This window comes from Anaerosporomusa subterranea (genome assembly GCF_001611555.1).
Lineage (GTDB): Bacteria > Bacillota > Negativicutes > Sporomusales > Acetonemataceae > Anaerosporomusa > Anaerosporomusa subterranea.
Window position 1 is genome coordinate 57,672 of the sequence record NZ_LSGP01000013.1, and the last position, 57,671, is coordinate 115,342.

Annotated in this window: 54 protein-coding genes, 1 tRNA gene, 1 other RNA gene and 1 pseudogene (2 of these 57 cut by a window edge); 45 read left to right on the top strand and 12 right to left on the bottom strand. The window is 49.5% G+C overall.

Annotation, left to right across the window (positions count from 1 at the left end; genetic code table 11):
- Both AXX12_RS03810 and AXX12_RS03815 read left to right on the top strand, forming a co-directional pair.
- Window positions 1–161, top strand: the 3' portion of a protein-coding gene (locus AXX12_RS03810; RefSeq protein WP_082816696.1) for an MFS transporter. 1,051 nt of this gene lie to the left of the window's left edge; 161 of the gene's 1,212 nt are visible here — the last part of the coding sequence; its start codon lies beyond the left edge, outside the window; its stop codon occupies window positions 159–161.
- A gap of 73 nt (window positions 162–234) precedes the next feature.
- Window positions 235–1,248, top strand: coding sequence for a heparan-alpha-glucosaminide N-acetyltransferase domain-containing protein (locus AXX12_RS03815; RefSeq protein ID WP_269448389.1), 1,014 nt, complete (start codon window positions 235–237; stop codon window positions 1,246–1,248).
- A gap of 77 nt (window positions 1,249–1,325) precedes the next feature.
- Here AXX12_RS03815 and pgm read toward each other — a convergent pair whose 3' ends face one another.
- Entirely contained in the window at window positions 1,326–2,978 is a 1,653-nt protein-coding gene (gene pgm / locus AXX12_RS03820) for a phosphoglucomutase (alpha-D-glucose-1,6-bisphosphate-dependent) (RefSeq protein WP_066238407.1), read from the bottom strand.
- A 290-nt stretch (window positions 2,979–3,268) separates the two neighbouring features.
- Between pgm and AXX12_RS03825 the strand changes: the two genes are divergently transcribed.
- From AXX12_RS03825 to AXX12_RS03925, 21 genes and pseudogenes are all read left to right on the top strand, one after another.
- The gene (locus tag AXX12_RS03825; RefSeq protein ID WP_066238410.1) at window positions 3,269–4,261 is read left to right on the top strand and encodes a LacI family DNA-binding transcriptional regulator; all 993 of its coding nucleotides are present in this window, start codon (window positions 3,269–3,271) and stop codon (window positions 4,259–4,261) included.
- 28 nt (window positions 4,262–4,289) lie between these two features.
- Window positions 4,290–4,694, top strand: a complete 405-nt coding sequence (locus AXX12_RS03830) for a cupin domain-containing protein (RefSeq protein WP_066238413.1) — start codon at window positions 4,290–4,292, stop codon at window positions 4,692–4,694.
- Window positions 4,695–4,704: 10 nt separating this feature from the next.
- Complete coding sequence (locus AXX12_RS03835; RefSeq protein WP_066238415.1) at window positions 4,705–6,072, top strand: oxidoreductase; 1,368 nt, start codon at window positions 4,705–4,707, stop codon at window positions 6,070–6,072.
- An 18-nt stretch (window positions 6,073–6,090) separates the two neighbouring features.
- Window positions 6,091–7,179 (top strand): zinc-binding dehydrogenase, encoded by a 1,089-nt coding sequence (locus tag AXX12_RS03840; protein ID WP_066238417.1) that lies wholly within the window; start codon window positions 6,091–6,093, stop codon window positions 7,177–7,179.
- 78 nt (window positions 7,180–7,257) lie between these two features.
- Window positions 7,258–8,436: an ABC transporter substrate-binding protein gene (locus AXX12_RS03845; protein WP_082816699.1), complete on the top strand. Its 1,179-nt coding sequence runs from the start codon at window positions 7,258–7,260 to the stop codon at window positions 8,434–8,436.
- Between the two features lie 101 nt (window positions 8,437–8,537).
- Window positions 8,538–9,428, top strand: coding sequence for a branched-chain amino acid ABC transporter permease (locus tag AXX12_RS03850; RefSeq protein ID WP_066238420.1), 891 nt, complete (start codon window positions 8,538–8,540; stop codon window positions 9,426–9,428).
- A gap of 16 nt (window positions 9,429–9,444) precedes the next feature.
- Window positions 9,445–10,305 (top strand): branched-chain amino acid ABC transporter permease, encoded by an 861-nt coding sequence (locus AXX12_RS03855; protein WP_074431331.1) that lies wholly within the window; start codon window positions 9,445–9,447, stop codon window positions 10,303–10,305.
- Complete coding sequence (locus AXX12_RS03860; RefSeq protein ID WP_066238423.1) at window positions 10,302–11,081, top strand: ABC transporter ATP-binding protein; 780 nt, start codon at window positions 10,302–10,304, stop codon at window positions 11,079–11,081. The genes AXX12_RS03855 and AXX12_RS03860 overlap by 4 nt, the downstream gene beginning before the upstream one ends.
- Window positions 11,069–11,776 carry an ABC transporter ATP-binding protein gene (locus AXX12_RS03865; protein ID WP_066238425.1) on the top strand — a complete coding sequence of 236 codons (708 nt, stop codon included), beginning with the start codon at window positions 11,069–11,071 and terminating at the stop codon, window positions 11,774–11,776. Before AXX12_RS03860 ends, AXX12_RS03865 begins: the two co-directional genes overlap by 13 nt.
- Before the next feature lie 24 nt (window positions 11,777–11,800).
- Window positions 11,801–13,627, top strand: coding sequence for an FAD-binding protein (locus AXX12_RS03870; protein ID WP_066238430.1), 1,827 nt, complete (start codon window positions 11,801–11,803; stop codon window positions 13,625–13,627).
- Between the two features lie 177 nt (window positions 13,628–13,804).
- Window positions 13,805–14,977 (top strand): M20 metallopeptidase family protein, encoded by a 1,173-nt coding sequence (locus AXX12_RS03875; protein ID WP_066238432.1) that lies wholly within the window; start codon window positions 13,805–13,807, stop codon window positions 14,975–14,977.
- Window positions 14,978–15,010: 33 nt separating this feature from the next.
- Window positions 15,011–16,423: a sodium:solute symporter family protein gene (locus AXX12_RS03880; RefSeq protein ID WP_066238434.1), complete on the top strand. Its 1,413-nt coding sequence runs from the start codon at window positions 15,011–15,013 to the stop codon at window positions 16,421–16,423.
- 18 nt (window positions 16,424–16,441) lie between these two features.
- Entirely contained in the window at window positions 16,442–16,723 is a 282-nt protein-coding gene (locus AXX12_RS03885) for a DUF503 domain-containing protein (protein ID WP_066238437.1), read from the top strand.
- Window positions 16,724–16,770: 47 nt separating this feature from the next.
- Window positions 16,771–17,229, top strand: a complete 459-nt coding sequence (gene trmL / locus AXX12_RS03890) for a tRNA (uridine(34)/cytosine(34)/5-carboxymethylaminomethyluridine(34)-2'-O)-methyltransferase TrmL (RefSeq protein ID WP_066238439.1) — start codon at window positions 16,771–16,773, stop codon at window positions 17,227–17,229.
- A 109-nt stretch (window positions 17,230–17,338) separates the two neighbouring features.
- Window positions 17,339–18,121 carry a TIM barrel protein gene (locus AXX12_RS03895; RefSeq protein ID WP_082816700.1) on the top strand — a complete coding sequence of 261 codons (783 nt, stop codon included), beginning with the start codon at window positions 17,339–17,341 and terminating at the stop codon, window positions 18,119–18,121.
- A gap of 41 nt (window positions 18,122–18,162) precedes the next feature.
- Window positions 18,163–18,516: a YlbF/YmcA family competence regulator gene (locus tag AXX12_RS03900; protein WP_231881786.1), complete on the top strand. Its 354-nt coding sequence runs from the start codon at window positions 18,163–18,165 to the stop codon at window positions 18,514–18,516.
- Window positions 18,455–19,429: a UDP-N-acetylmuramate dehydrogenase gene (gene murB, locus AXX12_RS03905; RefSeq protein ID WP_082816701.1), complete on the top strand. Its 975-nt coding sequence runs from the start codon at window positions 18,455–18,457 to the stop codon at window positions 19,427–19,429. Before AXX12_RS03900 ends, murB begins: the two co-directional genes overlap by 62 nt.
- 236 nt (window positions 19,430–19,665) lie before the next feature.
- Window positions 19,666–21,274: pseudogene (locus tag AXX12_RS03910) on the top strand (MBL fold metallo-hydrolase RNA specificity domain-containing protein).
- A gap of 166 nt (window positions 21,275–21,440) precedes the next feature.
- Window positions 21,441–23,258 carry a translational GTPase TypA gene (typA, locus tag AXX12_RS03915; protein WP_066238448.1) on the top strand — a complete coding sequence of 606 codons (1,818 nt, stop codon included), beginning with the start codon at window positions 21,441–21,443 and terminating at the stop codon, window positions 23,256–23,258.
- A gap of 266 nt (window positions 23,259–23,524) precedes the next feature.
- On the top strand, window positions 23,525–23,824 hold the full coding sequence (locus AXX12_RS03920) for a hypothetical protein (RefSeq protein WP_066238451.1): 300 nt from the start codon (window positions 23,525–23,527) through the stop codon (window positions 23,822–23,824).
- 280 nt (window positions 23,825–24,104) lie between these two features.
- A complete protein-coding gene (locus tag AXX12_RS03925) occupies window positions 24,105–27,527 on the top strand; it encodes a DNA polymerase III subunit alpha (protein WP_066238454.1) in 3,423 nt (1,140 codons plus the stop codon).
- Window positions 27,528–27,594: 67 nt separating this feature from the next.
- Here AXX12_RS03925 and AXX12_RS03930 read toward each other — a convergent pair whose 3' ends face one another.
- From AXX12_RS03930 to AXX12_RS03940, 3 genes are all read right to left on the bottom strand, one after another.
- On the bottom strand, window positions 27,595–28,173 hold the full coding sequence (locus AXX12_RS03930; protein WP_066238457.1) for a YdcF family protein: 579 nt from the start codon (window positions 28,171–28,173) through the stop codon (window positions 27,595–27,597).
- A gap of 238 nt (window positions 28,174–28,411) precedes the next feature.
- Complete coding sequence (locus AXX12_RS03935; protein ID WP_066238460.1) at window positions 28,412–29,248, bottom strand: methyl-accepting chemotaxis protein; 837 nt, start codon at window positions 29,246–29,248, stop codon at window positions 28,412–28,414.
- A gap of 93 nt (window positions 29,249–29,341) precedes the next feature.
- Window positions 29,342–30,739, bottom strand: coding sequence for a GntP family permease (locus tag AXX12_RS03940; RefSeq protein ID WP_066238463.1), 1,398 nt, complete (start codon window positions 30,737–30,739; stop codon window positions 29,342–29,344).
- A 462-nt stretch (window positions 30,740–31,201) separates the two neighbouring features.
- On the opposite strand from AXX12_RS03940, the gene AXX12_RS03945 reads away from it, so the two are divergent.
- The 13 genes from AXX12_RS03945 (at window position 31,202) to AXX12_RS04005 (ending at window position 45,727) form a co-directional block, all read left to right on the top strand.
- The gene (locus AXX12_RS03945) at window positions 31,202–32,752 is read left to right on the top strand and encodes an acyl CoA:acetate/3-ketoacid CoA transferase (protein WP_066238466.1); all 1,551 of its coding nucleotides are present in this window, start codon (window positions 31,202–31,204) and stop codon (window positions 32,750–32,752) included.
- Window positions 32,753–32,852: 100 nt separating this feature from the next.
- Window positions 32,853–33,593 (top strand): beta-ketoacyl-ACP reductase, encoded by a 741-nt coding sequence (locus AXX12_RS03950; protein WP_066238469.1) that lies wholly within the window; start codon window positions 32,853–32,855, stop codon window positions 33,591–33,593.
- Window positions 33,594–33,674: 81 nt separating this feature from the next.
- Window positions 33,675–34,853 (top strand): acetyl-CoA C-acetyltransferase, encoded by a 1,179-nt coding sequence (locus AXX12_RS03955; protein ID WP_066238472.1) that lies wholly within the window; start codon window positions 33,675–33,677, stop codon window positions 34,851–34,853.
- A gap of 220 nt (window positions 34,854–35,073) precedes the next feature.
- Complete coding sequence (locus tag AXX12_RS03960; RefSeq protein WP_066238475.1) at window positions 35,074–36,213, top strand: acyl-CoA dehydrogenase; 1,140 nt, start codon at window positions 35,074–35,076, stop codon at window positions 36,211–36,213.
- A 32-nt stretch (window positions 36,214–36,245) separates the two neighbouring features.
- Window positions 36,246–37,031, top strand: a complete 786-nt coding sequence (locus AXX12_RS03965) for an electron transfer flavoprotein subunit beta/FixA family protein (RefSeq protein ID WP_066238477.1) — start codon at window positions 36,246–36,248, stop codon at window positions 37,029–37,031.
- Between the two features lie 13 nt (window positions 37,032–37,044).
- Complete coding sequence (locus tag AXX12_RS03970) at window positions 37,045–38,244, top strand: electron transfer flavoprotein subunit alpha (protein ID WP_066238480.1); 1,200 nt, start codon at window positions 37,045–37,047, stop codon at window positions 38,242–38,244.
- A gap of 66 nt (window positions 38,245–38,310) precedes the next feature.
- On the top strand, window positions 38,311–38,727 hold the full coding sequence (locus AXX12_RS03975; protein WP_066238483.1) for a MaoC family dehydratase: 417 nt from the start codon (window positions 38,311–38,313) through the stop codon (window positions 38,725–38,727).
- Window positions 38,728–38,783: 56 nt separating this feature from the next.
- Entirely contained in the window at window positions 38,784–39,041 is a 258-nt protein-coding gene (locus AXX12_RS03980) for a cytochrome c-type biogenesis protein (protein WP_066238485.1), read from the top strand.
- A gap of 264 nt (window positions 39,042–39,305) precedes the next feature.
- A complete protein-coding gene (locus AXX12_RS03985; protein ID WP_066238488.1) occupies window positions 39,306–40,046 on the top strand; it encodes a beta-ketoacyl-ACP reductase in 741 nt (246 codons plus the stop codon).
- Window positions 40,047–40,184: 138 nt separating this feature from the next.
- Complete coding sequence (locus AXX12_RS03990) at window positions 40,185–42,275, top strand: sigma 54-interacting transcriptional regulator (RefSeq protein ID WP_074431332.1); 2,091 nt, start codon at window positions 40,185–40,187, stop codon at window positions 42,273–42,275.
- A gap of 29 nt (window positions 42,276–42,304) precedes the next feature.
- Window positions 42,305–42,502 (top strand): hypothetical protein, encoded by a 198-nt coding sequence (locus AXX12_RS03995; RefSeq protein ID WP_066238492.1) that lies wholly within the window; start codon window positions 42,305–42,307, stop codon window positions 42,500–42,502.
- Window positions 42,503–42,551: 49 nt separating this feature from the next.
- Window positions 42,552–44,306: a pyruvate kinase gene (gene pyk, locus AXX12_RS04000; RefSeq protein WP_066238496.1), complete on the top strand. Its 1,755-nt coding sequence runs from the start codon at window positions 42,552–42,554 to the stop codon at window positions 44,304–44,306.
- Between the two features lie 44 nt (window positions 44,307–44,350).
- On the top strand, window positions 44,351–45,727 hold the full coding sequence (locus tag AXX12_RS04005; protein WP_066238499.1) for a hypothetical protein: 1,377 nt from the start codon (window positions 44,351–44,353) through the stop codon (window positions 45,725–45,727).
- Between the two features lie 122 nt (window positions 45,728–45,849).
- Here AXX12_RS04005 and AXX12_RS04010 read toward each other — a convergent pair whose 3' ends face one another.
- On the bottom strand, window positions 45,850–46,974 hold the full coding sequence (locus AXX12_RS04010) for an acyltransferase (protein WP_066238502.1): 1,125 nt from the start codon (window positions 46,972–46,974) through the stop codon (window positions 45,850–45,852).
- Window positions 46,949–47,911, bottom strand: coding sequence for a DMT family transporter (locus AXX12_RS04015; protein ID WP_066238505.1), 963 nt, complete (start codon window positions 47,909–47,911; stop codon window positions 46,949–46,951). Before AXX12_RS04015 ends, AXX12_RS04010 begins: the two co-directional genes overlap by 26 nt.
- A gap of 113 nt (window positions 47,912–48,024) precedes the next feature.
- Here AXX12_RS04015 and AXX12_RS04020 point away from each other — a divergent pair, with 113 nt between their 5' ends.
- Both AXX12_RS04020 and dat read left to right on the top strand, forming a co-directional pair.
- A complete protein-coding gene (locus AXX12_RS04020) occupies window positions 48,025–48,489 on the top strand; it encodes a peroxiredoxin (RefSeq protein ID WP_066238508.1) in 465 nt (154 codons plus the stop codon).
- Between the two features lie 31 nt (window positions 48,490–48,520).
- Window positions 48,521–49,384 (top strand): D-amino-acid transaminase, encoded by an 864-nt coding sequence (dat, locus tag AXX12_RS04025; RefSeq protein ID WP_066238511.1) that lies wholly within the window; start codon window positions 48,521–48,523, stop codon window positions 49,382–49,384.
- 102 nt (window positions 49,385–49,486) lie between these two features.
- Here the strand turns inward: dat and AXX12_RS04030 are convergent, their stop codons facing one another.
- Window positions 49,487–49,834 carry a hypothetical protein gene (locus AXX12_RS04030; RefSeq protein WP_066238514.1) on the bottom strand — a complete coding sequence of 116 codons (348 nt, stop codon included), beginning with the start codon at window positions 49,832–49,834 and terminating at the stop codon, window positions 49,487–49,489.
- 246 nt (window positions 49,835–50,080) lie between these two features.
- Between AXX12_RS04030 and AXX12_RS04035 the strand changes: the two genes are divergently transcribed.
- From AXX12_RS04035 to hcp, 3 genes are all read left to right on the top strand, one after another.
- Complete coding sequence (locus tag AXX12_RS04035; RefSeq protein ID WP_066238516.1) at window positions 50,081–50,410, top strand: hypothetical protein; 330 nt, start codon at window positions 50,081–50,083, stop codon at window positions 50,408–50,410.
- 10 nt (window positions 50,411–50,420) lie between these two features.
- Window positions 50,421–50,927 (top strand): hypothetical protein, encoded by a 507-nt coding sequence (locus tag AXX12_RS04040; protein WP_066238518.1) that lies wholly within the window; start codon window positions 50,421–50,423, stop codon window positions 50,925–50,927.
- Between the two features lie 91 nt (window positions 50,928–51,018).
- Complete coding sequence (hcp, locus tag AXX12_RS04045) at window positions 51,019–52,314, top strand: hydroxylamine reductase (protein ID WP_066238521.1); 1,296 nt, start codon at window positions 51,019–51,021, stop codon at window positions 52,312–52,314.
- Window positions 52,315–52,431: 117 nt separating this feature from the next.
- On the opposite strand, the gene AXX12_RS04050 is transcribed toward hcp, so the two are convergent.
- The 3 genes from AXX12_RS04050 to AXX12_RS04060 all read right to left on the bottom strand — a co-directional run bounded on the left by AXX12_RS04050 (window position 52,432) and on the right by AXX12_RS04060 (window position 55,113).
- The gene (locus tag AXX12_RS04050) at window positions 52,432–53,127 is read right to left on the bottom strand and encodes an SIMPL domain-containing protein (RefSeq protein ID WP_066238524.1); all 696 of its coding nucleotides are present in this window, start codon (window positions 53,125–53,127) and stop codon (window positions 52,432–52,434) included.
- Window positions 53,124–54,224, bottom strand: a complete 1,101-nt coding sequence (locus AXX12_RS04055) for an NADH:flavin oxidoreductase (RefSeq protein ID WP_066238527.1) — start codon at window positions 54,222–54,224, stop codon at window positions 53,124–53,126. The genes AXX12_RS04050 and AXX12_RS04055 overlap by 4 nt, the downstream gene beginning before the upstream one ends.
- 145 nt (window positions 54,225–54,369) lie before the next feature.
- A complete protein-coding gene (locus tag AXX12_RS04060) occupies window positions 54,370–55,113 on the bottom strand; it encodes a M48 family metallopeptidase (protein ID WP_066238530.1) in 744 nt (247 codons plus the stop codon).
- A gap of 127 nt (window positions 55,114–55,240) precedes the next feature.
- Between AXX12_RS04060 and AXX12_RS04065 the strand changes: the two genes are divergently transcribed.
- The 3 genes from AXX12_RS04065 to AXX12_RS19170 all read left to right on the top strand — a co-directional run bounded on the left by AXX12_RS04065 (window position 55,241) and on the right by AXX12_RS19170 (window position 55,792).
- Window positions 55,241–55,325: transfer RNA gene (locus AXX12_RS04065), tRNA-Leu, on the top strand.
- Window positions 55,326–55,482: 157 nt separating this feature from the next.
- A complete protein-coding gene (locus tag AXX12_RS04070; protein WP_066238532.1) occupies window positions 55,483–55,662 on the top strand; it encodes a hypothetical protein in 180 nt (59 codons plus the stop codon).
- On the top strand, window positions 55,646–55,792 hold the full coding sequence (locus AXX12_RS19170; RefSeq protein ID WP_156478582.1) for a hypothetical protein: 147 nt from the start codon (window positions 55,646–55,648) through the stop codon (window positions 55,790–55,792). The genes AXX12_RS04070 and AXX12_RS19170 overlap by 17 nt, the downstream gene beginning before the upstream one ends.
- 426 nt (window positions 55,793–56,218) lie before the next feature.
- Here the strand turns inward: AXX12_RS19170 and AXX12_RS19970 are convergent, their stop codons facing one another.
- Both AXX12_RS19970 and ssrS read right to left on the bottom strand, forming a co-directional pair.
- A complete protein-coding gene (locus AXX12_RS19970) occupies window positions 56,219–56,344 on the bottom strand; it encodes a hypothetical protein (RefSeq protein ID WP_269448384.1) in 126 nt (41 codons plus the stop codon).
- A 431-nt stretch (window positions 56,345–56,775) separates the two neighbouring features.
- A non-coding RNA gene (ssrS, locus tag AXX12_RS04075) (6S RNA) lies at window positions 56,776–56,946 on the bottom strand.
- Between the two features lie 330 nt (window positions 56,947–57,276).
- Between ssrS and AXX12_RS04080 the strand changes: the two genes are divergently transcribed.
- A protein-coding gene (locus AXX12_RS04080; RefSeq protein ID WP_066238534.1) for a porin family protein crosses the window boundary here: on the top strand, window positions 57,277–57,671 show its 5' portion. It continues 253 nt past the right edge of the window; the window shows 395 of its 648 coding nt (coding positions 1–395); the start codon lies at window positions 57,277–57,279; its stop codon lies off the right edge, out of view.

Genomic DNA, 57,671 nt, shown 5'->3' on the forward strand with positions numbered 1-57,671 from the left:
TTGATGCTGGTATCGGCATCGGTTCTATTGGTATGGGATTTGTTGCCGGGGAATGGGGTTATACCGCCGTTTTCCTGACAGCTTCTGTCTATGTGCTTCTGTATGCGATGTTTTATCGCAGCGTGCTATGGAAACGGATGGAAATAGCAAAAGATAGATAAGTAAGAGGTTTATAGTCGGTTTTGCGACTAGCTAGCAAAGGAGGCAAAAACACTGCGCAGAAGAGATGACACTATCGATATTATTAGAGGGATAGCAATTTTCACCATGGTTGCCTCGAATCTGGTTCCCTATACGCTAGCAGGCGGCAGCCCTGACTGGTTTCGCTTTTATGGTACCTTTGCTGCCCCGTTGTTTGTGTTTCTGGCAGGTATGATGGTCAGGCTGACCGGTCAGCTTCGAAAGCGCAATTTTGGGTATTATGCTATACGCGGGCTAGCGGTTGTGCTGGTCGGGGCTTGCATTGACGCGTTTGTATGGGGTCTTGTTCCCTTCGTGAGCATGGATGTGTTGTATCTGATTGGTTTAGCGATGCCGTTATGCTATTTATTGGGGACGTTTCCTATCATGTGGCGGTATGTGATCACTATCGCTATCTTCGCGACGATGCTGCTATTACAGGCAGAAGCAGGCTATCGCTATGCGCCAAACGGCTTTATGCTGCAGGCTGGGCTGGCCCTTGATGAAATCATTAGTCAGGCAGAGCTGGCGCAAGGTTGGTTGATTGATGGCTGGTTCCCAATTTTTCCTTGGCTCGGCGTGGCCTTTGCAGGATATCTTGTTGGTGATTTCAGAATCAAGTATCCCTCGTTTGCTAATGGAAAAGTTCTGTTAGCTACTCTGGGCAGCCTGGCAATCGGCGCTTGGTGGTGGCAGGCTGAGCCGATCGAGCGGTTTGCGCGAGAAGGGTATCCAGATCTATTTTATCCGCCGACGCTTGCCTTCTTTTGTATCGCGGCTGGTGTTTTATCATTGTTGTTTTACATCGTAGACCGCAATCCGCAGCGTCGCATCTATATGCCGTTTAAACTCTACGGTAAATGCAGTTTGCTAATGTATGCCTTACATGTAATTTGCATCAGCGAGTTTTTTGTTCCGTTAAGCTATCAGGGGATTAAATTTGCCTTTGTGAAATTCATTTGGCTATATTTAGGGCTGATGGCGATCTTGCTTTGTGTGGCATTCGGCGTAAACAAGCTGAAGCCAAAACGACTGCCGGCGGCAATAAGGTTTTTCGTCGGCGGTTAGCTGCTGATCGTGTTGAAAAGAAAATGGCTGGGGATCCCGCTTTGGGATCCCCAGCCATTTATTTTTGTTTAATCTGTTTATACACCGGCGGCTGTGAAGGTGGATGCGACAATTTGTTTTGCTTCGGCTTGAATTTGCCGTAGGTGCTCCGCACCAGTAAAGCTTTCCGCATAAATCTTATAGACATCTTCCGTGCCGGATGGGCGGGCGGCAAACCAGCCATTAGCGGTGCACACCTTGAGGCCGCCGATATCGGCGTTGTTGCTGGGCGCTTTGGTTAGCTTGGCGGTAATTTTTTCACCAGCGAGGGTTTCAGCGGTAACCTGTTCCGGCGACAGTTTTGCGAGCACTTCTTTTTGTCGTGAGTTGGCGCCCGAATCGATGCGTTCATAAACAGGCGAACCGAAATTTGCTGTTAAGCTCTGATAGATATGTCCTGGATCGCGACCAGTCTTTGCTGTAATTTCAGCAGCCAGTAAACAAAGAATAAAACCATCTTTATCAGTAGTCCAAACTGTGCCGTCTTTTCTCAAAAAGGAAGCACCGGCGCTTTCTTCACCACCGAACCCAAACGATCCATCAACCAAACCATCAACAAACCACTTGAAACCAACCGGAACCTCAGCTAGTCGTTTGTTGAGATGTACTGCCACCCGGTCAATCATCGAGGAACTGACCAGTGTTTTACCGATGGCGGCATCATTGCGCCAGCCAGGCCGGTTTTGAAATAGATAATAAATCGCTGTCGCTAGGTAGTGATTCGGATTCATCAGACCAACGCTGCGGGTAACAATGCCGTGACGGTCAAAGTCGGGATCGTTGCCAAATGCCAGATCATACTTATCTTTGAGCTCGATTAATCCAGCCATCGCGTAAGGTGACGAGCAGTCCATGCGAATTTTTCCGTCAGCATCTAGATTCATAAAGCTGAACGTCGGATCTGGATGGCCGTTAATCAGGTCGATATCGAGTCTATAGGTTTCAGCAATCGGTGCCCAGTAGGCTAAACCTGAACCGCCGAGGGCGTCAGCGGCCAGCTTTAGACCGGCGTTTCGAATGGCGTCCATATCAATGATATTTCTTAGATCATGAACGTAGGGAGTGATAAAGTCGTATTCGCGTACCTGGCTAGTTTTCAGTGCCTTTTCATACTGTATCCGCCGGACGTCCTGGTTGTTGTTTTGTAATAGCTGGTTGGCCTTGTCTGCGATCCATTTAGTAATAGTAGTATCAGCCGGGCCGCCGTTTGGTGGGTTGTATTTAATCCCGCCGTTGTCAGGCGGATTATGCGACGGGGTGATGACAATTCCGTCAGCCAGACCTGCCGTTCTGCCTTTGTTATAGCTTAGGATGGCATGAGAAATGACAGGAGTGGGGGTATAGTTCATCTCCTTGGCAATTTGTGTTTCGACTCCGTTGGCGGCTAGCACTTCCAGCGCTGAAATAAACGCCGGCTCTGACAGGGCGTGCGTATCAAAGCCGAGAAACAACGGTCCGCTAATCGCCTGGGTTTTTCGATAACAACAGGCTGCCTGCACGATGGCGTGGATATGGTCCTCATTAAAGGTATTGTGCAGGGGATTACCACGATGGCCTGATGTGCCAAAGGCTACTCGCTGCGCTGGCTCGTCTGCAGTAGGATGATTGGCATAATAGGCGCTAATTAGCCGCGGGATGTTAACTAATAGGGATTTCGGAGCTTTCTTACCAGCAAGAGGATGTATAGACACAGAAGAAACACCTCCGTTACAAGATGGGTGAAATTTGTTAGGTGGTCGTCAGACGCATTTGCCTACTTTATTATTCTTGCAGATGCTGCAGTTTTCCTCTTATTGGGAAAAGGCACAAGTAAACATTTTACCAAGCGATTGCGTTAGCTGCATCGGAATTTTCTAAATAACCAAACCTTTTGAAATTTTTCGCGTTTGTTAGCAGGATTTTGTTTTTCAACGGCTAATTATAGAAATATCACAATGAAAACGATTGCAGAAACGATTGCAGTCACAACGGAGGATGCGACTTGGTTAACATTAAAGAGGTCGCCAAACAGGCGGGCGTGTCCGCCAGCACGGTGTCACGAGTACTTACAGGCAATATTCCTGTGGCTGCCGAGACTCGGCAGAAGGTGCTGGATGCGGTGAAAGACATGAATTACCAACCTAATCCGCTGGCCCAGGGGCTCAAGGGAACCCGGATCAAGGCAATTGGGCTGTTTATTCCCAATGTTCGAGATCTGGTATTCCCGGCAGCCGTCCGCGGAATAGAAGATACAGCCAAACAGCACGGCTATACGGTAGTGCTTTGCAATACTGACGAAAGTATAGAAAAGGAACTGTCTTACATCCAAAACCTGCGTCGACGGTTGATTAACGGCTTCATCTTGTCAACCGCTCGCAGTAATAGTCCGCACCTGTTGGCATTAAAAGAAGAAAAATTTCCGATGGTCTGTTTGATCCGGCACTTGGGTGAAGAACTGGATGCGGTTGTACTGGATAACCGCGATGGAGCCTACCAGGCGGTAAAATACCTGGTGCAACGCGGGCATCGCAAGATTGTTATTCTCAACGGTAACATGGAAGTCTACCTCTATCGGGAGAGATTTGCCGGTTATCGGCAGGCGCTGGAGGAAGCGGGTATTCCCCTTGATAAACGGTTGATTTTCGATAACATCAACGGCTGGGATGAGAGTGGCCGGGTGGTGCGTGATATGCTGAATTCTGGTGTGCGGCCTGATGCTATTTTTGGCACCAGCGATCCGAAGGCGATCGGCGTTCTTAAGGCAGTCAAGGATTGCGGTTTTAGAGTACCTGATGACATTTCGGTAATTGGTTTTGATGATTCTGATATTGCGGCTTTTCTGGATCCGCCGCTGACAACTGTGGCCCAGCCCTTTTATGAGATGGGTGTCAAGGCTTGCGAAAAGCTGATTCGGCTTATCGAGAGCAAACGACGCTCCCGGCCCAAGGTAGAAGTGCTGCCTGCCCGGTTGGTAGTTCGCGATTCAGTGCGATAACGATTTTTGCTGATAAGGGGCGAATAGAGTGAGAACAGTTTCGTGGCAGGCGGTTACCGGTGAGCGCTTTCCCTCAGGTAGAAGGACACGGCTATTGATCGCGCCTGGCTCAGCAGTTGAGGCTGAACGGTTCGTGATGGGGCATGTCACAATCGAACCGGGCGGCGGGATACCAAATCATGAACATGCCCAGGAAGAAGTATATTACATACTAGAAGGCTGCGCGACCCTAACGATTGACGGAGAAATAGCGAAACTTCCGGCAGGAACTGCGGTACACTTGCCGCCACAATCGTTGCATGAGTTAAACAACCAGACACAAGAGCCGATTACCATTCTCTTTGTCTATGCACCCACAGGCATTGTCGATCACTGGCAAGAAGAGCGGGAAGGACATCTGGTCATTACCAACCCGCCTGACGCCGCGAAATAGGAGGAAAGCAGTGACAGAACACGCAAAGTTTCACTACCAAAGTCTGCCTGAGCTGCAAGCAGAAGCAGCCAGACTCCAGCTCGACCTACCGTTCAGCCAGGACGTTAGCATTCTGAGCAAACCCTTTATCCTCAACGGCAAGACTGTGCCCAACCGAATGATCATTCATCCGATGGAAGGCTGCGACGGAACTGCCGATGGCAAACCTGATGAACTAACATTCCGGCGTTACCGCCGCTTTGCCGCTGGCGGAGCCGGTCTCTTGTGGTTTGAGGCGACCGCAGTCGTGCATGAGGGAAGAGCCAACCCGCGTCAAATTACCATTTGTCAGGCTACTAAAGACTCATTCGCAGCCCTGCTTGCGGACAGTCTTACAGCGGGCCGCGAAGCTAACGGGGCATCATGGCAGCCTTACACTGTACTGCAACTGACTCATTCTGGACGCTACAGCCGACCGGCGGCCAAGCCGGAACCGATCATTGCTCAGCGGAGCCTAGCGCTAGATCCCAAGTTGTCTGTAGAGCCCCGAGTTATCACTGATGAGGAGCTCGAAGCGCTGGAAGATAAGTATGTGGAGGCGGCTGTGATTGCGGCTGACATTGGTTTTGACGCAGTGGATGTGAAAAGCTGCCACGGCTATCTGATCGATGAACTGCTCGGCTCACACACCCGACCCGGAAAATATGGCGGCAGTTTCGAAAACCGCACCCGTTTTCTAGTGAATATCGTGGATAAGATTCGTCGCCGCTTAGGCGATAGTTTGGCGATTACCCTGAGGCTTAATGCCTATGACTCGATCCCCTATCCCTGCGGTTGGGGAGTTGATAAGGCTGATTTTCATAAACCTGATATGAGTGAGCCCATTCGTTTGTTGACCCTATTGCGGGATAAAGGGGTCCGCATGGCAAACCTTAGCGCTGGTAACCCCTACTTCAATCCCCATATCGGACGTCCCTATGATATCGGCTCTTATCTGCCGCCGTTTCATCCGTTAGAGAACGCGGCTGTGCTGCTTAATGTCGCCCGCGAGGCTCAGGTGGCCGTCCCCGAAATGGCGATAATCGGCACTGGCTTCAGTTGGTTCAGGCAGTTCGCCCCCCATGTTGCGGCGGCAGCAATTGAACAAGGCTGGTTTCAACTGGCAGGATTTGGCCGGCAGGCGTTCGCGTATCCGAGCTTCGCCCACGACATCACTGCTACTGGCGCAATGGATTCGAAAAAAGTCTGCATCGCCTGCAGCAAATGCACGGTGATCATGCGAGATAGCGGTCGCACCGGTTGCGTAATCCGTGACGCGCAAGTTTATGGGCCGATTTATCGTGAAGGCAGAGAAGGCAAAGCCACTGCGGAATCAATACATGTGGCTGAACATGTTTAGAGTAGAAAGGGTGATCGTATGAAATCACGCGCAATGGTGTTGGAGGCGTTCAATCAGCCGTTAGTTATGCGGGAGTTTGACATTCAACCACTAGCCGAAGGGGAATTGTTAGTCAAAATTGAAGCCGCCGGCGTTTGCGGCTCTGACGTACATATGCAAAAAGGGGAAGACCCGCGTACTCCATTACCGATCATCCTCGGCCATGAAGGTGTTGGCCGGATTGTTGCCATGAACGGAGCCAGAAAAACAGTTAACGGCGAGACGTTGGCCGAAGGCGATCTGATCCTCTGGACGCGCGGCATGGCCTGCAACCATTGTTATGCCTGTGCTGTCCTGCTCGAACCCTGGCTGTGCCAAGACCGGAAAACCTATGGTATCAATCGAACCTCAAGCCAACCGCCATATCTTAACGGCTGTTATTCCGAATATGTGACTCTGCTCAACAGTGTTGATATCTATAAAGCGGCGGCAGACATTGACCCGGCTGTGCTAGTATCAGCCTCGTGCTCTGGCGCGACCATTGCACATGCCTTTGACCACCATGCACCTAAACTTGGTGACACCGTACTGGTGCAGGGGCCTGGTCCACTCGGTCTGTACGCGATCATGTACGCCAAGAAGCTAGGCGCTTCTCGCGTCATCGTGATCGGCGGCTCTGGCAACCGACTCGAAATCTGCCGCGATTTTGGCGCCGATGTCATTCTCAACCGCAATACCACCTCAGTCGAAGAACGTCGTCAAGCTATCCTAGACCTTACCTACGGGCGCGGCGTCGATATGGCTATTGAAGCGGTTGGTCATCCCAGCGCTGTCCAGGAAGGTCTGAAACTGGTGCGATCCGGTGGTGCCTACCTGTCGGTCGGTTTCTCACAACCGCCGGGAGAGTGCCAGGTAGACTTCTTTAAAGAAGTCGTCAGTAAAAACCTAAAGATCCAGGGCGTTTGGGTATCAAGCAATCGCCATACTCAGCACGCTTTATCAATGGTTCAATCTCAGCCTGAGCTGTTTGCAAAGATGATTACCCATCGGTTCCCGCTAGCCGAGGCAAACGCAGCGTTGCAATCCATGGCTCAGCGCGATGCGTTGAAAGCTGTCCTAATCCCGTAACCTGTATGTCAAGGGAAGCGCCCTAACATAACCCCTTTCGCAGGTTTTGCGAAAAAAGAAGTTAGAGGAGGAGAAAAGGTGAAAAAACTGTTTCAAAAAAAGATTGCGATGGCAACTCTCGTGTTGTTAGTCGCGGGCCTGGTTGCACTCACCGGCTGTAGCTCAGCGCCGCAGGAAATCGTCATCGGCAACCTGCAGGACGTCAGCGGACCCACATCCGTACTCGGTAACGCCGTAACTCGCGGCGCTGAACTGGCGGTGGCCAAAATCAACGCTTCTGGCGGCATCGACGGCAAGAAAATCAAACTGATCACTCTCGATACCAAAGGTGATGTGCAGGAATCCATTAAAGCCTATAATCGCTTGGTCGATCAAGAAAAAGCCATCGCGATTGTTGGACCTCCCGTCTCCAATATCGGTCTGGCTTTGGCTCCGATCGCCAACCAAAAGAAAGTCGCCATTATCGGCAGCTTTATCGATCCCCGTGTAACTGTAGGTCAGGATGGCAAAGCCAATCCATCCATGTTCTTGATGCAGCCGTCGAGCGTTCAGTATGGCGAGATTATGGCTGGCTATGCGGTAGAAAAACTCAATCTGAAGAAAATTGCCATACTCTACGATCAATCGAACGCCTTCGCCGTGTCGTTAATCAAGCCATTCAAAGCGTATGCTGAGAAAAACGGCGCTAAGATTATCACCGAGCAAGTCTATGCTAAAGGCGATAAAGACTTCAAAACCCAACTGCAGAAAATTAAAGATTCGGGCGCTGACTCCCTATATGTCCCCAACTACACGCAAGACCTTGTTATTACCGTTAAACAGCGCAAACAAGTCGGTCTCGATATTCCTCTGATTGGCGCGCTGGACTTCGCTCCGCCGTTCGCCGATCTCGTTAACGATCCGGAAGCGGCTACTAACGCCTATTTCGCTAACAACTTCTCCGAATCCGAGCCACAACTAGCCGAAGTGCATAAAGCTTACAAAGAAAAATACAAAGAAGACCCCATCAATAAAGCGTATCTCGGCTATGACAAAATTCTCCTGATCGCTAACGCCACTAAATTGGGCGGCGGCGTAACGGCTGAAGGAGTTATCAAAGGCCTCAATCAAACTAAAGATTTCAAAGCTACAACTGGTGTTATCACTCTCTCTCCAGAGACTCACCAACCGGTTGGTCTGACCATGGTTATGTACAAGATAGAGAAGGGCAAATATGTCGAACTCGGCCGCTATAGCCCTGAGAGTCACAAAAAATAATAACTGAAGTTGCCAGACTGTGCGTGGAACGCTTGCTGAGCGTTCCGCGCCGGTCCTCTTCCTACGGAATCGCATTGAAGTCAGAACAGGAGGTCAAGTAAGTGAGCTTACAACAACTCGTTAATGGCATGTCTCTCGGCTCTGTCTATGCGCTGATTGCCGTGGGTTTTGCGATGGTATTCAATATTCTCAAGTTCTCAAACTTTTCCCACGGTGGTTTGATGACGCTAACCGCCTACATCGGCTATGTAGGCACGATCTTGTTCGTTAAGCAGCTAGATTCCATTCCGCTGTTCTTAGCGACCATTACAACCGCGGCGATTGCCGGCGGCGTAGTTGCCATGGGCGTTGAGCGGGTCGCGTTTCGTCGACTGCGTAACAACAACAGCCCGGTCATCTATTACTTTATCTCCTCGATTACCATGGGTATCTTGATGGAGAACTTAGTCACCGTTTTTGCCAGCAGTAATTTTTACTCATATCCAAAGTTCTTTGCATCGACTGCCATCACATTTTTGTCAATTACTATCGCAGTTTCTGATCTTCTGATGCTGCTTTTTTCTACCTGTGCGTTGTGTATTATCATGTGGGTGCTGTATAAGACAAAAATCGGCCTGGCCATACGCGCACTATCGTATGATGTCAATACTGCCAGTTTGATGGGGATGGACCCGAACTTCGTGGTCATGGTTACCTTCATCGCGTCTGGCGTGCTTGGCGGCATTAGCGGCGTGTTCCTGGGCATTAACTATACGCTTTATCCGCAGTTGGGACAACTGATTGTTAAAGGCTTTATTGCCTCGGTTATCGGCGGTCTAGGCAGCATCACCGGCGCTATGATTGGCGCGGTGCTGTTAGGCGTGGTAGAGGTTACGCTCATTGGTCTGGTCGGAGCGGGAATTGCGCCTGCATTCCTTTTCATCATCATGCTCTTGTTCCTGTTGATTCGTCCACGCGGCATCGCTGGCGTTATCGTACAGGAAAAAGCGTAAGAAGGAGGCTGCCACTTTGGATTATGTCATTACCACTCTTACTTTCTCCGGCATTACGCTGATTGGTGTCATGGGCGCCTATATGGTCACAGGTTTGACTGGATTATTCTCCTTTGGGCAAGCGGCTTTTATGGCAGTAGGCGCGTACGTATCCGCTGTGCTGGTTAAAAATTTTGCCATGCCCTTCCCGCTTGCGGTATTAGCGGCCGTCCTCGTCGGCCTGACTGCTGGCGCACTAGTTGGCATACCAACGATTCGGCTGCGCCGGGACTATATTTCTCTGGTTACCTTCGGTTTCGGCGAAGCCATCATCTCCGTTTTGAATAATTCAGCGAACATAACTGGCGGCGCGATGGGGCTTTCGGGCATTCCCCAATACACGAACTTTTTGGTCGTGCTGGTCAGCGTCCTGGTCTGCTTGTTCATCGTAGTTGGCTACAAATACTCGAAGTACGGACGCCAATGTTTGGCTCTTCGCAGTGACGAATTGGCTGCAAAATCCATGGGAATCAATGTGGCTCGGCTGAAACTGACCACCTTTTTACTTGCCAGCGTGATCACCAGTTATGCTGGCGTCCTGTATGGCTTTTATACCACCTATGTCGAGCCGGGAACCTTCGGCTGGGTCGTCTCTGCAGAATGGCTGATTATCGTCTTCGTCGGCGGCATCAATAGCTTGACCGGCGCAGTTTTCGCGACCATCGTGCTGACCGGGTTGCCGGAACTACTACGCTTTGCCTCCGAGTGGCGCGTGACGATTTATTGCGTGATTGTGCTTCTCATCATCAACTACCGTCAGGCAGGAATTTTTGGCGAGTATGAACTATCCTACAGCAGCCTGAGGCAACTATTCAGGAAAGGGGCTAAGACTGCATGATTCGGCTAGAAGCGCAACATATTTCAAAATCGTTCGGCGGCGTAAAGGCTGTGCAGGACTTTTCCTTCCAACTCAATCAACATGAAATTGTCAGCATTATCGGACCTAACGGCGCAGGAAAAACCACAGCTTTTAACCTGTTGACTGGCGTGTATGAGATAGACTCCGGCAAGATATTGCTTGATGGACAGGATATAACTGGTCTGCAGCAACATCAAATTGCAAAAGCGGGCATCGCCCGCACATTTCAGAATATCCGTCTGTTTAAGGGACTTAATGTCATCGAAAACGTCATGACGGCGGCAGATCCGCTTTCTTCCTATAATCTCTTTGATGCCATCATCTCAAGTCGGCGTAAGCAGTCACGGGAGGCAGAAGTACGTGAACTGAGTCGCAACTATCTGAAAACTGTTGGGCTGACGGGATATGAAAATGAAAAGCCGGAAAACTTATCCTACGGCTTGCAGAGAAAACTGGAAATCGCCCGGGCTCTCGCGACCCAGCCGAAAGTCCTCTTGCTTGATGAACCGGCAGCAGGACTCAATCCCAGTGAAGTTAGAGACTTTATTTCCTTGGTAAGAGAACTGAGGGATGAATTCCAGTTTTCGATCGTCATTATCGAACACCGGATGGAAGTTATCATGGAGCTGTCGAAACGCATTTATGTGCTTAACTTCGGCAAGCTTCTCGCCAGCGGCACGCCGGATGAAATCCGTAATAACAAAGAAGTGCTGGAGGCCTATATCGGAGAGGAGGACCCGGCATGCTTACTGTAAAAGACCTGCATGTTTCTTACGGCCACATTCAGGCGCTTGAAGGAGTTAGCTTGGAGGTGCCAGAAGGTAAAATCATCAGTATTATCGGCTCGAATGGCGCGGGTAAGACCACTCTCCTTAACACCATCTCAGGAATTGTCAAGCAAAAGGCAGGAACCATTGAGTTTGAGGGCCAGACGCTAACTCGCGCCGCTCATCAGGTCGTCAAGCTTGGTTTGGTACATGTACCTGAGGGGCGTAAAATTTTTTCCGGACTTACAGTAAAAGAGAACCTCTATGCCGGCGCTTTTATCGCCAAAGACAAAGCCAAGGTAGAGGAAAACATCGAAAAAATGTATAAGATGTATCCCATCTTAGAGAAACGTCAGAACCAGCATGCAGGCACACTTTCCGGCGGTGAGCAGCAAATGCTGGCCATTTGCCGCGGGCTAATGTCTGAACCGAAGATGATTCTTCTTGATGAGCCGTCTCTCGGATTAGCGCCTATTATAGTCCAAGGCGTTTTCGAGTTGATTAAACAAATTAGCGCGCAAGGCCTTACTGTCATGCTCGTCGAGCAGAACGCGAAAAAAGCGCTAGCTCTCTGCGACTATGCCTATGTACTTGAAAACGGCAAAATTGTCGTGCAAGGATTGGGCAAAGAACTTTTGTGCGATGATCGCATCAAAAAAGCCTATCTGGGCGAACGTGCTTAAATAGCGTAGACTGGGAGGAGAAGTATGGATAATCGTACCTGCGACATTCTGATTGTTGGTAGCGGCGGTGCTAGTCTTAGGGCTGCCATTGCAGCCTATGAATATAATCCTAAGCTGAGAATCATTGTTGCTACTAAAGGCGTGTTTGGAAAAAGCGGCGTAACAGCACTGTCCTGCTCTGACCGGATGGCGTTTCACGCAACCCTAGAGAATACTGAGCCGGGCGGAAGCGATGCCTGGAAATACCATGCGGATGACATCTACCGCATTGGCGGCAAAGTGTCTGATTATAACCTGGCGGCAATTATGGCGAAAGAGGCCAAAGATGCGTTCCATTATCTCGACAGCCTGAACGTACCATTTGTCAAAAAGAACGGGATTGTTGATCAGTTTGTCACAGACGGCTCTGACTATGCCCGCGCCTGTTACACCGGGCCCAAGACCGCTGTGCATATTCAGGAGGGGCTGCTCCGCCGCTTCAGCGAGATTACCAACATCGAAGTCATTCCTTACTGCATGGTGGCGAAGCTTGTCGTCCGCGATAACAATATAGTCGGCTCAATTGCCATTGACACAAGGGAAAAGGATCCTGCTAAAGCGGCCTTCACCATCGCAACCGGCGCGGTCATCCTTGCGACAGGAGGCGGCGGTATGATGTATACGCATAACGTATTCCCGGCACCTATGACAGGGGATGGTTGTGCACTTGCCTATGAAGCCGGAGCGGAACTCGTCAATCTTGAGTTCATTCAAATCGGTATCGCTTCCACGGCCACCAAATTTAACTGCTCCGGCAGCATGATGCGTGCCATTCCTCGTCTTATAAATGAGGACGGCAATGAGTTTTTAGCGAAGTACTTCCCAGAAGGTACTAGCCTGGCCGAGGTATACAACATTCTATTCAAAAAAGGCGCGAGTTGGCCGGTGTCTTATGAGCATAAGACGCACATCATTGATATCGCTCTCTATAAAGAAGTCATGGCTGGGCGCAAAGTGTATCTTGATTACAGCAAAAATCCGCAAGGGTTCCGCTTCGGACTGCTGTCAGAGGAAAACCAGGCTCGCTACTGCCGTGAGATGAGCCGAGACCTAGGTGATGAGGCGAGAAAAGCGACACCTCTGCAACGCCTTAAGGAGATTAACCCGGCGTCGATAGAGTGGTTTAAAGACCGCGGTATCGATTTACTACAGGGAGATGTAATTGAAGTTGCCGCATGTGCTCAGCATTTTCAGGGCGGCGTCAAAATTGACACTCGCGGTCGAACCACAGTCAACGGATTGTGGGCGGCCGGAGAATCCGCAGGCGGTCAGCATGGCGCTAACCGGCCTGGAGGCAACGCGCTCTTAGATTGCCAAGTCTACGGTAAGATCGCCGGAGAAGATGCGGCTAAACAGGCAAAAGCTATACCGGTAGATGATAGCGTTTTAGCTGGAGAAGCCGCTACGTTTATTCAGAACGTCGAGGCGGCCACATCAGGCGAAATCCCGGCGAGGCAGGCCAGAAAAGAGCTTCAATCAATTGTCGAAGAAAGTGTTGGTATTGTCCGCACCGAAGCAGGACTTCGCCAGGGTATCGAAGAACTCAATGCTTTTTCAGCCAAGCGCTTCTATATCGACGGGCCGGGGCTCTACTACTTTCTTGAAAATTCTAGTATGATTACTGTTGCTAAACTGGTGCTCGCCGCCGCGCTCTTGCGGGATGAAAGTCGCGGACCTCACCTGCGCTTTGCGGACTATACCGATAATACACCGATCGGCCGCAAAGACGGTGAATGGGAGAAGTACATTGTCATAAAAAAGGTAGATGGCGAGATGCGACTGGAAAAGAGAATGCCGCAACTGCCGGACTAGATAGAGTTCCGCCGTTAATATCACTCTTTTGGGCACGCAATAACGTGCCCTTTTTATTTTCCTCCTGCAGACTTGGTAGGAATGACCAATCTTCACGGCGAATAAGGACAAAAAGAAATAGTACACAGTCATTTGGACATAATGTCTAGGAGAAACGGTAACAGGGGGTATTTTCTTATGGAGCACTTAAAAGCTCTGCTGGAAGCGAATTTGCCGCAGATCATCGAGATGCGGCGGTATTTTCATACGTACCCGGAACTTTCTGGTCAAGAATTTAACACCCAGCGTAAAATCATCGCCGAACTGGAGAGTCTCGGCTTAGATCCGCGGGAAGCGGCTGGCACCGGCGTTATTGTCGACATCATAGGTGAAGGCAAGGGGCCAATGGTGGCTGTCCGTGCCGATATTGATGCATTGCCGGTGCAGGACGAGATTGACAAACCGTACCGATCGCAAAACCATGGTGTTTGCCATTCCTGCGGCCATGATGGGCACATTGCCATGGTGCTCGGGCTAGCTCGGATCTTGTCCACGTTAAAGGGAGAACTTAAGGGAACGGTCAGACTTATCTTTCAACCAAGTGAAGAACGCTTTCCCGGCGGCGCCGTGGCCATGGTGGAAGAGGGTGCGCTCCAGGGTGTGTCGGCCATTATCGGTGGCCACTTGTGGCAGCCGATTCCTGTTGGCACGGTTGGGGTAACCGGTGGCAAATTAATGGCCTCGCCGGATGAATTTGTTATCACCATCAGAGGTAAGGGCGGCCATGGATCAATGCCCCACCAGACGGTTGATTCACTATTAACCGGGGCGCAGTTGGTCACGGCTCTCAATACAATTATCAGCCGCAATGTGAATCCGATGGAGCCTGCGGCCTTGTCGATCGGGATGTTCAAAGCTGGCGAGGTATTTAATATTATCCCAGACACCGCTGTGCTGAAGGGTACTGTCCGTACCTTTGATCAGTCGCTGCGGGCCAGTATCTTTGACCGGATTGAAACGATCACTAAAGGCATTTGCCTGTCGGCCGGCGCCAAATATCGCATTGACCGTCGCTACGGTTTTCCACCGGTTGTTAACCACCAGGGTGTGGCTCGGGTGCTTGGCGAAGCGGCGCGGGAAACGCTGGGCGAGCACGGTGTCATCGAGGCTGAACCAGTGATGGTAGGGGAAGACTTCTCAGTATATCTTGGCGAGATTCCTGGCTGCTTTGCGTTTATCGGTTGCGGCAATGAAGAGACGGGGATTGTCTATCCGCATCACCATCCCCGGTTTGACCTGGATGAACGGGCTCTAGGATATGGTACAGAGCTATTTTGCCGGGCTGCGATCCGCTTATTGGACACGAAATAAGTCGTACAGTAATACCGGAAACAGGTGATAGTGATGCAGCTTTCCACTGCACATATGATTAGTCTGGCGCTCACTCTATTAATTGTGACTGCCGTCGGCATCGCGGCGGCGCGAAAAGTTAAAAATGCTGACGATTTTACGGTTGGCGGTAAATCCTCAGGATCAGTGCTGGTGGCAGGAACGATTATTGGCACAATTGTCGGCGGATCAGCCACAATTGGCACGGCACAACTAGCGTTTGTCTTTGGGCTGTCTGCTTGGTGGTTTACATTAGGCGCCGGTTTGGCGCTAGTGGTTATGGCGCTTTATTACGCCAAGCCACTGCGGTCCAGCGGTCTGCAGACGATTCCCCAGTTTCTTGTCGTTCATTTTGGTAGTGCGGCAGGGCCGATCGCTAGCGCCGCTTCGTCACTGGGAATTTTCTTTAGCGTGGTCTCTAACCTTTTGTCCGCTACGCCACTAGCGGCGGCTATCTTCGGTTTAGGTTCAGGACAGGCGTTAATTCTGGTCGTGTTTTTGATTATTGCCTATGTTCTGTTTGGCGGCGTTTGGGGAACCGGTTTAGTCGGCGTTCTCAAAACCGGTCTGATGTTTCTTGCCTTAGGCGGCGTTTTTGTCGCAGCTTATACGGGTATGGGCGGTTGGAGTGGGTATCAGGCAGCCTTGCCGCCATTCCCTTGGTTTAGTTTATTCGGACGCGGCGCCTGGGTTGATGCGGCCAGTGGACTGTCGCTAATTGTTGGCACTCTTACTACGCAGACGTATATTCAGGCCATATATGCGGCGAAGAATGAGAAGGCGGCTAGAAATGGCGCGTTACTGGCTGCGCTGGTTACCTTGCCGACCGGTATTCCGGCTGTCATGGCCGGTATGTATATGAGGGTCCATTACCCTGACATTGCACCGATTGATGCCCTGCCACAGTTCATTCTCAGCCAACTGTCTCCCTGGTTGGGCGGCATTGCTCTAGCCACCTTACTGCTGGCGTCAATTGGTTCGGCGGCTGGGCTGGCCCTGGGGGTTAGCGCCATGCTGTCGCGAGATATTTTAGCTGCTCGCTGGCAATTTAGCGACAGAGCCCTGCTCAAGGTTAACCGATTGGCTGTGTTTGGCGTCACTCTCTGCGCTGCCATATTTTGTTTAGGCAATCTGCAGTCATTAGTGCTGGAGTGGAATTTTCTTTCGATGGGTCTGCGGGGGGCTGGAATTTTCTTGCCACTGACGCTAGCGATTTTTCTTCCCGGTCGAGTTTGCGGTCAGGCTGCAGTCACGTCTATGGTCGCGGGTGTTGGTGTTGACCTAGGTTGGAAGATATTTTTTCCTACACTCTTTGATCCTCTCTATGCCGGACTGCTGGCTAGCCTGGCTGCACTGTTAGTTACGCAACTTGCGTTAAAAGGACGAACCTGCAATACTGCCGATCTGGGCAGCGAGAAACAGCAATAGCCGGGAGGAGGCTGCGCAATGACGGTAATCATTTGCCGTATCGAACTATTTATTGCTTCAGCGCAATCGTTAAAGGATAAGCGACAAGTGGTCAAAAGCCTGATTGGACGAATCCGGGCGAAAGCCAATGCTTCTGTGGCTGAGGTCGATTTTCATGAACTTTGGCAGCGTGCCGCCGTTGGCGTGGCAATGGTAGGAACTGATTCAACAGTACTAGAGGGACAAATCAATCTCATTCGCCGCTTGGCTGACGATTCGGAAAACGCCGAGGTCGTCGCATTTGACATAGAGTATGTTTGAGGAAATACAGAAAACTAAACTTCTTTCTAAGGGCAGGTAAGACAGCTATGCATATCGTTTTAGTTGAACCCGAGATTCCCGGTAACACCGGCAATATTGCTCGCCTCTGCGCCGCTACAGGCGTTGAACTGCACTTGGTCCGTCCGTTAGGCTTTTCGACTGATGATCGGTATTTGAAACGCGCCGGCTTAGACTATTGGCACTTGCTCAAGCTCCATTACCATGATAGTTTTGCCGAAGTGCAACAGGCCTACCCGGATCGCCGCTTCTACTACAATACGACTAAGGCTCACAAACATTATGCCGCAGTCGCCTATGGGCAGGAGGATATGCTGGTGTTTGGCAAGGAGACTGCCGGATTGCCAGAGAGTTTGCTGGCAGCAAATCGGGAATACTGTATCCGGATACCAATGATCGAAGACGCGCGGTCGCTGAACCTATCTAACGCAGTCGCTATCGTCGTGTATGAAGCGTTGCGGCAAAATGGTTTCGTTGGTCTAAAATAAGTCAGACAAGAAAGGATGAATCGATATCGAGAAAGTCAAACAGGCGAGATTTGGCACAGGCGGTAATCCTGACGACTTTTATGCAGAAGGATTCAAGGAATCGATTGACATGCCAGGCTGGCTTAGTCGCCGTTTCCTTACCGCCTATGAATATCAATGCAGTCGCGGTGTCCATGTTGGTGAGAAAACCGCCAGAGCGATTGGTCAGGCGGCTGCTGCAAGCGATGTGGCTCTTAGTGTACATGCGCCTTACTATATCAATCTGGCGACTGAAGACGCCGCTATTGCGGAGAAAACCATCAACCATATTATTAAATCACTAACAGTTGCCAGCTGGCTGGGAGCCGTCAGAGTGGTGTTTCATAGCGGATCGCCGGGAACCGAACGTAGCGCCGCGCTCGAACGGGCCAAGCGTCTGTTCGCGCAGGTATTGGAGGAAGCTGCCCGCCTTGGGCTTGATGCCAGTGTCTTGTCGCCGGAAACCATGGGCAAAAAAAATCAGCTTGGCAATCTGGCCGAAGTGATTGAGTTGTGCAAACTACAGGAAGGAATGATTCCTACTGTGGACTTTGGTCACATGCACGCTGTAACTTGTGGTGGCTATACGGAAAAAGATGAGTTTGCCGCTGTATTTGAAACCATTGGCGACAAATTGAACGCTAAGGCGGCTGAGTGCCTGCACATTCATTTCAGCCGCATCGAGTTCACCAAAGCGGGTGAACGGCGGCATTGGACGTTTTCTGACCCCTTTGGGCCGCCACACGAGCCGCTTCTTGACTATATCGCGGCCAACCGATTAACACCGACGATTATTTGTGAGTCAGCCGGAACCCAGGCAATTGACGCCAAACTGATGGCTGATTACTACCGACTCGCCTTAACTAAATCATAGGACAACCCCAAAAAGAATATAGTGAAAGGGATTGGGAGATAATGATGAATATTCATGATAAAGCCCATGACTTGGCCAGAAGCCTGCAACAATCGCCGGAGTATCAGGCTTTTTTAACGGAAAAAAGAAAAGTAGAAGCAGACAGTCAAGCAAAAAAAATGGTCAAAGACTTTCTGGTTAAGAAACTAGAAATCGAGTATGACGCGATGGCCGGTAAAGCTGACGACAAGGCTAAACTGGAGAACCTGCAGCGCATGTTCGACGTCTTGAGCGCAAATGCCACAGCCAGAGATTTTTTGCATGCCCAAATGCGCTTTCAACAACTGATGGGCGATGTGTACAAAATTATCGGCGATTCAGTCGCAGAAGGATTGGATTTTCTTGCAAAAGAATGAACAAACCGCTTTCTTCGAGAAGCTATCAATAATTATTTCTGACCCGGAGCGAGTGCTTCGCGATGAACCCATGGTCAACCATACGACCTTTCGCATAGGCGGACCAGCTGACTGGCTTGTCTTACCTGCATCTGTAGAGGAAATAACAGCTGTGCTGGCTGTAGCAAAGGCTGCAGCTGTACCTGTTACTGTACTGGGCCGGGGTTCCAATGTATTAGTTTCCGATAAAGGCATTCGCGGCTTGGTTCTACGCTTAGGTAAGCACATGAGCCGTATCCGCCATGAAGGGACAACACTATTTGCCGGTGCAGGCGCATCGCTTGGCGACGTGTCTCGTTATGCAGCTAAACTTAGCTTGACCGGATTGGAATTTGCCATTGGCATTCCAGGTACGATTGGCGGCGCGGTATTTATGAACGCAGGCGCTTATGAAGGCGAAATGCGTCAAGTGGTCAGCGCTGTAACCGCCATCTGCCCGGACGGCGGATTGGCGAGATATTGCGGTGAAGCACTGGCGTTTAGTTATCGTCATAGCGTATTTTCTGATAATAAGTGCCTCATTTGTGAAGTCGAGCTGCAACTGACACCTGGAGACGAGACAGCTATTCGCGCCAAAATGGATGAATGTACCTTTCGGCGCAATTCAAAGCAACCGGTTGAACTGCCTAGCGCCGGTAGTGTGTTTAAACGACCGCCCGGCTATTACGCCGGTACCTTGATCGAACAAACCGGGTTAAAGGGTCTAACTGTCGGCGGCGCTCAAGTGTCAGAGAAACATGCAGGCTTTATCGTCAATATCGGTGGAGCAACTGCTAGCGATGTGATGAATCTGATCCGGGAAGTGCAAAGTCGAGTATATGAAAAATTTTCAGTCAGACTAGAACCCGAGGTTCGTCAGATTGGCGAGCCATAGTACCTTGACCACATTATATTTTAGGTATTATGACGGCAAAAGTTCCAAATTGCTGCGTCATCGCCTCCTAGCAGACCCCTTCCAGTATGCGTCGTCGGCTCTTCCTTGCACTTTGAAATTTTTGCTCGCCCTAAAACTAAGATCTAACATGGTCAAGGTACTAGGCAGGAGTTTGCAGCAATCACTTCGAACTAATTACAATAGGGGCACTCAACGTTATCAGTGGGGGTGTTGATATGCATTTAACCTTTTTAGGCGCAGCGATGATGGTAACAGGTTCTTCCTATTTGTTAGAGGCGAATGGACGCAAGGTCTTAATCGATTGCGGCATGTTCCAGGGGGGGGCGTGTCATTAGTGAACTAAACCGTCGGCCGTTTGCTTATCAACCGGCTGAGCTAGACTGTGTATTATTGACCCATGCACACATCGACCATAGCGGACTGTTGCCGCGGCTGTGCAATGAAGGCTTTCGCGGCCCGATTTATACCAGTAAGGTAACAACCGAATTGTCGAAGATTATGCTGCCTGACAGCGCGCATATCCAGGAAGTCGATAGCGAGATAATGAACCGCAAAGGCAAGCGCGCTGGCCGCGATGTGGTCAAGCCGTTGTATACGGTGGATGATGCGTATAGCTGTCTAAAACAATTCTCGTCGGTAAAATTTGGTAGCGAGATTGATGTCGTTCCCGGCATTAAGGCACGGTTTCGCAATGCCGGTCATATTCTCGGTTCAGCAGTTATCGAAGTTTGGGTTGAAGAAAACAGCACGACAACAAAACTCGTTTTTTCCGGTGATTTAGGACAACCCAACCAGCCGATTATTAAAGACCCGGACATCATCGAAGACGCGGATTACATCATCGTCGAGTCAACCTATGGTGATCGTCTGCATGATAGCAGTGAAAAAGAAGACGTGCTGGCCAAAGTAATCAATGATACTGTCAGTCGCGGCGGCAATGTCGTTATTCCTGCCTTTGCGGTTGGCAGAACCCAGACGCTGCTTTATTACATACGCAATCTGCTCAAGGATAAAAAGATTCCTTCTGTGCCGGTTATTATTGACAGTCCGATGGCGATCTCGGCTACTGATGTCTTTTTGCACCATCCTGAGGAATATGACTCAGAAGCCAAGAGCATCATCCAAGATGAAAAAGAGAATCCAATTTCGATGCCGAATCTCCATTTTGCCAAATCACTGGATGAGTCAAAGGCGATCAACTTTATGGAGGAGCCGTCGATCATTATTTCGGCCAGCGGTATGGCTGACGCCGGACGCATCCTGCATCATCTAAAGCATAACCTTTGGCGCCCGGAAGCCAGCGTGGTATTGGTTGGCTACCAAGCGCAGGGAAGCATGGGGCGGCGCCTGCTGGAGGGAATCAAACGGGTACGCATCATGGGTGAGCAGATTCGCGTCAACGCCGAAATTCATAACCTGGATGGCTTTTCGGCGCATGCGGATAAAGATCAACTGCTTGCCTGGCTGTCAGGCTTCAAAAAGAAGCCGACCGCAATGTTCATTATCCATGGTGAGCAAGAAATGTCTATTCCATTTGCAAAAACGATTAAAGAAAAGTTTGGTGTGTCAGCGTATGTGCCGCAATTTGGCGATTCCATCGCCATCGACGGCCCAGAATGGACAGTGAAGGAATCTGACATTGTTATCGTCGATCCGTCACTCAGGCGAATGAATGATTATTTGCGTGAAATCGAACAACAATATAAAGACTATAAACAAAAAATTGAACAGAAAGTGCAAACCGATAGCACGTCAGCCGCTGATTTAGTCCGTCGGCTTGAACGATTAGAACGCTTTATCCGCAGCGCTATCGACGAATTATAAATGAAATACGACAGTGCCCCGGTCGAACCGGGGCATTTTTTTGCGTTATTCGACAAATACTACCTCTATGTCATTACTTTTATTGACATTTTTTCGCAGCTGTAATATAGTAATTAGTACGGCCTTAAAAGAGAAGTTCTGCTTGGCCATATTTAGGAGGAACGATATGAAACGCGACGATATACGCAATGTGGCCATCATCGCCCACGTTGACCATGGCAAAACCACGCTGGTTGACGCTATGCTTAGGCAGAGCAACATTTTCCGCAGCAACGAGCAAGTGGCCGAACGGGTCATGGACTCCAACGATTTAGAACGGGAACGCGGAATCACCATCTTGTCAAAAAACACAGCGGTCATGCATAATGGCAAGAAAATTAATATTGTCGACACTCCGGGCCACGCCGACTTTGGCGGTGAAGTGGAGCGGGTGTTGAACATGGTCGACGGCGTGCTGCTGTTAGTAGATGCCTTCGAAGGACCGATGCCGCAGACCAAATATGTTTTGCGCAAAGCATTAGCGCAGAACCTGCAGCCGATTGTGGTAATCAACAAAATTGACCGTCCTGACCAACGTGTCGATGATGTGCTTGACGAAGTATTAGAGTTATTCATGGAACTCGAAGCCAATGACCAACAGCTGGATTTCCCGGTTATCTACGCCACAGCTCGCGATGGAATCGCCAAACTGTCGATGGATGACGAAAGTGACAATCTGGAGCCGCTGTTTAATATGTTGGTTGAGACCATTCCTGCACCTGACGGCTCGCTGGACGGCCCGCTGCAGATCATGGTCACTACCCTTGATTATGATGATTATGTAGGACGCATTGCCATTGGTCGGATTGTTCGTGGACGCGTGCAAAGTGGACAAAACGTTGTTATTGCCAATGGCGATAGCATGAATAAGGCAAAAATCAGCCGCTTGTATACGTACGAAGGTCTTAAACGGACTGAAGTAAAAGAAGCTATGATGGGCGATATCGTTGCCATCACCGGACTGAGTGATGCCAACATTGGCGATACGGTGGCTGATCCTGACCAACCGGAAGCGCTGCCAACAATTAAAATTGACGAACCAACTCTGTCGATGATCTTCTCGGTTAACAATAGCCCGTTCGCCGGTAAAGAGGGCCAGTTTGTCACCTCACGTCATTTGCGCGATCGGTTGTTCCGCGAAGTCGAGACCAACGTCAGCCTGCGGGTAGCTGAGGCTGGTGGCCCGGATGCATATGAAGTCTGCGGTCGCGGCGAGCTGCATCTGGCAATTCTCATTGAAACCATGCGCCGTGAAGGTTTTGAGTTTCAAGTGGGTAAGCCCAAGGTTATCTTTAAACACATCAACGGCAAGCTCTGCGAACCAATGGAGTTTTTAACGATCGACGTACCCCAGGAATTTATGGGGCCAGTCATGGAAGGACTTGGCGCCAGAAGGGCCGAGCTTGTCAACATGACTGAGCTGGCAGGTTATTTGCGGATGGAATTTATTATTCCGGCACGAGGTTTGATCGGTTTCCGTTCGGAATTGCTGACAAGCACTAAAGGTAATGGCATCATGAACCATGTCTTCCACGGTCATGCGCCTTATAAAGGTGATATTCCTGGCCGCACCCGCGGTGCGCTGGTCGCCTTTGAGGCAGGTGAGACAACTGCTTATGGCATCAACAGCGTCCAAGATCGTGGTGTTATGTTCATCTCTCCCGGGCAAGCAGTCTATGAAGGTATGATCATTGGCGAGAACGCCCGTGAATCGGATATGGATATCAATCCCTGCAAGAAAAAGCATGTCACCAACATGCGCTCGAGCAACACAGAAGAAGCTGTTCGCCTGACTACGCCGCGTATCCACAGTCTAGAGCAGGCACTCGAATATATCAATGATGACGAACAGGTGGAAGTGACTCCTAAGAGTATTCGCCTGCGCAAAACAATTCTCGACCGCCATGCGCGCGGCAGGGATCGTAAGAACTCACAAGCCAATTAATCAAAAGCGGAATCACTGAGGTGGTTCCGCTTTTTTTGACGCATGTAAACATTAAAGGGAACGTGATTCAGCCGCGAAAACGCAAAAGGCGCTGCGCGCCTGCGCAAAGGGAACGTGAAGATCGCATCAGCGATGCTAATGAATTTTAGCATACTACTGCCGCTAGGTTTCATATGTAACGATGCTTTTTCTTATATCATGAGTTGGTGAAACCAGGCATATATAGGTAGAGAAAGTTCTCGCTCGACCTGCGAGGAGGGATTGTCGTGAGAAAAGAACTATTTCCTGCAAAGACTGGTGCGTTCGGCTCGTTGACCAGTCTGGCGCTATTATCCGGTATGTTAATTTGCTTCTTTTTAGCATTGCCGTCTATGTGGCTGACAACCCTTGGCAAGGTATTTGCTGTCATCTGGGGCGGCATGACCGGAGCGGCCGCGGTGGCGCATCTGCGAGTTGTCAATCAAAAGCGGCAGGAAATCCGTCTGCGGCGCAGCTTGGATAAGCTTAGTCGTGAGATGCATGCCAAACGGCGGCGGGAAAAACAGCGTGCATATGTACGGTCTTAGAGCAGTGTAAGTACAGAGCACGATCCCACAGAGGCACAGAGGAATAAAGGAGGACACAGAGGTTTGATTTTCTCTGTGCCCTCTGTGTTTCCTCTGTGTTCTCTGTGGCAACGTAATCCCGCTTCTAGCCTTAGGCACTTATCCTCGGAAACAACCGTCATAAACGAATTCCACACCAGCCAAGAAGCTTTTTTGCAGGTGTGGAATTAGTTTTCTCGAAGGAACTTGGCGGTAGGATAGAGAATAACTTATTGATTGACTCAGAAAGGAAAAGGTCTTGATGAATACTGAGATACGACCAACCCCAGCATTTGTCCACTTGCATAATCATACAGAATACAGCCTGCTTGATGGGGCCAGCCGTATCACTAGTTTGATTGCTAAGGCTAAGCAAGCCGGCATGCCAGCTGTGGCGATTACTGACCACGGCGTCATGTATGGAGTGGTTGACTTTTATAAAGAAGCTAAGAAACAGGGTATCAAACCGATCATCGGCTGTGAGGTCTATGTTGCGCCACGATCGCGGTTGGAGAAGACGGCTGTTGAGGGTGAATCCTACTATCATCTTATTTTATTGGCAGAAAATCAGACAGGCTATCGTAATTTGCTGGAGCTGGTATCGCGTGGGCATCTTGAGGGCTTTTATTATAAGCCGCGTATTGATCGCGAAGTACTGCGCGAGTATTGCGAGGGCTTGATTTGCTTGAGCGCTTGTATCGCTGGGGAGATTCCGGCGCTGATTCTCAAGGGGGATGAAGCGGGAGCTGAACGCTTGTGCCAGGAATATCTCGATATTTTCGGGCCTGAACATTTCTTCCTCGAGCTGCAAGATCACCAGATGCCAGAACAAAAACAGGTTAACCGCATTCTCATCAAACTGGGTCAGAAGTTGGGCATCGGCTTGGTCGCGACCAACGATTCCCACTATGTCAACCGCAGTGATGCTGATTTCCACGAAATATTGCTTTGCATCCAAACCGGTAAGACGATTAATGATCCGAATCGAATGCAGTTTCCTAATCATGAATTTTATCTCAAAGATGCAGCCGAAATGGCGGAGTTATTTCCGGACTGTCCAGAAGCTCTGGCTAATACTGTGAAGATTGCGGAGCGTTGTGATGTCAAAATTAGTTTTGATGAATTGTATCTGCCGCAATTTCCTGTCCCAGATGGGGACACTGATGTCAGTTATTTGCGGCGGTTGTGCGAAGAGAGACTGTCCCGACGCTACCTCAATGTGAACGCCGAGGTTATGGAGCGGCTGGATTTTGAACTAGCAGTAATTGAGCAGATGGGCTACTCGAGCTATTTTCTCATTGTTTGGGACTTTGTCGATTATGCCCGTAGAAGCAACATCCCGGTCGGACCGGGGCGTGGTTCGGCTGCAGGCAGTATCGTCGCTTTTCTATTGGGTATCACCAATATCGATCCACTCAAATATGATCTGCTGTTTGAACGCTTCTTGAATCCGGACCGGGTCAGCATGCCAGATATTGATATCGACTTCTGCTATGTCAATCGCAGCAAAGTCATAGATTATGTGGTCGAACGCTATGGCAAAGACCGTGTGTCGCAGATCATCACCTTTGGCACGATGGCTGCCAAGGCCGCAATTCGTGATGTGGGGCGGGCGCTTTCCATGCCCTATGGCGAGGTTGACCGGGTAGCCAAACTCGTGCCAAATGAACTGGGGATTACGTTAAAGAAGGCGCTCGACAGCCAGGCCGAATTGAAAGCCGCCTATCAGAACGAACCGGCAACTCAGCGCTTGTTGGATTTAGCGATGGCGGTGGAGGGCTTGCCGCGCCATGCGTCCACCCACGCGGCCGGGATTGTGATTGCTAAAGAGCCACTAACCCACTTTGTGCCGCTGCAAAACTCATCGGAAAACTTTGTCACTACTCAATATGATAAAGACAAGGTCGAGGAGATCGGCCTGCTAAAAATGGATTTCCTGGGACTGCGTACCCTGACGGTTATCGGTGATGCTGTCCGTTTTATTGGTGAAAACCGCAGTGTTTGCATCGATCTCGAAAATATGCCACTAAACGATGAACAGACCTATGCCATGTTGTCTAGCGGCGATACGCTGGGTGTGTTCCAAATGGAGTCGTCTGGCATCACTGCCCTGATCAAAGAGTTGAAACCTGACCGCTTTACCGACCTGATCGCACTTGTTGCCTTGTATCGCCCTGGCCCGCTCGGCAGCGGCATGGTTGATGACTTTATCGCTCGTCGCCATGGAAAGAAGCAGGTCGATTATCTGCATCCTTTACTCGAACCGATTTTGGCTGATACTTTTGGCGTTATTCTCTATCAGGAACAGGTCATGAAAATTGCCTCAGTTCTGGCCGGCTTTAGCCTTGGACAGGCAGACCTGTTGCGGCGAGCCATGGGCAAGAAGAAGGCGGAAGTCATTGCCGGGCAAAAAGACAATTTCCTGAAAGGCGCCGCTGCGCAGGGCGTGGAGGTCAAGCTGGCTACAGAAGTCTTTGATTTGATTGCCCACTTTGCTGATTATGGTTTTAACAAATCACACAGCGCCGCTTATGCCCTGGTGGCATACCAGACAGCCTATTTAAAGACACATTATCCGCAGGAATTCATGGCTGCTCTGTTGTCTAGCGTTATGGGCACTAATGAGAAGGTCGGTCTGTATATCGAAGAGTCGCGCCGTAAAGGCATCCAAGTGCTGCCGCCTGATGTCAATGCCAGTCAGACAGGATTCTCTGTTAATGGCAATGCGATCCGATTTGGCTTGGCTGGTGTAAAGAATGTCGGTGAGGCGGCGATTCAGCACATCGTGGCGGCGCGGGAGGCTGACGGCAGCTTTGAATCACTGGTGGATTTCTTCAGTCGGGTAGATATGCGGGTAGTCAACAAACGGGTGGTAGAGAGCTTGATCAAATGTGGCGCCTTTGATTCCTTTGGCTGTCGCCGCTCACAATTGCTGGCAGTGCTTGATCATGCAGCCGATCTGGCAGCTAAGAAACAACGCGATCAGGCCAGCGGCCAGCTTGACTTATTCGGTGGCGACGACCATGACGACTACGAGCAAGTGCCTTTACCGGATATCCCAGAGATCGGCGAGGAACAGCGACTGGCCTATGAGAAAGAAATGATCGGCTTTTATGTGACCGGTCACCCGCTGAACCGCTTCCGTGATAAGATGAATAGCTTGACGCCGATCAGTTCGCTGTTGTCAGACGACTGCACCGATGGACAAATACTGCGCATCGGCGGTACAGTTGCTACTTCAAAGCGGATCACGACAAAGAACGGCAGTCAGATGTGCTTCCTAACGTTAGAAGACTTTGTTGATCAAATCGAAGTTGTCGTATTTGCAAGGTTATTTGAAAAGGTCAATCGTATTTTGTTGCCAGACGCGCCGATCGTAGTTAATGGCAGATTGAGCAAAAACGAGGAAACGGCTAAGCTGATCGCTGAGGATATTCAGCCGTTAGACGCCGCGCCGCTGCAGGAGGTGCGAATTAAACTGCGCCGTGACCAAGAAACCGCTGATGTATTTGAACAACTCAAAGACGTCTTTGCCGCTTACCGCGGAGCGAGCACCGTCTTCTTGCACCTGGTCGACAGTCGCCGGGTCATTAAAACCGAGTCTCAGTTCTGGATTGACCCTTCGCCGCAAGCTGTTAGAGCGCTTGAAGCAGTAGCCGGACAGGGCTGTGTGACAGTTAGCTAGAAAATAGAAACAAGCGCCCCTACTCATGGCCCCGACGAGGGGTATGAGCGGGGCGCTTGTGCTATTCTCACTTCGGTTCTATAAACAGCAGCGATACCATGGCGGCGCCTTCGCGGACATATTGCTTGGTGGTCAAGTAAAGATTGTCAGCCATTGGCGCCGGCGCGCCGGTTGCCGGCAACTGGAGCTGACTCGCTAGAGCTAGTGCGCGACGGATGTGGGAGGCGTTTGATACAATTATCGCGTTTGATAAATTTCTCTCACGCATGACAGCCTGGGAGAATGCTAGGTTCTGAAATGTATTTTTTGACTGTTCTTCAATATAGACAGCTGATTCCGGTACACCATGTCTGACGAGGAATGCCTTCATTGCTGCCGCTTCACTAATCTCTTCATCCCAGCCTTTTCCGCCGCTGACAATGATGCTAGGGGCGTAGTTGGCCTCATACAGACGTACAGCTTCCTCCAAGCGCAGACGCAGCATTGTGCTGGGTTCACGCCCGATTAGCTTGGCGCCAAGTACGATGATGGTGTCGGCTGGTGCAGGTTTTGTTGTCTGACCAGCGGCAATGATGGGGATCTCCACAACAGCCAGCACGAGTAGAAATAAGGTAAGCAGATAGCTTCTCCATGATTTTTTGAGCATAAGGTTTCTCCTGACAGGGATCTGTATTTATCTTTATAGTATAGCACAGATGTGACGAGAGTTGCTGTCTGAACTAGCCCGGTTAGAACAAAAATGGCCGCACCGAAATTCGGCGCGGCCATTTTTTCGAGAAGAGTAAGTCGATGCGGCTTACAGATACCAGTGATTTGGTGGAATACGATGATGATAACGCCAGTCACAAACGGAAAAATAACGAAGGATATAAGACATTGGTAAGTTAATTTTGCGTGAGCTTGTCGGCCATGTTGTCAATGCTTTGCACAACACCGCTTGTTTCTTGTATAGTGGCTGCAACGTGCGTAATTGCTTCAGAGATTTGGGAGACGGAGGCTGATACCTGCTTTAATTGCTGGTAGGTGGAATCAGTATCGTTCTGGATTGCGGATGAGATTTCGGCTATGCTTTTTACGGCATCAGCGCTTATTGTTGCCAGTTTGCGGATTTCCTCTGCTACCACGCCGAAGCCGCGGCCATGATCGCCTACACGGGCGGCTTCAATAGCGGCGTTAAGACCTAACAGGTTGGTTTGTCCGGCAATGTTTCGAATGAGCGACAACGCTTGATCGGTATTCCTGGCTCTGCTTTGCAGAATCTGCGCCGTGTTAGTGAGTTCGCTCGTTACTGCCGCGATTTCCTCAGTCTGTGCGGACACTTCTTCAGACGAACTTGCAAGACTGCTGATCATGTCATTAAGTTTGGATGCGGTAGTTTTCATGCCATCCTGCTGCTCTGTTGATTCAATGATGACGGCACCACCGACAACACGATTGTCAGTATCGAATATCGGATAAGCCATGGCAATATAGGGAAGACCGAAAGTGTTCTTATCGCCGCGCACAACGATCCGCCGTTTTTCTTCGATAGCCCGGCTTACAGCCGTTCCAGGTTTAAGTGGTGTGCCAGAGGATATTTTCAAGTCAAGGGAACGGCTTGGCTGGTAGAGTAAATATTTTTCTCTGTCAGTGACGGCGATTCCGATATTATCATTCAAAACTTTAGCGATTACTGGCATAGTTAAAAGGAACGAATCCAAAACAGGATTGCCGCTGGACATACGGAGGCCTCCTTTATACGCGGGTTGAAGTGTCAGGAAAAAAGCGCATGTAATAATCATTACACGCGCTTTTTTATTTTGCTATGCGGTTTTTTACAGAATACCGGTTACCGTGTGCAGAATAATTACTGCGAAAACAGCTATGGTCTTGAGGCAGGTGATCATGAAGATATCCGGGTAGGAGTCCTTATGGGTTAAACCGCACACTGCGAGCAGTGTGATTACCGCGCCGTTGTGGGGTAGGGTATCCATACCGCCAGAGGCCATGGAAGCGACGCGGTGCAGCATTTCAGGGGACATGCCGATTTGGTTGGCCCATGCCAGCCAGTCTTTGGCCATGAGGTCAAGAGCAATCGACATACCACCTGAGGCAGAACCGGTAATACCAGCAAGCGTGGTTACGGTTACGGCTTCAGATACCAGCGGAGTTCCGCCGATTTTAATGCCCATCAGCGCGCCGGAGATAGATTTGAAGCCAGGCAGGGATGCTACTACGTTGCCGTAGCCGACCTCGGAAGCGGTGTTCATGATGGCCAGCAGTGAGCCGATCGCGCCGGCGTTCAGAGCCTTGGCCAAGCCGCCTTTCGGCAGACGGGTAACTCCCAACGAGACCGCAAGAACGATACCGCAAACAAGGGCTATGATGAGCGACCAAATGCTGATTACGTTTTTCACAGAGGCAGCTATCAAAGGCAGTTTCATCGCTTGGAATGGAGCCAGCAGGTTGGGATCCCAAGTAAAGAGACGGGTCATAATAAAGTTAACCACCAGAACAGTTACCAGCGGCAGTGCGGCAATATACCATGCCGGCAGGCCGGAGTCGTCGCGTGCTTCTGGCTCGTTGATGGTATGGTTGCCGTAGCCTTCGCCTGCCGCGGCAGCTGCCTTGCGACGGCGCTCAAGCCACCATAAACCACCGGCGGCAATTGCCAAACCGCCGAGGATACCGCTGATCGGAGCGGCATAGATGTTGGTTCCGAAGAAGTTGGTAGGAATGATGTTTTGGATCTGGGGGGTGCCAGGGAAAGAGTCCATCGTAAAGGTAAAGGCCCCTAGGGCAATGGAGCCCGGAATAAGGCGTTTCGGAATATTGGCCTCTCTAAACAGCGCTGCTGCAAACGGATAGACAGCGAACACAACTACGAACAAGCTAACGCCGCCGTAGGTAAGCGCTGCGCCGGCCAAAACAACCGCTAAAATGGCGCGCTCTTGCCCAAGACCTTTTATGATCGAGATGGAAATGCTCTTCGCAAGACCGGTGTCTTCCATCACTTTGCCAAAGACGGCGCCGAGCATGAAGATCGGGAAGAAGGTTTTAACATAGACTACTGCTTTTGCCATAAATAGCTCGGTATACGCAGGCATTAAGGCGAGGCCCGACATTGTTGCTGCAAGAAGGGCAAAAATCGGGGAGAAGAGGATAACGGAAAAGCCTCTGTACGCAAAGAACATTAATAAGAACAAACTTAAGAGAATACCAAATGCTTCCATTTTTATGCCTCCTTAAATTTAAATACATTGCGGATAAGAAACAGTGATTGACGCCCAGATACACCTCCTGTTAGAAAATTTGCTGTTCGCGAAAATATATAGAAGCAAGTTTCATGCCAATAGAATGATATAGAAAACAAATAGTATTGGAATGTGTGGCAATACTATTTGTTTTCTCCGAAAAGTCTTTTTTATTCATAGTAATTATACGTGTGTAAATGAAATTTTAAAGATGAACGGATTGTAGATGTCTCTATAATGCAGTTTTAACAATGTATGATTTGTAGACGGACATAGACAGTGATGTCTATAAAATTCGACGATTAATATGTCTAAAGCTGGACAGTTTAATCCATTATGCTACCGTAATACAAAGAGTATTTTGGCGGAAGGCTTTTGGCATGCTATTTGCATGAGATGAAAACGAGTACTAATTTAATTACAACAAGGAGGAGTGGGCATATGGCAAAAATTATTACGGTGGCGGAAGCGGCCAAGCTTGTTAAAGACGGAGTAACTGTGGCAACAAGTGGTTTTGTTGGCATCGGGCACGCCGAGGCTGTGACAGCAGCGCTGGAAGAACGGTTTAAACAAGAAGGGGCCCCGCGCGACCTGACGCTGGTATATTGCGCCGGACAAGGCGACGGCAAGGAGCGCGGCTTGAATCATTTAGGACAGGAAGGCATGGTTAAGCGCGTTGTAGGCGGCCATTGGAATTTGGCTCCCAAGCTTGGAAAACTGGCAATGGAAAATAAAATCGAAGCTTACAACTTCCCGCAGGGAACACTGGTGCAGTGGCTTCGGAACGTTGCCGGCAAAAAGCCGGGGATAATCACTAAAGTTGGTCTCAACACTTTTTGTGATCCTCGCGTTGAGGGCGGCAAACTCAACAGCGTAACTAAAGAAGATCTTGTAGAAGTAGTCGAGCTTGGCGGCGAAGAGTGGCTTTGGTACAAGCAGTTTCCGATTCACGTAGGTATCATTCGCGGTACAAGCGCTGACGAAAATGGCAATATATCTATAGAAAAAGAAGCGCTTGCGCTGGAGATTTTACCAATTGCCCAAGCAGCTCACAATGCGGGCGGTATTGTTATTGCCCAGGTAGAACGCATCGTACAAAGTGGTACACTGCATCCTAAGAGTGTTAAAGTTCCGGGAATCCTCGTAGACTATGTGGTAGTGGCTGAAGATATCACTAAACATGCGCAGACGTTTGCCGAACAGTACAATCCAGCCTATTCCGGTGAAGTTCGCATCCCGCTGTCAGCTATCGCGCCGATGGAACTGGACGAGCGCAAGGTTATTAGTCGCAGAGCAGCCATGGAGCTAATTCCGAATGCAATTGTCAATCTCGGTATTGGTATGCCGGAAGGTGTATCGATGGTGGCCAACGAAGAAGGTATCGGTGCGATGATGACGCTCACTGTCGAACCTGGTGGTGTCGGCGGCGTACCGGCTGGTGGTTTGAGCTTTGGCGCGGTCAGTAATGCAGAATGCTTTGTAGACCAGCCTTATCAGTTCGACTTTTATGATGGCGGCGGTCTTGATCTGGCTTTCTTGGGTCTGGCTGAAACCGACAAGCATGGCAACATCAATGTAAGCAAATTCAAAGGACGCGTTGCTGGCGCAGGCGGATTTATCAATATCACCCAGAACGCTAAACGAGTTGTATTCTGCGGAACCTTTACCGCCGGTGGCTTGGATGTTAAAGTTGGTGGCGGCAAGCTGACGATTGTCACTGAAGGAAGAAATAAGAAGTTCCTTGATCATGTTGAACAGATCACCTTCAGCGGTAAGTATGCGCAAAAAGTTGAACAGCCGGTTCTCTATATTACCGAGCGCGCAGTCTTCGAACTGACTGACAAGGGTATGTTACTGACGGAAGTCGCGCCTGGAGTAGATATGGAAAAAGATATTTTGGCTCTGATGGATTTCAAACCAATCATTTCTCCTAATCTGAAGACAATGGATGAACGTATCTTCCTAGTTGAGCCCATGGGTCTGAAAAAATAATAGATATCAGCTTAGTCGATTTACGCATGACACGCAGGTTGCGAAATCAATGATGCGCAAAAAATAAAATGTGCGGCTAAAGCCGCGGAAGGAGATTGTCATGAGAGGATTAAAAGGTAAGGTAGCAATTATTACAGGAGCAGCAGGAGGGATTGGCAAGGCTACAGCGCTTCGTTTTGCTGAGGAAGGCGCCGATATTGTTGTTGCTGACTTCGCCGATGGCGCCGGTACAGTTCAGGAAGTTGAGGCTAAAGGTACCAAGGCCGTTTATGTCAAAGTAGACGTTACCAATGAAGACAGTGTTAAAGCTATGGTTGTTAAAGCCATTGAGGTATTTGGCAAAGTTGACGTTCTGATCAACAACGCAGGTATTACCAAGGACGCTATGATGAAAAAGATGACCAAAGATGCTTGGGATGCAGTTATCAGCGTTAACCTAACTGGTGTGTTCAATTGCACATCCGCAGTGCTCCCCCACATGCTTGAGCAGAAATCCGGCGTTGTGCTGACCACTTCTTCGGTTGTCGGCATCTATGGAAACCTTGGACAGACAAACTATGCTGCTACTAAGTGGGGCGTTATCGGCATGACCAAATCCTGGGCCAAAGAAATGGCTAAAAACGGTCTTCGCTTTAACTGCGTAGCTCCTGGTTTCATCGGTACTGAAATGGTTAAAAAAATACCTGAGCAAGTATTGGCCGAAAAGATCTTAGTTAAAGTTCCTCAAGGCCGTTTGGGTGAGCCTGAAGAAATTGCTGCCGCATTTGCCTTCCTTGCTTCCGACGACGCTAAGTTCATTAATGGCGCCGTATTGAGCGTTGACGGAGCTTGCACACTATAATTTAAACTGAACGCTGACAGGACCTGGCCAAAGCCGGGTCCTAACAAATGAAGGATTAAAAGAATAAGGGAGGAATCCAACATGAGAGAAGTAGTCATCGTCGCAGCGGCGCGAACCGCTATCGGTAATTTCAACGGCAGTCTTGCATCCTTCTCGGCGCCTGAATTAGGTAAATTTGCGATTGAGGAAGCTCTGAAACGTGCAGGTATTGACGGATCTGCAGTCGACGAGGTCATCCTCGGCAACGTGCTCCAGGCCGGCATTGGACAGAACCCAGCCCGTCAAGCCGCCATCAAAGCCGGTTTGCCAGTGGAAGTTCCCTCCTATACCATTAACAAGGTCTGCGGCTCCGGCCTGAAATCAGTCAACCTAGCCGCTCAAGCCATCCGGGTAGGTGACTCTGATACCATCGTCGCCGGTGGCTTTGAAAGTATGACGAATGCGCCGTTCCTGTTGGAGAAGGCGCGCTGGGGCTACCGCATGGGACATGGAAAGGTGATTGATGTCATGATTCGCGACGGTCTGTGGTGCGCGTTTAATGACTACCACATGGGCATTACGGCGGAAAACGTTGCCGAAAAATTTGGCGTCAGCCGCGAAGACCAAGACCAACTCGCAGCCGAGTCTCAAGCCAAAGCGTTGAAAGCGATCGAAAATGGCTACTTCAAGCAGGAAATCGTTCCAGTAGTGGTGAAGGGCAGAAAAGGCGATGTTGTCTTTGATACAGACGAATACCCCAAACCTGGCACTGACGGTACATCACTGTGTGGCCTAAAGCCTGCCTTCAAGAAAGAAGGCAGCGTTACCGCCGGCAATGCGTCAGGCATTAATGACGGCGCAGCCGCTCTGGTCGTCATGTCGGCGGAAAAAGCCGCGAAACTCGGTCTGAAACCGCTAGCTAAAATCCTGTCTTATGGCGAAGGTGGCGTTGATCCGTCAATCATGGGCATGGGCCCTGTAGCTGCTACCCGCAAAGCGCTTGACAGAGCCGGATTAACCATTGGCGATATCGACCTGATCGAGGCCAATGAAGCGTTTGCCGCTCAGTTCTTAGCAGTGGGTAAAGAACTCAGCTTTATTAAGGAAAAAGTCAATGTTCACGGTGGCGCTATTGCCCTTGGTCATCCGATCGGTGCCAGCGGCGCGCGTATTCTGGTTACTCTGCTCCATGCCATGAAACAGCATGGCGCTAAACGCGGCTTGGCCACACTTTGCATCGGCGGCGGTCAAGGTGTCGCGACAATTATCGAATCTGTCTAAATTACTGAGTAGTAGCGCCAATAGCAATTTTGCTGGCGCTACTACTAAAAAAAATAATGTGATTTTTTTCACTTTATCGCAACCATTTATTGCAGCTTGTGTTATAATAATCAGAGAACTCTAGAAAAAGCTAGATTGTCTTTGAGCGAGCTTACAGTCTACGGATTGGCCGCAGGCTGTGCTAAGATAAAAAAACGAAAAATTCTGAGGAGGGTTTACTATGATTTTTCAACTCAACGAAGAACAATTAATGATGCAAAAAATGGTACGTGAATTTGCAGAGAAGAAAGTTGCGCCAGGCGCAGCAGAACGCGACGAAGCCGAACAATTTGACAGGGAACTGTATAACGAGCTGTCAGACCTCGGTGTATCCGGCATCTGTTTCCCTGAAGAATACGGCGGCGCCGGCGGTGACACTTTAAGCTACATATTGGCAGTTGAAGAACTCAGCCGCGCTGACGACGGTGTCGGCGTTTCCTTATCCGCGACTGTTTCTCTTTGCGCTTGGCCGATCTTCGCCTATGGAACCGAAGCCCAAAAGAAAAAATACCTCACCCCGCTAGCGGAAGGCACTCATATGGGAGCCTTCGGCCTTACTGAGCCGAACGCCGGCACTGATGCTGCTTCCCAACAAACTGTCGCAGTGCTTGATGGTGATCACTATGTACTGAATGGCAGCAAGATCTTTATTACTAACGCCCGCGAAGCGGAAACCTATATTGTGATGGCAATGACAGATAAAAGCAGAGGGACAAGAGGAATTTCCGCCTTTATCGTCGAAAAAGACACTCCAGGCTTCACTTTTGGCAAAAAAGAACATAAGATGGGCATCCGTTCCTCAATTACCATGGAACTGATTTTCCAAGACGCAAGAATTCCCAAAGAAAATCTTCTTGGTAAAGAAGGCGACGGTTTCAAAATCGCTATGACCACCTTGGACGGCGGCCGCATTGGCGTTGCCGCGCAAGCTCTCGGCATTGCGCAAGCTGCACTGGATCACGCAGTCAAATACTCCAAAGAACGCGTTCAATTTGGCAAGCCTATTGCTGCTAACCAAGCGATCGCTTTCATGATTGCCGATATGGCAACCAAAGTTGAAGCCGCTCGTCTGTTAACCTACCGCGCTGCTTATTGTAAAGATCAAGGCCTGTCGTACTCCAAAGAAGCGGCTATGGCGAAAATGTATGCCTCAGACGCTGCGATGGCTGTCACGACTGACGCGGTCCAAATTTTCGGCGGTTATGGTTACAGTCGCGAATACCCGGTTGAGCGCCTGATGAGAAATGCAAAAATTACCCAAATTTATGAAGGTACAAACCAAGTTCAGCGTATGGTCGTCTCAGGCGCCGTTCTGCGCTAACTGGAATCTGAAAAGCAACAGGAGGCAGGAAAATGGAAATCGTGGTCTTTGTCAAGCAAGTGCCTGACACTACCGAAGTCAAGATCGACCCTCAAACCAACACGCTAATTCGCCAGGGCGTACCCAGCATTGTTAACCCGTTTGATAAGAACGCGGTCGAGGCAGCCCTGCAACTCAAGGAGAAGCATGGCGGCAAGGTGACTGTGGTTTCAATGGGACCGCCCCAGGCCAAAGACGCGCTGAAGGAATGTATCGCCATGGGCGCTGATGAAGCATTGCTCGTCAGTGATCGGGCATTCGGCGGGGCCGACACTCTCGCTACTAGCTACACACTTGCTGCGGCCGCGAAGAAACTCGGCAAAGTTGACATGATTATCTGCGGCAAACAAGCCATTGATGGCGACACGGCGCAAGTCGGGCCAGAGATTGCCGAACACCTCGGTATGCCGCAAGTTACCTATGTAGCCAAAATCGACGTTAACGGCGAGACCGTCCGCGTCGAACGCGAACACGAAGAAGGCTATGAAATTATCGAAGTTAACATGCCGGTCCTGCTAACTGTCGTAAAATCAATTAACGAGCCACGCTATCCGACCGTCAAGGGCACGATGAAAGCCAACCGTAAAGAAATTCCGGTCTGGACTGTGAATGACATTGAAGTGGACGCCGAGAAAATCGGTTTGAAGGGCTCGCCTACCCAAGTCCGCAAGATATTTACCCCCAAACAGCGTGTGCAGGGCGAAGTCATTCAGGCGGAGACTGCACGGGAAGCCGTTGCGGCTCTGATTCAAAAACTGTCTGACGCGAAAATTGTGTAGGGGGTAACAGAAAATGGCTGTAAAAGTAATTCCTGATCAATGTATTGGTTGCACCGCTTGTGTGAATGTATGCCCATTTGGCGCCATCATCATGCAAGACGGCAAAGCATTTATCACTGAGGCCTGCACGGCGTGCGGCGCTTGTATTGACGTCTGCCCGGTCGGCGCGATTATTCGCGAAGACGAAGGCCCTAAAGCTGTCGCGGCAGACAAAGGCTCATATAAAGGTGTTTGGGTTTTCATCGAGCAAGTCGAAGGCCAAGCCCGTGGCGTAGGCATTGAACTCTTAGGTCAGGCCCGTCAATTGGCTGACCAGATGAAAGAAGAAGTAGCTGCTGTGCTCATCGGTGATAAAGTGGAGCACCTGGCGGCAGACCTATTTGCCAGCGGCGCTGACAAAGTGTATTTGGTCGAAGGGCCGGAATACGCGCTTTACAGCACAGATGGCTACACCATCGCCTTTGCTGACTTGATCGAGACCTACAAGCCATCGGTTATTCTGATGGGTGCTACCAATGACGGCCGTGATCTTGGACCACGCGTCGCCTGCCGCGTGCAAACCGGCTTGACGGCTGACTGCACTGGCTTGTCGATTGACGAACAAACCGGATTAGTTGCTTGGACCCGTCCCGCTTTTGGCGGTAACATCATGGCAACCATCCTCTGTCCAGATCATCGTCCGCAAATGGGCACAATTCGTCCGAAAGTCTTCAAAAAGCCTGAACCGGATGCCACAAGAACTGGTGAGATTGTCCGCGTAGCCAGCAAAGTCAAGGCAGACGACATCCGCACCAAGCTGGTTGATATCCTGCGTGTCTGCACTGCGTCTTGCAACTTGGAAGAAGCCGAGATCATCGTCTCTGGCGGTCGTGGCATGTGCAAACCGGAAAACTTTGCCATGATTGAGGAATTGGCAGACGTGTTGGGCGGCGCTGTCGGCGCATCTCGCGCAGCGGTTGACGCAGGTTGGAAGCAAGCCTTGCATCAGGTTGGCCAAACTGGCAAAACCGTTGGTCCAAAAATTTACTTTGCTTTCGGTATTTCTGGTGCGATTCAGCATCTGGCAGGCATGAGTTCTTCAGATATCATTATCGCTGTCAATAAGGACGCCGACGCCCCAATCTTCAAAATGGCTGACTACGGTATTGTCGGCGATGCCATGGAAATTCTACCGATCTTGACCGAAGAATTCAAAAAAATTAAGCAAGCGTAATCACTGCAAAAAAAAATTGCCGTTGCGCGTATTTATAATGTGACGGCTCAAATAGGAGAGGATATCATGGTACAAGATATTCCATTTGCAGACATTAAAATCGGGGATAAAGCCAGCATGTCAAAAACTGTCACCGAATATGACGTCTATACCTTTGCGGGCTTGACCGGAGACTTTAATCCGGTGCATGTCAATGCAGAATTTGCTAAGAACACGATGTTCAAAGAACGTATTGCCCATGGCATGTTGTCAGCCGGATTTATCTCCGCTGTGTTGGGAACCACTTTGCCTGGCGCTAATACCATTTACCTTGGCCAAGAACTATCGTTCAAAGCCCCGGTCAAGATTGGCGACACAGTTACCGCAACTGTAGAAGTTATTGAAAAAATTGAAGAAAAGCACCGTCTAGTTTTCAGGACAACTGTTGTGAATCAAGAGGGTACCCTGGTTATTGACGGCAAGGCCACCGCATTGAAGAAGTAAAAGAGTCCCCCTCCTGTAGAATTTCAGCAATGAAATAAACGGGAGGGGGTACTGTCGTGTCTAATGAAAGCAAACGAGGATATACCCATATCCAAGCACTTGAGAAAGAGATATTAGAAATGATTGCAAGCGGAAAAACCCAGCGGGAAGTATTTGATTACTTTGGCTTTAAGAACAAATATGTAATTAAACGCTTTGTCTCCCGATATCGGCGACGCCAGTTCGCAGAAGAAGATTGCTTCGGCCTGTGGCCTCTCAATAACATATGGGGGCGAATTAGCATCCCGCCAATGTCATCGCGAGGAACGCAGTGAAGGGGCGATATTTTTCGTTTTTTGCAGTCTTTCTTGCTCATGGCACGCTTATGTGTTGAGTAGCACAGTGGAGTACAATCTTGTTAGCACAACTCTCGGTCGTACGCGTCTTTAGACACGGTGTCTAATTGGGTACATACTTGACTACGTTTTTGAGTGACCGAGAGCCTATCTTTTGCATTATTTCGGCTTGGCGCGCTTCTTGCATTTTGTAGTGATTGCAAACGTTGTTTACTGCTATAAAAAAATCAGGAGGTAATGTACATGAGAGGATTAAAAGACAAAGTCGCTATTATCACCGGTGCTGCTGGCGGGATCGGTAAGGCGACTGCATTGCGGTTCGCAGCCGAAGGAACGTACGTTGTTGTAGCCGATTTTGCTGATGGCAGCGGTACTGTTGCAGAAGTCGAGCAGTTGGGCTCCAAGGGCTTGTATGTTCAAGTCGATGTCACCAACCCTGACAGTGTAAAAGCCATGGTTGAGAAGGCCAAAGAAGTCTTTGGCCGCGTTGACGTGCTGATCAACAACGCAGGGATTACCAAAGATGCTATGATGAAGAAAATGTCCAAAGATGCTTGGGATGCGGTTATCGGCGTAAACCTGACTGGCGTATTCAACTGCACTTCAGCTGTTTTGCCGATCATGCTTGAACAACAATCTGGCGTTGTTCTGACGACTTCCTCGGTCGTTGGTATCTATGGCAACTTAGGTCAAACTAACTATGCCGCCAGCAAATGGGGTGTCATTGGCATGACTAAGTCCTGGGCCAAAGAAATGGCCAAGAACGGTTTGCGTTTCAACTGCGTAGCTCCTGGCTTTATCGCCACCGATATGGTCAAGAAGATTCCTGAACAAGTTCTCAAAGAAAAAATCATCATCAAGATTCCTCAAGGCCGCCTAGGTGAGCCGGAAGAAATCGCTGCCGCCTTCGCTTTTCTGGCGTCCGACGATGCAAAATTCATTAACGGCACAGTACTCAGCGTCGACGGCGCTTGCACACTGTAAGTCAAAACTGGAACTTTGCGGTCAGACCCTCGCCAATTGGCTGGGTCTGACTGCTTTTGTCTTTTTTTGTGGACATGCAGGGATTGACTGCTCTTCCGTCTAATATAAGGTACTATCGAAGAACGGAGGGGTTCAAAGATGCGTGTACGGGATGTCATGAGTCCTCATGTTATCACCTTGCGTCCGGCAATGACTCTGTCTGAGGCTGCAGATTTACTACGGCAGGGCAGTTTAGACGGCGCGGCTGTTGTTGACGGTGAAAATAGACTGATTGGCATTGTCACCAAAACCCACTTTGTCCGTGAGATGGCATATGGCCCAACCCCTAATCGGACAATTGGCGAAATTATGACCACAGATGTCTACACATTGCAAGAGTCCGAAACCATTTCCCGGCTGCAGCAAAATTCTAATATTTTCCGTTTTGGCCTGTTCCCGGTCGTCAATCACCAGAACCAGCCGGTCGGTTATTTGACTCGCACCGAATTGATAAAATACTTGTCAGACCATTCGCTCTATCTGGCTGAAGAACTCAAGGCTGTGCTGAACTCGGCTTACAATGGCATCGTCGTGACTAATGCGGAGGGCGTTATCACCTTGTTCAATCCGGCGGCCGAAGCCATTACCGGCCTGGACGCGAGCAAGGTTGTCGGTCAAATGGCCGAACAAGTCATTCCTAACACCGGTATGCAGCGCGTGTTGGAAACCGGTGTTATGGAAGTCAACCAGCAGCAGACTATTCAAAATAGTCATATTTTGTCAAATCGCTCGCCGATTTTTAAAGATAATAAACTTCTTGGCGCTGTAGCTATTTTTCAAGACATTACTGAATTGCAAGCCGTGGCTGACGAGTTAGAAACTGTCAAAAAGCTTAAAAGCACACTAGAGTCGATTCTTGAAAGCGGCTTCGAGTGTGTAGTAGTGGTTGACACGCAGGGTAAAATCACAATGCTAAACCAGGCGTATTGTGACTTTCTTGGCAAAGATTCTAAACAAGTTATCGGTATGCATGTGGCTGATGTGATCGAGAATACACGGATGCATATCGTGGCCCAAAGCGGAAAAGCAGAGATTGCCGCTATGCAGCGAATCGGCGACAATAACGTTGTCGTCACTCGCATGCCAATCATCAAAGACGGCGAAATCGTCGGCGCAGTCGGCAAGGTGTTGTTCCGCGATGTTAAAGACTTAAAATCGCTGGTCCGCAAATTTAACAATCTGCAGTCTGAGTTAGAATACTATAAAGAGGAACTTCGCAAAGTCCAAGGTGGCAAGCATACCTTTGAAAGCATTATCGGCGGAAGTGAAAAGATAGCATGGCTAAAAGCCATCGGTGCTAAAGCCGCAAAAGGAAGCTCAACTGTGCTTATCTTGGGCGAAAGTGGGACAGGCAAAGAACTGTTCGCTCACGCCATCCACACTAATAGTCCACGCCGCAATGAACCCTTCATCAAGGTCAACTGCGCGGCGGTCCCGGAAAACTTGCTTGAGTCTGAATTGTTTGGTTATGATGACGGTGCCTTTACCGGCGCTCGCAAGGGCGGCAAACCGGGCAAGTTCGAACTAGCTAACGGCGGCACGATTTTTCTCGATGAAATTGGCGATATGACCTTGTCGATGCAGGCCAAGCTGCTGCGCGTTTTGCAAGAACGCGAGATTGAACGGGTTGGGTCGACCAAAACGCTAAAAATAGATGTTCGAGTCGTTGCAGCGACAAATTGTGATCTGGAGCAGATGATCGAGCAAGGAGAATTCCGCCAGGATCTATATTATCGCCTGAACATCATTTCCTTGCATATACCGCCGCTGCGAGAGCGGCGTGAAGATATTCCACAGCTTTGCATTAGTTTATTACAGAAAATTAATAACCGGACTCCACACGATGTTGAGGGGGTTTCTCCCGATGCGATGAATTACTTGCTTGGCTATGATTGGCCTGGCAATGTGAGGGAACTGGAGAACGTCTTGGAACGAGCTGTCAACTTTATGGATGATGATCAGTTTATCTTGCCGGAACACTTGCCGCCGGTGATCAAGAAGCAGTACCGGCAGCGGGAAACGACTGATTCGGTCAAAGATCTGGCAGGAATACGCTTTGACGCGGAGAAACAAGCAATAGTAAAAGCCATCGAAGCGGCGGGCGGTAATAAGAGCCAAGCTGCCAAGATACTGGGGATTCACCGGTCTGGCTTTTATCAAAAACTAAGAAAATACCACATCGATCCCTAATCATGAGAAGTATTCCAGGAGGCGCAGGAATGTGGACTGTTATCTATATTGCCGCAGGCCGCTCGCAGGCGGACAAAATCAGATCAACGCTGCTCGAGGGTGGCGTCTTGGCTGATGCCAGACCAGTTGGCATGTCGTTATCTGGTGATGGTTTGTTTGAAATTCTGGTGCTGGAATCGGAAGCCGAAGAGGCAAATTTGATTCTTTGCCGACATACTATTACCTAACTTTTGAACATACTGCTAAAGACCGGAATTTTGATAGGAGTGAAAATTAATGCATAAAAAAACCAAGATTGTATGCACAGTTGGGCCGAGCACTGATCAGCCGGATGTTCTTAATAACATGCTGGCCGCGGGGATGAACGTCGCTCGGTTTAACTTTTCACACGGCAACCATGCTGATCATGCTAAACGAATCGCTATGGTTCGCGCTGCGGCTGCCAAACTTGGCAAACCGGTTGCGCTGATGCTTGATACGAAAGGACCGGAGATGCGTCTGGGGAATTTCGCCGATGGCAAGGTCGAATTGTTGCAGGGCCAAACTTTTACTCTGACGTCCCGTGACGTGGTAGGTACAAATGAGATTGTCAGCGTCAACCATAAAGGTTTACCTGATGAAGTTGCACCTGGTAACATCATACTTTTATCAGACGGCCTAGTGTCGCTCGAAGTTATAGCTGTCAAGAACTGCGATATTGTTACCACTGTTCGTAATAGTGGCGTCATCAGCAACTATAAACGCGTGGCAGCACCTGGGGTCAGTGTCAATCTGCCACCGCTTTCTGAACAAGATGTCGCAGACATTTTGTTTGGTGTATCAGAGAACATGGACTTTATCGCAGCCTCGTTTGTCCAACGTGCGGCCGACATCTTATCCATTCGCCGCGTGCTCGAAGACGCCAAAGCTCAGATGGACATTATTGCAAAAATTGAGAACGCCGAAGGCGTCAAAAACATTGACGAGATTCTGACTGTCGCCGATGGCTTGATGGTGGCCCGCGGCGATCTGGGAGTGGAGATTCCGACCGAAGAAGTGCCGCTGGTACAGAAGATGCTGATTAAGAAAGCCAACCAAGCCGGAAAACCAGTTATTACAGCAACCCAGATGCTCGAATCGATGATAACCAATCCGCGTCCGACCCGGGCAGAGGCCAGCGATGTTGCCAATGCGATCATGGATGGCTCTGACGCCATCATGCTAAGTGGTGAAACCGCTTCTGGCGCGTATCCGGTTGAAACAGTCGAGACAATGGCGCGAATTGCCGTGAAGACGGAGTCGGCGCTCAATTATCGGGAAATTTTAACCGCCAAAGCCGGCTGTATTGAACGAACGACAACAGATGCAATTAGCCATGCGACAGTGCAGATAGCTCATGATTTGGGAGCAGCGGCAATTATTACCTCCACTGAGTCTGGTCACACCGGTCGGATGGTGTCAAAATATCGCCCCCAGGCTGTCATTGTTGCAGTGACGTCAAAAGAAAAGACAGTGCGTCGCCTCTGCCTGCAGTGGGGCGTTCATCCGACTCTCGGCCCAAGCTTCGCCAGTACTGACGAATTATTTTCTAATGCGATCTCCAGTGCTCTGTCAACAGGCCTAGTCAAAGAAGGTGATTTGGTCGTTATCACAGCTGGCTTGCCTGTCGGTACTAGCGGCACAACCAATCTAATCCGCGTCCATGTCGTTGGCAATGTGCTGATGAATGGCATGGGCATTGGTAAGAAAGCTGTGACTGGCACAGTTTGTGTTGTTCGCTCAATCGATGACTTGAAATCTAAATTTAGACCTGGCGATATCCTGGTCATCTCCAATGTTGATGAAGAATCGGCGCAATACGCGTCGCAAGCATCTGCGATTGTCGCAGAGGAAGCCGGACTGACATCAAATGCCGCTATCATCGGCATCAGCTATGGCATGCCTGTCCTTGTCGGAGTCGATGGCGTAACTGCCGCTCTGACTGATGGCATTGTTGTTACCGTCGATGCGGCCAGAGGGTTGTTATATCAAGGACAAATTAACGCTCGCTAAGCAACGGCAAAACCGACTAAAAGGGCAGTGGAGGAGGAGAGTGCATGGCCTGGCTTTTTCTACTGCTGAGTGCGGCGTTTCTCCTCCTGGCCGTGTTTATCGCGCGCAGCCGGGGCTTGGAATGGAAGCTGCGCAAGGCTGAAGCCCAGCTGGCTAAGCTAGCAGGCAAGAACGTATCTGCAGCCGAACGCTATCAATTACTGAAGACCTTGTTTGTACTGATTGCCCAGAAGCCAGACGGAGCTGATGATAAGGTGGCCTATAAGGCGATCGATTTGTTGCAGTTGGCCTACGGCCAGGGACTAGCGCGGCCGGATGAACCGGTTAGCATTACCGCGTTGGTCGGATCGTTACTCAGCCAAGGCAGATCCGATCTGGCAGCCGCTGTCTTGGATACCTATCGAGGCTTGTTGCGTGACCTGGGCAGCGCCGAAATGGCTGCTGAGCAATTGCAGACCGTAGGGGTCATGGCCATGAAGGCCAAACAATCCTTTGTCGCCGCTAAAGCAATCGATATATTGTTCACCGTATTTGAAAAGCCTGAAAAGGCGGCAGATCCAAAAGCTGTTACCGCCGCACTAGGGGCGGTCAGAGTGATTGGTAAATTTGCTCTCAAACGTGGAGAACAGGACTTCTTCCGCGAACTTGTGGTTCGCCTACGTGGCTTTTTGGTTGCCAGTCCGCAGCCTGCTGTTTCGGCAGCTTCGTTAGTAGCAGTTTTTTCTCTCTGGATGCAGGTCATTGTTAGCAAACAGGATGAAGTAGCTTTGCCGCTCTTGCTCGACTGTGCCCAGGAATTAGTCGACCGTAAGGTAATTGATAAATCGATCATTAGTGGTATTCTCTCAGAATGGCGGGACCTTGCCGGCATAGCTAGCTTGAATCCGCACAGTCAGATGGCTGCCATCATTATCAAGGACATGGTGAAACTAGCCGAGAAGACGCAAGACGCCGCACTGTGGGGCAGTATGGTATCAGCAGTGATGAAAACTGTGCGTGTAGTTATCGACCAATACGGAACTGGTTACGCGTTTCTTTTGCTGTACCCACTGCTTGATGCCAGCCGTAAAATGCTGGGCGCTCAGATCCGTTTCCCGGCCGAAACAGCTGTTAGTGATTTTCGCCAGCATGCGTTATTTAGTGTGGTCAAGGAATTCCTGGCTGTTGCCGAGTTTGTCGCTCGCTCGCGGATAGCAGGGACAACCTATGACGTGGTTGAGGAATTCTACCACTTCTGGCGTGATGATCAGGAGTTAAACTATAAAATAAAATCAGCGAAAAAGTTCTTCCAACTACTCATCTTATTTTGGCAAAAGCACATGGCACGACAAGCAAGTAAGCAAATGTCGCCGCAGCCCGAACTGTTAGAGCCGCCAGTGTTGACCGCAACAGATCTTGAACGACTTGGCTTCATGACATAGTAATGCTTACTCGCACGCAGAAACGCCGCCTACAAATAGTAGACGGCGTTTCTTTTGCTAGATGCTCAGAGTGCTGGAGGAAACGATGAACCGGATACGTTGCCTCGCCAGTTTGCCTACTGTTACTCCTGCGCTCGTTGGCGGGGGACTTTGCCAGTCAGTAGCAGGGATACGGCAGGAAACTGCTGGCTCAAGCGCAGCACCGCGTACGACAGGATCAAGCTGATGACGACTGTGGCGCTAAAGAACAACAGTGAAATTGGCACCGTCATCACCAACTGATAGTTCGTCACGACCTCGCTAAGGCCGCTCATAACAAAGGGATGAACCAAATAGATAAAGAACGAATGCTTGGCTAAAATGTTCAAGAGCTGCGTCACAGCAGGTGGTTGCGGATTTGCCAATACCTGACTTAAATATAGCGCAGCAGCCCCAGTATAAATTACCCCCATCGGGCTGAGCTGATGAATGGTGAACGCTGCTCGTTCCAGTGAAAATCCCAGTCCTAATACGACGAAATAATAGGAGCCTAACATCAAGGTGAGTGAACCCCAGAAACAGCCCCTGACAGTTGCCTGCCACTGCTTGAGCTCATCCTGCCATTGCAGATGGCGCAGCGCAAATACGGCTCCGAGCATGAAAATCCAGAGATAATGCAGTAACCAATAGTTCAATCGGTATTCGATTAACAGCTTCAGCCAGTAATCACTTACTGTTGGCTTAAATGAATAACTCGAATAGGCATTAAATAGAATCTGCAAAATTAACAAGCCAGTCAGACGTGATAAAGGCCGAGCTGCCAGCCAAACTGCCAGCAGCCAAAGCAGCGGCAGGCACAGGAGAAATACGAGCAGAATCACCAAAAAATATAACTGGTATGAGGCTAAGCCAAACAATAGATACTCTGATAGCTTTGGCAGTTGCCAGATTGTCGTGTCGTCATAGAAGAAGGTATAGCTGGCCATATACAGTAGAGACCAAGAAAGATATGGTATGAATACAGCCCGAATTCGGCTAAATGGAATTGACGTCAATCCCTCACTCCGCTGGTCAGGTTGATAAAAGATGCCAAACGCGGTGATAAAGAAAAAGATCGGTACAGAAAAGCGGGAGACGATCTCAAACAGAGCGAACAAATGAATATTGACATCCGGATTTGACAACGACCAAGCACCGGTATGAATACCGATGACACCTAGCATCGCTAGGCCGCGAATATGTTCAATGGCTACGATTCGCTGTGACATGTTGACTCCTATTCTCGTTACTCGGGTCTTTGTGATTGTTGCTAGCCGAATTGATCCAGTAGACTCCGCCTAATACGAATATACCGCCAATTAATACAAAAGGGCTGAGGGTTTCTCCCATGAATAGCAGGCCAGCAATAATCGCGAATAATGGATTCATATAGCTGAATACCGCCGTTCGGACCGCGCCAATAGTTTCGATCCCGACATACCAAATATAGTATGCGTAAACAGAACAGAGTAAGGCGAGATACAACGCCGCGCCCACGGTGGGCAATGTTATCCTACTTAGAGCCTGCCAAATCGGCTCCGCTGCGAATAGGCCGGGGATCAACGCCGCTGGCAACAGCATGAGTGTGCCGATAATATGGATGTAGGCAATAGCGACAAATGGACGATATTTTTTCATTACCGTTTTTCCATAGAGTGTGAATCCTGCCCAAACCAACGCGTTGCAAAGCAGCAATAATTCGCCGATAATGTTTGTTGACTGAAACAGCGCGTTGAAACTGCCTTTGGTAATGACCAGCACGACCCCGCCAAACGCAGCGAGAATACCAGTCACACTTCGCCATCCCAGACGCTCGCCGCCGGTTATGGCAGACAGCAGCGCAGTAGCGATCGGACTGGTCGCGATAATTAGCGCAGCGTCAATACTAGTGGTATACTGCAGGGCTGTGTATTGAATCCAGAAATACGAAGTAATCGCCATAAATCCTAAGATGACAAACTGAGGTAAATCAATGCGTTCGATCTTGTTGTCAGTCATGGAACGCAGCATTAGCGCCATGACGAGCGAAGCCAGGAGAAATCGTAAAGTTACCAGATGTAGCGGCGCCAATTCGCGCATGCCGATTTGAGCAGCAGCGAATGATGTGCCCCATAGCAGGGACACTGCGGTTAAAGCAACATAAAGAAGTGGTGGACGTATGGACATAAATAGTCTCCTTACATGGAAAACTTGACGGAATATGGTAATTTGCCGATGAGCGTGCTATACTTATTATAACATGGAAAAGCAGTAAGAAATAGGCCGAAAGGAGGGAGCCAATGGAAGAAGTAGTTCTTGGAGTCCAGGCGCCAGACTTTCGTCTTAGTGGGGTTGGCGGTGACGCCCAGCTTAGCGATTATCGGGGCAAAAAGGTTGTTCTGTATTTCTACCCGCGTGACAACACCGCTGGCTGTAGCAATCAAGCTCTCGGGTTTCGCGAACTGGCAAATGACTTCGCAGCCTTGGGAGCAGTCATTTTGGGAGTAAGCCGGGATAGTTTAGCCTCACACGAGAAATTCGCCGCTAAGCTCGAACTGCCGTTTTTGCTGTTAAGTGATGGCGAAGGCGTGGTGTGCGAGCTATACCAGGTATTGAAAGAAAAAAATCTCTATGGCAAAAAATCAATCGGCATCGAACGTTCCACATTTATTATTGACGAGAAGGGAATCGTTCGTCACATTTTCCGTAAGGTCAAAGTGGCTGGTCATGCCGAAGCGGTACTTCAGTTGTTAAAACAGCTGTAACTATAATATTGATTTTTGGGAGGATGTTAGTATGAAGCCACTAGGGTTAGTTGATGGACGTATTGTTGATCTATCGGAAAATGTCGTGCCAATGGAAGATCGCGGTCATCAATTCGGCGATGGGGTTTATGAAGTTACTCGTCTGTACAATGGCAAACTGTTCGCCTTCCATGCGCACATGGAGCGCCTATTTCGCTCGTTGCGCGAACTGCGCATTCCGGTTGTCTACACAGAGGAAGACCTGCGCACCGCACATCAAGCGCTGGTCGACGAAAGCGGCATTACAGAAGCCGGCATTTATTTGCAGATTACCCGTGGCGTTGCGCCGCGCGGCCATAACTTCCCCGAGAACACGGTGCCCCGGCTGACCATGTCAATCCGGCCGGCTAACAACGCTACCGCTACCTTGGCGAAAACGGGCGCGAAGGGCCTTTTCACCGAAGATGAGCGCTGGCTGCGCTGCGATATTAAATCCCTAAACCTGCTAGGTAACGTTCTGGCTAAGCAGAAGGCTAAAGAAAATGGCTGCTTTGAGGCGATTATGTTCCGTGAAAACGGCGTAGTCACTGAAGGCACCTCGAGCACGTTCATGGTCGTCAAAGGCGGCGTGATCTGGACCCATCCCTTGACTAAGCTTATCCTGCCCAGCGTCACCCGCAAAATCATTATTGATCAAATTCTTCCAGGTCTTGACGTGCCAGTCATTGAGAAGACCTTTGACGTTGCGTTTGCCAAAGCAGCTGACGAAGCGTTTGTCTGCGGCACCCAGACAGAAATTATGCCACTGATCGCGCTCGACAACCAGCCGGTCGGCAACGGTGCTGTAGGCCCGATCGCCAAGAAGATTCAAGACGCATACCAGGCGATCATCGACAAGGAATGCGACAGAAAATAATCAAGCATAAGAAAAACGAGCGGGGAACCCGCTCGTTTTTTCATACCATTAGAATGTACTTATTAATCTCTGTGCTTTTGTGAAATTGTGTCCGTGGTTCCCCTAATCCAACTTAATCGCGATAAAGTCGTTAATTTGAAACGGCGCATCCTGTATTGCCTGTTCAGGCAGGATCGCAAAATGGCGGAAGAACTTTTTGGCGCCGATATAAGCGCCTTTGGCTGCGTAACGCACGGGAAAGGCATTGGCTTTTTGCTCATCTAGCGGCATGATCCCCAAGGTCTTATTATTTGTGTCAAACCCTAACATGCAGAAATGCCTTTCAGATAGTAGTTCTGTTGCCTTTTTGTTGAAAACAATACGTCCATTAGCTCTGACTTCGACCATAGGAGAATTGGACTTGGCAGCGCGTTCTTTGCGTGGCTCAAACAGGGTAAAAGAATAATCCATCGTTTTTACACTCCTTCAATAAAAATTGCAAGCTCTCTATAACAAAGTATGCACAAAACTCGCATATCATAAACAATCATATCCAAAAATGGTATAATTTTTTTATTACAATAAAATTTATAAGTTTTGCGAATAGGGCGAGGCTGCGTTTTCACCTGTACTTCCCCTAACCGCCGTTGCGCTGTTCCGTCCCTTGGCAGATTTGTGTTATTTCGTTATAATGAAGGGGAAAGAGAGGCGATTTCAGTGGATAGAGTTTGGTTAAAACTGATCGGTGTGATGGTATTTGCAAGTATTATTAAATATGTAGTCATTTCGCCTTTGTTTTGGGTGGCGGTTGATTTAGGTGCATTAGCTGCCTGTTATTTTTTGTTGCGCGCGATTCCTTATATCAATTTGCGAACCAGCATGTTGTATCTGAGCGGGTTCACCGCAATCAGCATTCTCGTTGATTTAGGGATTCTCGGTGGTCTTGCCGGCAATATTCTCTCACTGCTCGTGATTGGCTGGTTGCTCTGGCGCAACAATTCGCCCCGTATCAAGAAACAGCCTTTACGTCACAAGTGGCATAAATAAGGAGTGTTTCATGAGCAAACAGACGATTCTCACCCGCACCGCCTTGTTGTTGGCTATTACGCTGATTTTCCAGTCGCTGCGGTTTTTTATTCCGATTCCGCCGCTGTTTTCAACTTTTTTGGTCGGGTCGCTGGTCAATGCCACCCTTTTGATTAGCCTGAATGCGGTAGGGCTTTTACCTACGTTATTTCTTGCGGTTATTGCGCCGTTAGTTGCTTATTTTCAACAGTTGCTATTGTTGCCAATTTTTATATTGCCGGTCGCAGCCGGCAATATGGTGTACGTGGGTGTGTTCTTTTTATTATCGGCGCGCGGCACTATGTTTGCGGCTGCTACCGCCGCTAGCGGCAAGACGCTACTCTTGTATTTAACGTTTTCCTGGCTGCTTAGCTGGGTCAGCATACCACCAAAGATCGCTTCCGGCCTGTTGTTTGTCATGAGCTGGCCACAGCTGGTCACAGCCTTAGCAGGCGCTGCCCTTGCTTCTATCATCAGTCGGCGTTTGCGTAATTCATGAACTATTCTTGCAAAGTGTGACATACATCACGGACTCAACTGGTGAAATCTCCTATAATAAATACATAACGACAATAAATGGAGGGGAAAAAATGTTTTGTTACCAATGTGAACAAACTGCCGGTGGAAGCGGCTGTACCCAAATGGGTGTCTGTGGTAAAAACCCTGACATCGCCAGCCTGCAAGATACCCTGATTTTTGGCCTCAAAGGCATCGCCGCCTATGCCCATCATGCTCGCGAACTAGGCGCTCGCGACGAGCAAGTTGATGCGTTCATGCACGATGCGATGTTCTTTACCCTCACCAATGTCAACTTCAGCTTAGAGCGTCACATCGAAATGGTTTTAAAATGTGGCGAAATGAACCTGCGGGTTATGGAATTGCTTGATAAGGCGCATGTTGAGCGCTTTGGTGCTCCGCAGCCGGCGAATGTCTTCGTTGGACTGAAAAAAGGTCATAGCATCTTGATCACTGGTCATGATTTCCTCGATCTCGAGGCACTGCTGCAACAGACCGAAGGTAAAAATATTAATGTTTACACCCATGGCGAAATGTTGCCTGGACATGGCTATCCGAAACTGGCGAAATACCCGCACTTTGCTGGTCATTATGGAACCGCTTGGCAGAACCAACGCAAGGAATTTGAAGCATTCCCTGGACCGATTGTCGTCACGACAAACTGTGTCATGCCGCTGACTGCCAAAGAAACCTATGCTGACCGCATCTTCCTCAGAAGTATCACCGGTCTCCAAGGCGGTATTCAGCTTAATGACCGCGACTTCTCGGCCGTCATCGCTAAAGCGCTCGAGATCCCAGCAGTTGAAGCAGACCAAGCAGGGGAGTACACGCTGACAACCGGTTTCCACCACAGTGTTATTCTCAGCCTGGCTGACAAAATTATCGAAGCAGTTAAAGCCGGCAAAATTCGCCGCTTCTTCCTGATCGGTGGCTGCGACGGCGCGCGTCCTGGCCGTAACTATTACACCGAGATCGCGCAAAAAGTGCCGAAAGACTGCATCATCCTGACGCTGGCTTGTGGTAAATACCGTTTCAATCATCTGGACTTCGGCGACATCGACGGTATTCCTCGTCTCTTAGACCTCGGCCAATGCAATAACGCCTACTCAGCGATCCAAGTTGCACTCGCGTTGGCTGGCGCGTTCAAGTGCGGCGTGAATGACCTGCCGCTGTCCCTGATTCTGTCCTGGTATGAGCAAAAAGCGGTCGCGATTCTGCTGACTCTGCTGCATTTAGGCGTGCAGAATATCCACGTCGGCCCGACGCCGCCTGCCTTCCTCACACCAAATGTGTTTAAAGTCCTACAAGACAACTACAACCTGAAACTGATCACCACTCCAGACGAAGACCTAAAAGCGATTTTAGGCTAACGAATACAAAGGCTCCCGCGAAATTCGCGGGAGCCTAACTTATTTTCTGTGGCCGAAAAGGCAGATAACAGAAGGGACGGTAGTTACGTATCTTCTCCGCAGCTAATGCCTTTAGCGTCAGTTAATTTCAAATACTATACTGACCGTGCCATTGACTCTGATCGAGCCTGGCATAATCGGGGTCGAGGCTCCGTCAGCTTTCAGCATATAGCGCTGCGTAAACTCCGGCAGATGGATCGACACGCCATTTTCCTGCATAGAGACAATCCGACCCAGTTTTTTACCTGACGCAGCGACGATCGCTTCGGCTTTGGCTGTCGCTTCTTTGACTGCCTCTTGCAAGGCTTGGGTCTTTAGCTGGGTATCATCACGTTTCTTAAAGGAGATGCCAAGAATCTGATTCGCGCCAGCGGCCAGCGCGTTGTCGATGAGGGCGCCGATCTTAGACAGGTCGTCGGCGGTCACAGTTAGTGTATGGCTAACTCGATAACCAATAATCTGCGGCGCCTTTTGGTCCTTCGCTTCATTGTGGATCGGATACACTGCGTATTGGGTAGTCTGCAGCTTGCTCTCAGCTAGGCCCATGGCAAACAGTTTGGCTTGCACCGCATTAGCGAGAACAGAGTTTTCTAGCTGCGCTTCCTCAGCGGTTTTGCCGGTGGTTACAACCCCGAGATTGATTTGCGCCTGGTCAGGAATAGCTTCAACCTGGCTCGACCCCTGTACAGCAACCGTGGGAACAACAGCGCTCGCAGCCTGGACGGGAGACACGATACAGAAAAACGCCAACAGTATGGTGGCAATCAGTTTCATAGTTCAAATCCTCCTTGATAATAACATTTCAGACCTTTGGGATTAAAACAGGCGTTACAGGAAACACACGAAGCCTTGACCTCGCCATTTTGCAGCCGAACGACAAGACTGGGATCGACAATAAACGGACGGCTCATCGCAAACAAATCAATGGTGCCTTCTGCCAGAATCGATTTCATGACTGGCACAGACCGCAGACCACCCACTAGAATTAATGGGATCGAGACATGGCGTCTGATTTCACGAGCTGCCTGCAGAAAATACGCTTCTTGTTCCGGCTTAGTAATGCCAGGGCGGGCCATGGCGCCTTTAGCCTCGCGAATGCCGCCGCTGATCTCAAGAGCATCCAGACCATATTTAGCTAACATGTTGGCAGTCGCGCAAACATCGGCTAGGTTTAGATACTCCGGTCCTTCAAAACCATCGGTAGAATTGAGCTTGGCAAAGATCGGATAGTAGTCGCCTACAATGTGACGGGATCGGGTCATAATCTCTCGTAGCACACGAGTGCGGTTCTCGAAATTCCCACCCCATTCGTCAGTGCGACGGTTGGTGTAGGGGGAGATAAACTGCGATAAGGCGTAGCCGTGAGCAATGTGCAATTGTACACCGTCTGCGCCAGCGCGTTTGACTCGTTCAACAGCTTTGACAAAGTCGTCTACCAATTGATGAATTTCGTCGTTTGTCCATGCTTCGGGTGTAATGCCAGTGCTACCATCGGTTACTGACGAAGGGCCTTTTGGCGCAAGACCGCCAGTCATCTCCGGAGTTGTCTGTCGACCCGCGTGTGAGACCTGGATAACTAGCTTAGAGCCATAGGGCTTAACAGCAGAGCGAAGCTTACTATAGCCGTCAATAAAGCGGTCATCATAGATTGCATTTTGGCGGGCGCTGACTTTGCCTAACGGAGAACTCACATATGTATGAGCAGTGATGATTAAACCAACATCGTTAATCGCCAGATTCTGATAAAGGGCAATTTCTGCATCAGAAATAGAGCCATCTTCGTTTCCCAGATTATCGTTGGTGGCAGATCGAACGAATCGGTTCTTGACCACTAACGGACCGACTGAGACAGGTTGGAATAGTGATTTCATAACTGTCCCCCTCAGCAAGCATTCATCAGGTTCTGTCTACTATATTCTGCCGTTAGGCGCATTCTCCTGCCGCCATTTACAAAAGAATGCAGAAGCAGCGGAAGGCTGTAAACTATTGACAGTAGTTTTTGGTAATTTACCAAAATTATTCACCCGACTCCTGTGACTGCAGTGGAAACAGCCGCATCAACAAACCGCCGTTGGCTTTCAGCCAGTGGCGGCTCGTCCGAAAGTCTGGTAAAATCGATTCTACCAGTCCCCAATAACGACTTGAGTGGTTAGGCTCGAGCAGGTGGCACAACTCATGCACGACCAGATAGTCAATGATTGACGGCGGCGCCAATATCACCCGCCAACTGTAGTTAATGCTGCCACGCGTTGAACAGCTGCCCCAGCGGCTTTTCGGGTCGCGAATGCTGATTGATATAGGCTTGACGCCAATAACACGCGCCCACTCGAGTGTTTTTTTCCCTAAATGCTGTCGCGCCTGCTCAGCATACCAGTGAATCAGCATCTGAATCAGCGCAGTTTGATTGTTGCGAAGCCTCTCAGGCAAGCAGACTCGCAATAGCGAACCATCCAGCCGCACCGATGGCCGGACCGGATGATAGGCGACAGTTAGTGTATAACTATTACCCATGAACGGCAAGGGTTTGCCAGGCTCTATCGCAAATTGTGCAGCCGCCTGTTCTTCAGCAGCCAGCTTTTTAGCAGTTGCCAAAATCCATGTAGCTTTTGCCTGAATAAATGCCTCAGCCTGTTCTTGACGGTATTTCGGCGGTGCCACAATCTCCAGGGTAGTCGGGCCGACTATCTTAAGTCGCACCGTTCGGCGTCGCGCAAACAACAAGGACCAAGTAAACAGGGTTTCCCCCAAAAGAATTTGCATGAATGTGTCATCCTTTGCCAAGATTTTTAACGCAGTCCTCAGCTGATAAAGAAATAGCCAATAAGAACTGCTTGACAACATAATAGGGATGATGGTATTATATCACTTGTCCGAATAAATTGTATATGCCGGAGTGGCGGAATGGCAGACGCAGTTGACTCAAAATCAACCGGGGTTTCCTCGTGGGGGTTCGAGTCCCTTCTCCGGCACCAATGAACAAGCGGCCTTTGAGGTTTAGTCCTCAGAGGCCGCTTGTTCATTGTTTCTGGCGGCAATCTTATTGCCATTTTATAAATGCCTTATCGTCACCGAAACAGGTATAAAAAATACTACTCTCGGTCTACTCTAACGGAAAGGGAGTGATGTCGGATGATGGGTTATGGCTTTTCGCCGTTCGGGTTCATTTTCGTGTTGCTGTATGCTGTTGTAGTCATCTATGTGCTGATGCAGATTGGCGGGATCAATAAATCCCTGCAACGGATAGCGGCGGCGCTGGAAAGTAAACAAAGCATATCTGGAGGAGGTGATAGCAATGCCGGCGGATCGTGACATTAACGGGCGTAACATCGCAGACACGAAAGGTATTCCATTAGACAACATTGTCATCTCAGAAATCCCGGCTAAGAAAGCGAATGCGCATGATCTGACACCTGCGCATGAAGACGACCACCGTAAGTAGACGTATTTACTCAGAGCTGAACAGGACCTGCCGCTTGGCAAGTCCTGTTTTTATTCCAAAAAGGAGACAGGTATAATTTTTTGCTGAAGCCCTCCGTGTGACCTCAACAGACGGTACGGCTTACTTCCTAAAGACCGCAGCAACAGTTGCTTTTTACCCTGCCGATGTTTAGGCCCCTGTGCGCTTCTGTTTCCAACATACATTCTGTCTGCCTTCGCTCACTGTTTGCAAAACAAATCGACCCTCACCACCGCCGGCGACCTCGTCGATCTACGCCACTGGTTTACAGACCTATCAAACCGGGCTCAATTCCGGCTGGCAGGATGGGTGCAACGCCAGGCAATGATATAAAAAGAACGGAGGGGCAGCAAAGAAAGAACCGTCCTATAGTCTTAGAAAGCAAAATAAGAGCAGCACAGGCTGCTCTTAGGATGGTTTGGTTATAGTACCGTCTGTACGTTTGCGTTCCGCGGCAGGTTCACTCTTTATTGCTTGATTATGCATTTTCTCGCGTTTCTGTTCTAGAGGGTCTTTTGAGCTTTGTTGTTTCACGCTGTCACCTCCAGCATTAGTTTACCCATGATGTAGTAGGTTATTCTTTGGATGAAAGAATATGATCTGAGGAAATACGTTACCCTGGACGTGTTGTTCGCATCGTTGCCAAGCGGATTGAGACGAGTGGTATAAAGGGTAAATTTGTCGATATCCGGGGGCGTTACAATTTTGTCTCTTTTTAACCATGGAAGCCTTGATTTTACTGGATTCTCTTAAAGCCTCTCGACCCTTTGTAAAAGATCAACCGGGGTTTCTTCGTGGGGTTTCCCTTCTCCGAGGACAGCCGGTCTTTGGGGGTAACCCCGAAGGCCGTTTTTCGTGTACGCGGAGTAGCGGTGGAAAGGTTCCGTTTCGGCCGCCCAAAGCGTAAGACCCACTAATACATCAGAAAAGGACTTGCCAATTGGCAAGTCCTTTTCGCTTGAATATTTAAGTCCGAAATACCGTTCCCGTATATGTCCAAACCTGCGCTCAGCAGGTGGGCGCCTTAGCTCTGTTTTTGCCATCCGTTCAAGACGGTCCGACAGCTGCACAGCATCAAGCTCCCGAAGGTGTACTATAGGTTGGACATATGTGAGTCACGCTTATCCCAGACCATTTCATATGTTGTTGACAAAAGTTATCTTACCATAAAGTTGCTAACTGGGCAATAGGTTTTAACAACGATTAGCACAAAGTATCAAGCTTGTCTGAAGCCATGGATCAGTATGCTTCATTTTATGTAGCTCAATGAATTAGAAGAACTGGTCCTTGTCGAATGCCGAAAGACGTTGTAGTAAACAGCATAAAGGATTAACAAAGTGTGCGATTCAAACATATCATGAGATTGCAGCTGTATTCATCCTTGCCGGCGCTGGCGAAAGCTGATAAGAACGGCTTGTAGCTTGACTGGTAAGGGACGCAACAAAAGAAAGTAGGAGATGGTCGTTATGAAGCTAAAGGTAGCACTTTGTATGGTTATTATCTGTCTGATGAGCAGCGTAGCCTTTGCTGCTCCGTTAACCGACTATAAGCTTGGTAAAACGGCGGTTGATCTAACCTATTACCCGGATCTCGATTATCGTGTGACCAATGAATGGGGATTTGACCATTCGGCGAAAAGTAAAATGTCCAATTGGGATTTTGGTGTCACCACTGGTCTGGGTGACAAATTCGCCGTTCAATATCGCCAATTTAACCCTGAAGTTAAGCGACTGGGTCCGGCTTCTGAGAATATAACTGTCGACAGTAAAGAAGCGAATCTGCTGTATCGGCTTGACAAGAATTTTGCTGTATTTGCCGGCTATCATTGGGGGAAATATACCACCAAATATTACGGAAAGAC

Bases quoted from the DNA above. Each gene is read 5' to 3' on its own strand.
- AXX12_RS04070 (WP_066238532.1), top strand. From the start codon at position 55,483: ATGATGGGTTATGGCTTTTCGCCGTTCGGGTTCATTTTCGTGTTGCTG.
- AXX12_RS03885 (WP_066238437.1), top strand. From the start codon at position 16,442: ATGACGGTAATCATTTGCCGTATCGAACTATTTATTGCTTCAGCGCAA.
- AXX12_RS19170 (WP_156478582.1), top strand. From the start codon at position 55,646: ATGCCGGCGGATCGTGACATTAACGGGCGTAACATCGCAGACACGAAA.
- AXX12_RS04040 (WP_066238518.1), top strand. From the start codon at position 50,421: ATGAGCAAACAGACGATTCTCACCCGCACCGCCTTGTTGTTGGCTATT.
- AXX12_RS04020 (WP_066238508.1), top strand. From the start codon at position 48,025: ATGGAAGAAGTAGTTCTTGGAGTCCAGGCGCCAGACTTTCGTCTTAGT.
- AXX12_RS03970 (WP_066238480.1), top strand. From the start codon at position 37,045: ATGGCTGTAAAAGTAATTCCTGATCAATGTATTGGTTGCACCGCTTGT.
- AXX12_RS03935 (WP_066238460.1), bottom strand. From the start codon at position 29,248: ATGTCCAGCGGCAATCCTGTTTTGGATTCGTTCCTTTTAACTATGCCA.
- AXX12_RS03860 (WP_066238423.1), top strand. From the start codon at position 10,302: ATGATTCGGCTAGAAGCGCAACATATTTCAAAATCGTTCGGCGGCGTA.
- AXX12_RS03895 (WP_082816700.1), top strand. From the start codon at position 17,339: ATGCCAGGCTGGCTTAGTCGCCGTTTCCTTACCGCCTATGAATATCAA.
- AXX12_RS04010 (WP_066238502.1), bottom strand. From the start codon at position 46,974: ATGTCACAGCGAATCGTAGCCATTGAACATATTCGCGGCCTAGCGATG.
- AXX12_RS04030 (WP_066238514.1), bottom strand. From the start codon at position 49,834: ATGGATTATTCTTTTACCCTGTTTGAGCCACGCAAAGAACGCGCTGCC.
- AXX12_RS03975 (WP_066238483.1), top strand. From the start codon at position 38,311: ATGGTACAAGATATTCCATTTGCAGACATTAAAATCGGGGATAAAGCC.
- AXX12_RS04055 (WP_066238527.1), bottom strand. From the start codon at position 54,224: ATGAAATCACTATTCCAACCTGTCTCAGTCGGTCCGTTAGTGGTCAAG.
- AXX12_RS03955 (WP_066238472.1), top strand. From the start codon at position 33,675: ATGAGAGAAGTAGTCATCGTCGCAGCGGCGCGAACCGCTATCGGTAAT.
- AXX12_RS03880 (WP_066238434.1), top strand. From the start codon at position 15,011: ATGCAGCTTTCCACTGCACATATGATTAGTCTGGCGCTCACTCTATTA.
- AXX12_RS03875 (WP_066238432.1), top strand. From the start codon at position 13,805: ATGGAGCACTTAAAAGCTCTGCTGGAAGCGAATTTGCCGCAGATCATC.
- AXX12_RS04050 (WP_066238524.1), bottom strand. From the start codon at position 53,127: ATGAAACTGATTGCCACCATACTGTTGGCGTTTTTCTGTATCGTGTCT.
- murB (WP_082816701.1), top strand. From the start codon at position 18,455: ATGTGTACAAAATTATCGGCGATTCAGTCGCAGAAGGATTGGATTTTC.
- AXX12_RS03900 (WP_231881786.1), top strand. From the start codon at position 18,163: ATGATGAATATTCATGATAAAGCCCATGACTTGGCCAGAAGCCTGCAA.
- AXX12_RS03865 (WP_066238425.1), top strand. From the start codon at position 11,069: ATGCTTACTGTAAAAGACCTGCATGTTTCTTACGGCCACATTCAGGCG.
- AXX12_RS03940 (WP_066238463.1), bottom strand. From the start codon at position 30,739: ATGGAAGCATTTGGTATTCTCTTAAGTTTGTTCTTATTAATGTTCTTT.
- AXX12_RS03985 (WP_066238488.1), top strand. From the start codon at position 39,306: ATGAGAGGATTAAAAGACAAAGTCGCTATTATCACCGGTGCTGCTGGC.
- AXX12_RS04060 (WP_066238530.1), bottom strand. From the start codon at position 55,113: ATGCAAATTCTTTTGGGGGAAACCCTGTTTACTTGGTCCTTGTTGTTT.
- AXX12_RS03870 (WP_066238430.1), top strand. From the start codon at position 11,801: ATGGATAATCGTACCTGCGACATTCTGATTGTTGGTAGCGGCGGTGCT.
- AXX12_RS03995 (WP_066238492.1), top strand. From the start codon at position 42,305: ATGTGGACTGTTATCTATATTGCCGCAGGCCGCTCGCAGGCGGACAAA.
- typA (WP_066238448.1), top strand. From the start codon at position 21,441: ATGAAACGCGACGATATACGCAATGTGGCCATCATCGCCCACGTTGAC.
- AXX12_RS03990 (WP_074431332.1), top strand. From the start codon at position 40,185: ATGCGTGTACGGGATGTCATGAGTCCTCATGTTATCACCTTGCGTCCG.
- AXX12_RS04015 (WP_066238505.1), bottom strand. From the start codon at position 47,911: ATGTCCATACGTCCACCACTTCTTTATGTTGCTTTAACCGCAGTGTCC.
- AXX12_RS03840 (WP_066238417.1), top strand. From the start codon at position 6,091: ATGAAATCACGCGCAATGGTGTTGGAGGCGTTCAATCAGCCGTTAGTT.
- AXX12_RS03965 (WP_066238477.1), top strand. From the start codon at position 36,246: ATGGAAATCGTGGTCTTTGTCAAGCAAGTGCCTGACACTACCGAAGTC.
- pyk (WP_066238496.1), top strand. From the start codon at position 42,552: ATGCATAAAAAAACCAAGATTGTATGCACAGTTGGGCCGAGCACTGAT.
- hcp (WP_066238521.1), top strand. From the start codon at position 51,019: ATGTTTTGTTACCAATGTGAACAAACTGCCGGTGGAAGCGGCTGTACC.
- trmL (WP_066238439.1), top strand. From the start codon at position 16,771: ATGCATATCGTTTTAGTTGAACCCGAGATTCCCGGTAACACCGGCAAT.
- AXX12_RS03950 (WP_066238469.1), top strand. From the start codon at position 32,853: ATGAGAGGATTAAAAGGTAAGGTAGCAATTATTACAGGAGCAGCAGGA.
- AXX12_RS03945 (WP_066238466.1), top strand. From the start codon at position 31,202: ATGGCAAAAATTATTACGGTGGCGGAAGCGGCCAAGCTTGTTAAAGAC.
- AXX12_RS03960 (WP_066238475.1), top strand. From the start codon at position 35,074: ATGATTTTTCAACTCAACGAAGAACAATTAATGATGCAAAAAATGGTA.
- dat (WP_066238511.1), top strand. From the start codon at position 48,521: ATGAAGCCACTAGGGTTAGTTGATGGACGTATTGTTGATCTATCGGAA.
- AXX12_RS03930 (WP_066238457.1), bottom strand. From the start codon at position 28,173: ATGCTCAAAAAATCATGGAGAAGCTATCTGCTTACCTTATTTCTACTC.
- AXX12_RS03925 (WP_066238454.1), top strand. From the start codon at position 24,105: ATGAATACTGAGATACGACCAACCCCAGCATTTGTCCACTTGCATAAT.
- AXX12_RS04005 (WP_066238499.1), top strand. From the start codon at position 44,351: ATGGCCTGGCTTTTTCTACTGCTGAGTGCGGCGTTTCTCCTCCTGGCC.